Raw genomic sequence first — 57,671 nt, 5'->3', positions numbered from 1 at the left:
TACTTCAGGGTCGCGGATGAGAGCGTTCCAATCTTTCGGATCTACGTAGGTGCCCACCACATTCTTCGGATCCACCCAGTCGATGCCCATGGTGACTATCTCTTTTTTAAGCTTCACTTTGGTACGGTAGAAAGCTTGGGTATCGCTGGGCGATTCTTTGTGTTCAAGATCGGCAAATACAGCTTGCTGGCGTAAAAAATCGAGGACCTTATCGATACCTGTGCGGGTACCGCAAATAGTACCGTTAATACCTTCGCGGGCTAACAGCAAAGTACCTTTAACGTCGTTGCTGATCATGGCTTGATAGAGGGGCTCGCGAAATTCAGCAAAATCGTTAAATTCCACAAACTTATAAAGTGCGGCGCAAATATACATAAGATTTCCTTTTATTGGCGATTCGGAACGTAAATCCGAGGTCAAAAAATGCGCGCATAGTCTAGCATAAAGTTAATCTTGAAGCAGCTGTTTCACACTATCCTCTAAATCACCCAAACCATGCTCATAGCCAATGCGTAAAGCCTGCTCAGCGCTAGCTTGTTGCAGCCAATAAGCGCGTAATGCCATCATTGCGCCAACCCGATTGCCACTGGAACAATGCAGTAGGGTGGGTTGTGGCGTAGCTAAAAGCTGATCAAAGGCTTGTATATTGGCTAGGGTTAAATCAGCAGCACCACGAATGGGTAAATGCTGATAATTTAATTGCAGTGCGGCGGCCCATTCGGGTTCAGGGTGATCAGCAACTTCGGCATCAGAGCGTAAATTAATGACTTGGCGCACACCTAGCTGCTGTAATGCAGCCAACTGTTGTTTGGTCGGCTGGCCACTGACATAGCGATCGGGGCTTGGTTGCAACACATCAGCTAGCGGAGTTGGCGCTGGCGTCGCTGGCGTTGGTGCGCATGCACTGAGGACACTGGTGAAGATGACTGCTGCGGCAAGTAGGGTGATGATTTTCATGTTAGCTCCAAGTCACTACGATTCAAGATCACTTTAAACCAGGCTCTGTTAACTTACTATCGCTACCTTATTTGGGGTGATACTAAGTAGGCGACGCATAATGTCGTTTAATCATGCTAGTTTACAGTAGTGGGTTTAGGTACGATGACGGTTAGAATAATTTGAGGATATCAAATGAGTGAAATAACGCCAGGTATGATTGTTGTACACAGCCATAGGTTAGAGGAACTAACCGATCTAGTGGTTGGTGTGACTCAGCGCTATCCTTTGCAGCCCCTAGAAACCGAGACTGTTTTAGTGCAATCGAATGGTATTGCACAATGGTTGAAGTTGCATGTAGCACAGACCACGGGCATCGCTAGTATGTTAGAGGTGACGTTACCCGCGCGGTTTCAGTGGCGAGCTTATCGGGCCGTGCTTGGCGATCAACTACCCACCTCGTCCCCTTTTGATAAAAACCGTTTAACCTGGCGGATATTTCGGATCTTGCCACAGCATTTGGCCGAGCCTGAATTTGCGGTGCTGCAACGCTATATGCAAGATGATAGTGACCAACGTAAGTTGTTACAGCTAAGCCAGCGCTTGGCGGATTTGTATGATCAATATCAAATGTATCGGGCTGACTGGTTAGATAATTGGGCCGATGCTAGCAGTACCGATGTAAAAGTGGGTGACGATGACCTATGGCAACCGCTGTTATGGCGTTATTTGCTGGCCGATGTTGGAGACCAGCGCTGGAATAACCGCGCCACTTTGCATCGCGAATTCATCCAAGCGACACAACAGCTCACTGCCGCCAGTAGGCCCAAGAACTTACCGCGGCGAGTGATTATTTTTGGTATCTCAAGTTTGCCCGAGCAACTACTCGAATTATTTAATGCGCTGAGCTCGTGCGTGCAGGTGATTTTGTGCGTGCACAACCCTTGTGCTGAGCATTGGAGTCATATTGTTGATAATAAGAGGATGTTGGAGCAAGAGGGGTTGCATGCCGAGGCCAATCCACTGCTAGCGGCATGGGGCAAGCAAGGCCGCGATTACATTCGCTTGTTAGAGCTTGCCGATGAGTCTGCAGCAGTACGCGAACAGCTTAATTATCTAAAATCTGACATTTTTCCGCACAGCTTACCGCCACAACCTAGTGTTTTAAACATGCTGCAAGACGATATTCTGCACTTGCGCAGCGTGGCTGAGTCACAGCAGCAGTGGCCGCAATTACAACAGCCGCAGGCCATGCAGTTTCATTGTGCGCACAGCCCACAACGTGAAGTAGAAGTGCTTCATGATCAGTTGTTAGCTTGGTTTGCCGAAGACGAAACCTTGCAGCCGCGCGATGTGATGGTGATGGTGCCAGATATTAACTTGTATGCACCGCATATCGATGCGGTATTTGGGCGTATCGAGCGCAGCGATCCTCGTTTCTTACCTTACACTATTGCCGACCAAGGGCAGCGTCATCGGCATCCGATCCTGATTGCGCTAGATTATGTGTTGGCGATTCGGCAACAACGAGCCACCGCAAGTGACATCATTGACTTACTGCAAGTACCAGCGGTTGCCGCCAAACTGGGCTTGGCTGAGCAACACTTACCCTTGTTGCAGCGCTGGATAGAGCAAGCAGGTATCCGGTGGGGGTTGGCGGCTGAGCATCGGACTGCGCTAGGATTGCCCAGTAGCGATAGTAACAGTTGGATGTTTGGCTTGCGGCGGATGCTGCTGGGTTACGCAACCGGAGCGATCCCACTGCTAAATAGTGAGTGGCAGGAGACTGAACCCTATGCCGATGTGGCTGGTCTTGAAGCCGAAGCGGCTGGCGCTTTATTACTGTTTATTGATCGCCTCTTGGCGCATTTTAATGCCGCTGAACAGCCGCGTACCCCACTGGATTGGACCGAGTATTTAGCTGGGCTGCTTACCAGCTTATTTGTAGCTAGCAGTGATGCCGATGAGATTCTCTTGCAGCGGTTACGGCAGCAATTAGAGCAATGGCTGCAAGCTTGCGACGAAGCCGGTTTTACGCAAAGCATACCGCTTACAGTGGTTACTGAAAGTTGGTTGAGTGAGGTCGACCAGCCACAGTTAAATCAACGCTTTTTAGCCGGTAGTGTGAATGTGGCAACACTGATGCCGATGCGTGCCATCCCGTTTAAAGTCGTTTGTTTGTTGGGGATGAATGATGGTGATTATCCGCGTTCGCAAAAGCCCGTTGATTTTGATCTGATGGCGAGAGATTTTCGTCCAGGTGATCGCTCCCGTCGAGAGGATGATCGCTACCTATTTTTAGAAGCTCTGCTATCTGCACGTGAGCGTTTTTATGTCAGCTGGCATGGGCGTAGTATTCGCGATAACTCTGAAAAGCCACCCTCGGTGTTAGTGAGCCAGCTATTAGAACACTTGCAGCGTCTATGGGGGCCCTATGCGTGGGTACAAGAACATAAACTGCAGCCGTTTAGTCGCGCTTATTTTAAGACCAGCCAACCGCAATACCAACAATGGTTTACCTTTGCTGAAGAATGGCAGGTCGTTCATAGCGAGCCAACCGATACGCTCAATCAACCGTTAGTGACCTTGCCGCCTTTTGTCCAAGAGGGTGAGCTTACCGTAAGCCAATTGACGGACTTTTTTAAAGAGCCGGCTAAGTTATTGATGAACTTGCGCTTTGGGGTGTATCTACGTGAACAACAGCTAACGGCAAAGGATGACGAATGTTTTGTGCTGGATGGCTTAAGCCGCTGGCAATTAACGCAAGAGGCGCTGACAGCGGTGCACGAACCGCTGTTGCAGTCAGCTGATGCAGGGCATTGTCACATGTACTTGCAACTAGCACTGGCACGTTTACAGCGCCAAGGTAACTTGCCGCAAGGGGCTGCTGGTGAGCTCATGAAGCAGGATATCGCGGCCCAAGTACAAGCCATCATCGCCCAAGCGCAGCCACTGTTAACCGAGTATAAGCAGCCGGTGCCGGTGCAAACAATCCGGGTACAGAGTACCGAATTAACGCCACCGTTGACGGTTAGCGAAACCTTTCAGGGACTGCGGCAAAATCATGTGGGTGAGCGCTTACATTTAATCTTGAGCCCATCAAAACTGGTGCACTCAATCGGTAAAGAGTTACAGCCACGCTTAAAGCATGCCGTGCGTTGTTACCTTGAGCATCTCTTGCTGAATACTGTTGCGCCCACACAAACCTTCATGTTAGGGCCGATTGGTGGTTTAAGTTTAGCGCCGCTACCTACAGCTAATGCGCAGGCACAACTGCAGAATATTTTGGCGGCGGTGGCAGAGGGGTTAACCTGGCCATTGCCGCTGGAGCTTGAAACTGCTGCTGCCGGGTTAGTTGCGCACCATAAGACCTTAGCTAATATGCTCAACGCAGAACAACTCGAGCTGGAGCATGATGATGCAGAGCAGGCTTACGAAGATGGCAATAGATCAGTGGCGGCGTTGGTCACCAGTAAAAGGTACGTGGCACGGTTTTATCCAACTTATGCTGAGTTAGTGGCAAATCAACAGATGCTGGCTTGGGTCAAGCGTTTGTATTTACCTTGGTTTGCCACGTTAACCGCAATTGGCCATGGTAGTGAAGGTGACACAGGAGACAGTGAATGAGCATGGAACAAGCTACCGCATCGCCCGCAATTATTAGTTTAGATCCTGTGACTATGCCACTGGTGGGCAGTCGTCTGATTGAGGCCAGTGCCGGTACCGGTAAAACTTACACAATTGCAGCCCTTTATGTGCGTCTCGTGCTCGAGCGTCGGTTGCTACCCGAGCAGATTCTCGTTGTGACCTTTACCGAAGCGGCCACCGAAGAATTACGTGATCGTATTCGTGCCACCTTAAGTGAAGCGGCCGAATATTTTCGCGATAGTCAGGTCGGTACCGACAAAGACTATTTAGTGACCTTACGTGAGCAGCAAACGGATTTGCCAGCGGCTGCACAATTGTTAGCGCAGGCGGCTCTAAATATGGACGAAGCCGCAGTACATACGATTCATGGCTGGTGTAATCGGATGTTGCGAGAGCATGCATTCGCTAGTGGCAGTTTATTCACTCAGCAGCTGAATACCGACAATCAGGAGCTTTGGCTACAAACAGCGCAGGACTATTGGCGCAGTTTTATTGCTCCATTAGCGGCCAACGAAGTGGCGCTTTATCAAGCTTTTATTGAAGCTTTTGCGACCCCCGCAGAGCTTTTAAAACGTGCGTTAAAGTTAGTGGCTCATACGGAGCGGTTACCTCAGGTTGTACCGCATCAATTATTGCAGCAACAAGCCGAGCAAATTGAGCAACTAAAACACACTTTTTTAGAGCTGCCTTGGGCTAAATGGAGTGATGACATTGTCGCAATCATTGGGCAATTGCGCACTGAGGGTAAACTCAAGAATGCGAACAAAATTCAAGCCGCGTCGGTAGCTAAATGGCATCAACAGTTATTAGCTTGGGCGCAGCAACTGGCGGCTGGGCAATTGGTGTTGCAACCTAGCCTAAAGCCAGAGTCCGGATTTGTGCGGTTAACACCCGATGGCATGGACGAGGTGGTTCCTAGTGGCGTTCCAGAACATCCATTCTGGCAGAAGTTTGCTGATTTGCAGCAAGCGGTAGCCAAATTGCCCGAACTCAAGACCCCCTTGCTACAACATGCGGCTCATTGGTTGCAACAACGTTTTGCCGAACTGCAGCGGCAGCGTGCGGAAATGGGCTTTGATGATATGCTCACGCGGCTGCGTCGAGCTCTACATAGCGAGCAGGGGCCGCTACTTGCGAGTACCATCAAGCAGCAGTTTCCTGTTGCGATGATTGATGAGTTTCAAGATACCGACCCGGTACAGTACGATATTTTTGATCGGGTTTACGATATTGCTCACACGGCCGATCCGTGCGGGGTGTTTTTGATAGGAGACCCTAAACAGGCGATTTATTCGTTTCGTAATGCTGATATTTATACGTATTTAAAAGCGCGGCGGGCTACCACTGGACGTCATTACACCCTAGCTAAGAACTTTCGTTCTACCGATGCGATGGTTGCCGCCACCAATGCGTTATTTAAGCAGGCGGAGTCCTCGCCGCTGGGGGCGTTCATGTTTGCCGACCCTAGCAGTGCCGATAACCCCGTACCTTTTATCGAAGTGGCAGCAAATGGTCTATCGCGCACTTTTGTGGCAGCACAACAGCCACTGGCAGCGTTACAGATTGCCATGTATGACCCAGCTGACAAGACCTCGGATGGCGAATGTAAAACAGCCTTGGCGCAACACTTTGCGGCTACTATTGTGCAGTTATTGAATGACCCTGATAGCGGTTTTAAGACTGCGGATGGTGCAATGCAGCGAGTGCAGCCTAGTGATATAGCAGTACTTGTTAATAGCGCCAATGAAGCTCGGCTCATGCGTGATGCTTTGCGCCAGCGCCAAGTGCAAAGTGTCTATCTGTCGGATCGCGACTCTGTGTTTGCCGGCGTGGTGGCTACTGATTTACTCACGTTGCTCCAAGGCTGTGCGCAACCTCGCGATCCTAGCCTAGTGCGAGCAGCATTAAGCACCCAATTATTGGGTTTAAGTTTAGCTGAGCTAGATGATTATTTTAGTGATGAATTGCGCTGGGACCAATTAGCTGATCAGATGATCGAATATCATCACCGTTGGCAACGACAAGGGGTGTTGCCGATGCTGCAGCGGTTGCTGCATGATTTTAAAGTGCCGGCTAGGCTGCTGCAGCAGGTACAGGGTGAGCGTCAGTTAACCGATGTACTACATTTAGCCGAATTGCTGCAGCAGCATGCTGCGGTGACTGAAGGCATGACCGGAGTGCTACGCTATTTAGCCGAACATATTCAATTGGCGCAACAAAGTGACAGCCGCACCGATAGCTCAGAACAACAAGTACGACTTGAAAGTGACAGCCAACTGGTGCAGGTGATCACTATCCATAAATCTAAGGGATTACAGTATCCGTTAGTCTTCTTGCCCTTTATCAGCAACGTCTGGCCGAAGCAGTTTCGGGTGCAGTATCCGGCTAGTTATCACGACGCTAATGGTGAGTTATGTTTTGCTTACGATAAGCAGGATGAAAAGGGAATTGAAGCAGCCGAGCGAGAGCGTTTAGCCGAGGATATTCGCAAACTTTATGTGGCAGCCACGCGGGCGCAATACGCCACATTTGTCGGGATTGCACCCTTTAAAGAATTTAAGAATAGTGCCCTACATTATATTCTGGGTGGTTTTAACGGCCCCATTAAAAAACTGAGTGGGCTGCTGTTGCCCGGCACTGCTGCGGTACAACAAATTACCGCTAGCAGCTCCCTTGAGACTTATCAGCCGCCATTGCAACAACTACCGCAGCTAGCGCATTGTCGGATGCCAGCTGGATATCAACTGCAAAGTTGGTGGGTGGCCAGTTACAGTGCCTTGAAATATGGCGAAATGAGTTTGGTTGAAGATGATGCCGATGGTTTGAATGTGCTCGAGGGCCGATACGACGATGCCCCTGAAACTAGCCCAGTGGGGCTCACCAGCGAGTTATTCGAGCAAGCGCCAGTGCTAGGAACCATTCATGGTTTTCCGAAAGGCGCTGGCCCGGGTACCTTTTTACACCATTTACTAGAAACAGCTGCCGATGAGGGTTTTGCCACGGTAGCGGCATCGACTGAGTTAGGTGAACAGCTGGCAGAACAAGCGAGTTTAGTTGAAACTTGGGCAGAAGAAGCCGACATGCTGGCCCATTGGTTGGTAAACTATCTGAAGACGCCGTTTAAGGTAGGCGAGCATCAGCTTCGCTTAGCTGATTTAACAAACTATCAGGCTGAGCCTGAGTTTTGGTTTGAGGCTCGCAGTGTGTCGGCACAGAGTATTGACCATTTGGTGCGTAAGTACGTGCTAGTAGGGCATCAACGTCCGCTGTTATTACCGGCAAAATTGAATGGCATGCTAAAAGGCTTTATTGACTTAGTATTTGAATTTGATGGTAAATATTATGTCGCTGATTATAAGTCAAATTACCTTGGGGCGAATGCGGAAGCTTATACTCAAACGGCTATGCGGGATAAAATTTTAGCCAGCAGATACGATTTGCAGTACGTTATTTATACCTTGGCCCTGCATAAACTGTTACAAGCACGATTAGGTGATGCCTATGACTACGATACTCATGTGGGTGGCGCTGTTTATCTGTTTATGCGGGGGTATGAAACCGACCATGGTGGGGCGTTTTACGACCGTCCACCGCGCGCCTTAATTCTTGAGTTAGAAGCCTTATTTATGGGCACCACAATGAGCACAGCGGAGGTGACTCATGGCAAATAGCCCGATGAAATTATCTGTCGTTGAGATTCTTGAGCCAATGCATGAACAGGGTTGGATTCGTTCAATCGACTTAGCGCTGGCCAAGTATTTAGATCAGCTAGCCGGCCCTGATGAAGAAATTTTGGTGTTATTCGGCGCATTAGTAAGTCATCAACTGGGGCGAGGCCATCCTTGTTTAGATTTGCATGGCTTACTCTATGACCCTGAAACTACCTTAGCGTTGCCACCTGAACACGCCAGTGCGCTGGCTAGAGAGGACTGCATGCGGCCAGCAATGCTGGTGTGTTTGTACTTTCGAGATTACGGCAGCATTCCGATGCGTAGTAAATTGCTGCAGGTGTTACCAGAAGACCCCGCCGCACCGATCGGGAGTTCGAATAGCCCGTTAGTGTTAGCGCCGAACGGAAGGCTCTATTTACGTCGCTATTGGAACTATGAGCTAAGCATCAAAAATGATTTGCGACAACGTATGCGGCAGCAGCCGTCGGTGGATAGCGCTGCCCTCAAGCAGGTGCTGGATGAGTTATTTGGGCCGTTCACTGCAGCGGACGAGTATAGTTGGCAGCGTTTGGCTTGTGCGTTAGCCATGCGTAGCTGTTTTACGATTGTTACCGGCGGGCCCGGTACCGGTAAAACCTATACGGTAGTACGTCTACTTGCTACCTTACAACGTTTGCGGGAGCAGCAACAACCGCTGCGCGTGCGTCTCGCAGCGCCCACGGGGAAAGCGGCCGCACGAATGAGCGAAGCTATTAGCACCGAGCTAAACAATCTTAATTGCAGTGATGGCTTGAAGGCAGAGATCACTACCGAGGCCGTTACTTTGCATCGTTTGTTAGGCTCGCTCCCGCAGCAGCGTGGCTTCAAACATAATCACAGCCACCCGTTAGCTGCTGATGTGTTGATCATTGATGAAGCCTCAATGGTTGATATTGAAATGATGGCTGCGGTGGTTGATGCCTTACCCGCCCATGCCAGGTTGATTTTGCTCGGCGATAAAGACCAGCTGGCTAGTGTTGAAGCTGGCGCTGTGCTGGGACAGCTGTGTTGCGAGGCTGAGCATGGACACTATAGTGAAGCTACCGCCAATTGGCTGAATGAGACCTCAGAGCAACCGTTGCCGGCGGATAAATTGGATCCGCAAGGAGAACAATGGCCTTACTTACAACATACGGCAATGTTTCATGTGAGCCGTCGTTTTGACCCCAACAAAGGCATTGGCAAATTAGCCAACGAGGTTAATCAGCAACAGGTGGGGTGGTTAAATGATTGGATGCACGGCCAAGAGCAAGCAGCTGCGCAACAGCAGCAGTTAGATAATATTGAGCTGTTGGTGGTTGAGACCGTTCGCGACACTGCGTTTAAAGAGCTGGTACTAGAAGGCCTGAGCGGTTTATCAGAGCTGTTGCAACAGCGCCCCGCACCTAGTGCCACCGATGTCGAATTTGATGACTGGGCGCGAACCGTTCTAACCCAGTTAGGGCAATTTCAATTGTTAGCAGCTACGCGGGTTGGCGAGTGGGGCCTGCAGGGCTTGAACGAGCAAGTGATTCGCTGGTTGCACGGTGATTTAGAGCATGTGGATGGCTGGTTTTACGGCCGCCCAGTGATGATAACGCAAAACGATTACAGCATGAATCTGCGTAACGGTGATATGGGTATCGTGCTGCAGCGGCGACCCGATGAGCCGCTGCGAGTGGTATTTTGGGGCGCCGACCAGGGAATACGTTGGATTGTGCCTAGTCGTTTGAGTTTTGTTGAAACCGCATACGCCATGACGATCCATAAGTCGCAAGGCTCGGAGTTTGCGCATACCGTGGTGGTGCTGCCAGACCGTGATATGCCGGTGTTAAGCAAAGAACTCCTTTATACTGGAATCACGCGGGGTAAAACTCGAGTGAGTTTGGTTTGCGCTAATCCTAGGGTCATTATACAAGCGGTAAAACGTAAAATTTCCCGCATTGGAGGGCTATAGCTATGGCCGCGATTATGATTTCTCAACGCGTATCGATCCCGGAACAAGAGCTTGAATGGCAGTTTGTACGCTCGAGTGGAGCCGGTGGGCAGCATGTCAATAAAGTCTCCACGGCAGCCCAACTGATTTTTGATATTCAGGCCTCGTCGTTACCTGATTTTTATAAACAGCGGCTATTGGCGAAAAGCGACCACCGTATTACTCAAAGTGGCAAAATCATCATCAAGTGCCAAGCGTCACGCAGTCAGCAAGCGAATCGTGAAGAGGCCTTGCAGCAATTTATTGACTTGGTTGCGAGCGTCAATGTGATCCGCAAAAAGCGGATTGCCACTAAGCCAACCAAGGCCAGTCAACAGCGCCGTGTAGCCAAAAAGAAACAGCGCGGTGACATTAAAAGTTTACGCAGAAAGCCGGCGGACTAAATACTTTGTGACTTTTTTGTGATTGCGTGGTGGTTGCTTTCGGGTAATACTGAAGCACAATAATTAAACAAGCGTTTGATTAATAATCAACGCGCCATAACAACCACAGAACAAAAGGTACACCTATGTACACACCTAAATTCAAACGGTCGCTGCTGGCGACTTTAGTGCTTAGTAGCTCGTTAGCTCTTGCGGCATGTGGTGATAGCGAACCGGATACGCCGCCTGAACCAGAAACGCCACCCCCAGCACCCAGCGGGTTAGTGGCATTTGCGCCGAATGGCCAGCTCGATGCTAAAATTCAATGGACTGATTACGGCGTACCTTATGTAAGCGCTGACAATATGGAAAGCTTAGGCTATGGCGTAGGTTATGCTTTCGCTCAAGATAATATCTGTATTTTAGCCGACCAAGTGGTGAAATTTAATTCTCAACGTGGCTATTACCACGGCCCTGATGCGGTGCCAGGCTCAGGCGATTCAGAAAACATTTTGACAGATTTTGGCTTTTTAACGTTGGGTATTCGCGAAAATGCAGAAGTTGGCTTTGAGCAAATTAGCGAAGAAACCCAAGCACTGATCACCGGTTATGCCGCCGGCTACAACCGCTATTTGGCTGATACAGGGGTAGCTAATATCGACCCCGCGTGCGCAAATGCGCCATGGGTGCAGCCGATCACGCCGATTGATTTAATGACTTATGCGCAGGGTGTGGCCTTGTTACCGGGCGCCGCTAATTTCACCGGGCCGTTATTTTTAGCCGTACCTAGTAATCAAAGTATTGTCACTGATGCTGCCACAGGCGAGCCGGTGCCATTGAATTTTGATCCGCAGTCGGTAGGTATTCCAGATACTAACCCAACTGAAGCAGGTTCCAACGGCTGGGCCATCGGCAAAGATCTCAGTGCCTCGGGGCAAGGGATGCTGATTGCTAATCCTCATTTTCCTCACTCGGGGAACCAACGTTTTTGGCAGTTTGGTATTGAAGTTCCGGGCCACTTAAAAGTGGTTGGTGGTTCGCTCTCGGGGATGCCAGGTATTATCAACATCGGCTTTAACGAGGATGTAGCTTGGACCCATACGTTTTCTACAGCATCACGCTTTACCATCCATCGCTTAACCCTGGATACCAATGACAGCACAGGTACGACTTATCTGTTAGACGGTGAACCGGTGAAAATGACCACCAAAACTCACCAAATTCGCGTTGCTAATGGCCCTGATAGCTACATGACGCTTAGAAAAACCAGTTATTACAGCGAATTTGGCCCACTAATTATTGTTCCTAATGCCTTGCCATGGGGGAATGATGCGACCGGTCAAGTAGCAGCCTATGCCTTGCATGATGCAAACCTTCCTAACTATGAACTGTTTGACCATTGGTTTGGGATGAACCGAGCTAGCAGTATTGCTGAATATAAACAAACCTTTGCTGACTTTACCGGAACGGTATTTAACAATGCGATGGCGACGGATAAAGACGGTAATGTGTTTTTCAGCGACGGCTCTTCGGTACCTAATATTGCACCAGAAGCTCTAGCTGTTTGGTCACAGCATCCGTTGTATCAGGCTTTAACCCAGCAATCGGGCTTATTTATCTTCCCCGGTGATGATAGTGCCTTTATGCCACAGGGTACCGTGCCTTTTGCGCAAGCACCGCAATTGGAGCGTACCGATTTTGTCCAAAACTCAAACGATAGTTTTTGGTTAACCAATCCAGAGGCACCGATTTCTGGGGTATCGCCATTGTGGGGTCCGGTCGGTAATCAGCAGTCGTTACGCTCGCGCTTAGGGCAAAAAATGCTAGCTGAGGGTGGTTCGGCAAATGGATTGTTTACCCGTGCGGACCTAGTGGATCGCTTGATTGGTAACCGCAACTATTTAGGTGAAGCCATTTTGACCGATCTACTGGCTTTATGTGACGCACAAACAACGGATGTGATAGCTCCGGCTTGTGGTGCTTTAGCGCAGTGGGACGGCTTAATGAATGTGGACAGCGTGGGTGCCATGGTGTTCCGTGAATTTGCTTTTGAGTTTAATCGTAACCCGCAATGGCAGGTTCCTTATAACCCAGAGCTACCGCTTACGACGCCTCATACCTTAGCTGCTAACGAGGTTGTGGTGCAGCAATTAGCCGCTGCGCAGCAACGTATTATTGGCGCTGGATTAGACATTAATGCGCCCTTGGGCAGTGTGCAGTTTGTTGAGAAAAGTCTAGCTGATGGCAGCGCTTCTGGCCTGAAGCTGCCATGGGGCGGAGCTCACAATATTGAAGGTGGCTTTAACGTATTCCGCAGCAATATGGGTAACGATGGTACGGTATTGCCGCGTCATCGCTATCCGTTATTGCCAGGATCTGACTTGAGTGCTGCCGCTGGCGGTTACCATATTACTTATGGTTCAAGCTGGATGTTCGCTTTAGAGTTTACTGATGATGGCCCGGTTGCAGAGGGTTTGTTATCTTACTCGCAAAGTTCAAACAGTGAATCAGACCACTTTATTGATCAGACCTTGCTTTACTCGAGCGAGCCACAACTTCGTCCGCTGTATTTCCATCAAGCGGATATCGACGCCCATACTGAGGTTGAATTACAGCTTACTGGCAGCAGCCAGTAAGCCGTTAGCCAGGGTTAGTCGGCAAGAAACTGAAAGCCACCTTCAAGTCGTTGAAGGTGGTCTTCAGCTCCACAAATCTGATAACGACCACTCTGCTGTTGCTCATCTAACTGTTGCCACAAACGAATACGAGCTGGCAGGGGGACCGGACGCTTGAACGACACATCAATGGCACGCACGGCTTTACCAGCGGCACGTTCAATTTCTGCTTGAGCTCGAGCTGCCATATACATCCCATGAATAATAGGTTGTTCAAAGCCAAACCAGCGCGAGACTAACGGATGTAGATGAATCGGGTTAAAGTCACCTGATAAGCGCGCGTATTGGCGCCCACTCGCTTCATTTAATTGCCATTCCGACAAAGCTTGCCAGGGTTCACTGGGCGCTTCGGCAACTTTCTTGTCGCGAGACGGAGCTTTTGCTGATGATTTCGGCATCACTTGATATTCGCTGGTACAGGTGACGACCAATTGTTCGTCTTGCCAGAACTCAACGGTAAATAACGGGCGCAAACGGCGCGGCGACACTTTGGGTCCACGCGCAGGAATAGCAATGCTTGCTTTGATAATAAAGTCGGTATTTATTGCCACCGCTTGATGTTGTTCTAGAGAGTTACTCACGTGCACTAGCCCAGGTGCTGGCCAAGGGAACTGTTCACCAAGCATTTGCGCTAAGTGTACGCGCTGTGCCAAACAGTACATTAAGGTTAACGGCACCTCATTACTGAATCCGGCAAAGGCTTCGTGATAGCGCTGTAAGCGCTCATTAGTAAAACCTGGAGCTTGAAACACATCACTTATTTGAAAAGCATCTGCGGCTACATCGTCTTTTCGCGCCACGGTAAATAGTGAACGAAAAAACATGCCTGGCAAATTTGGCAGTGTGGTTGGGTGTTCCATATGCATAACGCCAAGTCCTTAAAGAAAGTCAGGGTGTATTTATACCATAAATTTGCTGGAATCAGGTTATACCTCTAGTAAATTCAAGCCGAGATCTAAAAATACTTATCAGAATGGAGCGTAAAAGTTTGACTAAGGACCTATCTTGAATCATATTTTAGTTAATTGCGAAATATAAAAGCAAGAAAGCAGCAGGAGATTCGAGATGGCTAATGTAATCGTGATAGGTGCTGGTTTAGGTGGGGTGTCCGTTGCTTTTGAGTTACGCGAAAAGCTCCCCGAGGCGACCACTATTGAGGTGATTGGTGAAGGCGCAGAGTTTAATTTTGTGCCGTCGAACCCTTGGGTAGCGCTGGGTACGCGAACGCGCGATGACGTGGTGATGCCGATTGCTAAGTACCTGACCAAGCGGGGGGTGGCCTTTTCTCCTGCTGGCGTAGCTGCTATCGATGCTGCGAATAATCAGTTAACTTTGGGTGATGGTAGCCATCGTGCTTATGATTATTTAGTGATTTGTAGTGGTCCGCGGCTGGCATTTGAAGCTGTGGAAGGTAGTGGTCCAGAGGGCTTTCCTTTAGAGGTTCGGAGGCCATTGCTGCAGTACCTGACCTTTGCAACCCGAAAGGCTTTGTGATCACTGACAAATATCAACGTTCTCCTACGTATAACAATATTTTTGCAGCCGGTGTCTGTGTTGCCTTGGCCCCTATTGAAACCACACCAGTGCCGGTTGGGGCGCCCAAAACTGGCCTCATGATTGAATCAATGACGACCGCTATTGTGCATAATATTTGTGCGCTAGTAGAGGGTAAACAGGTGGACTCAATTCCTACGCTGAGTGCTTTGTGCTTGGCAGATATGGGGAATACCGGTGCGGCATTTTTGGCAGTACCGCAAAATCCACCACGTAATCGTAATTGGACGGGCTCAGGTAAATGGGTTCATTTAGCCAAAATAGCCTTTGAAAAATACTTTATGTTTAAAGTTAAACGAGGTACTAGTGAGCCGGTATATGAGCGAATTGCACTTAAGTTTATGGGTGTAGAGCGGTTAAAAGATAAATAAACAATGGCCGCTTAATAGCGGCCATTGTCGTCTTTTTTCTTACCGTTATCGTCTTTCTTTTTCTCTTTATCTTTGAGCAGCGCTTCACGCTCGGTGGTGCGTTGCTCTTTTAGAGCTTCTTTTTCTGCTTTCATTTTTTCACGTAGGGCTTCGCGTTTGGCTTTAAGTTCTTCGCGTGCCTGTTCTGCCGTTTGTTTGCTTTGTTCTTTGGCTTGTTCGCTACTTTGTCCATGAGCTGGTTGAGCCAACAGAACTAAGCTAGCCGCAGCTAAGATCATCATCAGAATATGTCGCATAAGTATTCTCCGCTAAGTTGAGGTCAATGCCATAACAACCAGAAAAGCATTCTAGCATATAAGTTAAGCGGATTAAGCTTGACTATACAATGTAGCATAGTAACTTTTTGCTTTATCTTTACAGGGTGGATTGCATGCGTCATGGTATGACGCATATTGGCGGTAAGCTACAAAAGTAAAAAAACAATAAGTAGTTGAGACAAGGAGTATGTCTGTGCAGAGAGTGATGCGATATTTGATGTTGTTGCGGCATATTCCGCGGCAGCCTCAAAAGATAGATGTGAGTTCGCTATGTGATAAGCTCGTCACGCATGGGATTGATGTCAGCGTTCGCACCGTGCAACGCAATTTAGTTGAGTTGTCAGAAGTTTTCCCGCTAGTTGCAGATGAACGTTCACGACCGTATGGATGGAGTATTGTGCAAGATGCGCCTTTATTGCCGCTGTTGTCTATTCCGTCTGATGGTAAAAGCAATTTTGCGGTGCAGACCGTCAAACTAAAATGTCAGCCATGTTTACGACATTTTCTGAAATCGCAGCCGTTGTTGCCGAATCAGAAAATCGAAGAAAATGGTGAGTCAATTTTGTTAACGGCGCAGTTGCCTCTTTCAAAAGAGTTAATCAGTTGGGTCTTAAGTTGTGGTCCCTATGCAGAGGTACTGGAGCCTAGACAACTGCGTGTTGAGATAGCCAAGCAGCTGCGAAAAATGGTTGAGATCTATCCGCACTCCTAGCGCGCATTACCAACTTCCTTCCAAACGTAATAAAGCTTCTTTTTTATCTAGGCCGCCAGCGTAACCCGTAAGGGTTCCGTTGGCACCGATCACCCGATGACATGGAATTACTATCGCAATGGGGTTACGGCTATTCGCCATGCCGACAGCTCGTACCGCTTTGGGCTTGGCGATACTGTTGGCGATGGTTTGATAGCTGACGGTAGTGCCATAGGGAATGGTACACAGAGCTTGCCACACTTGTTGCTGAAACTCAGTGCCAGCCGCAGCTAACGGTAGGTCAAACTGGGTTAATTGTCCGGCAAAATAGGCCTCTAGTTGCTTTGCCGCTTGTTCGGTGAGGGCACTGGGTGCGGCTAAAGCATCGGGTTCAGCAACAAAATCAATAGCGGTTATGGCTTCTCTAACACCCTTGATGTTGCGCTCATTCAAGTCTCTACGGCTGGTAATGATAAGCGGCCCCAGTGGACTCACGATGGCTTGCTGAAAAATCATTAAAAACCTCGTCGTGTTTTAGTTACCAAATAGCATCTCGATTTCAAAGCCAACTAGCCAGCGTGGTTGTCGTGTTTCGGTAACAACTTCGCGCGGCCAATGGACACCTACCCAAGTTTGAAAATACAGCCAATCGCGTGAGTAGCGACTACGATGGATGGCGCGTAGCCCGACATCTTGCAGTGGAACTTGATGTCCGGTTTCGCCATACCACCAAATTTCAGCACCGATGGCGCGCTCGTGATGGTACATGTAATAGATTTTTTCTGACGCATGCCAACGTACGCCTTCAGTGCGTTCGGCAAAGGTGCCGCGTACCCACGCCTTGTTGAACCATGGGTCTGTGAGCGCGGTATCAACAGTGACGGTTTGTGCTACGCCAAAACCATCACTATCGCGCCAAAAAGCAACGGATTGCAGTCGGTATTCGGTATTTTCATCGGCAATGGTTTCGTAACGATAGCGAGCTCTTACGTAAGGATCTAGATTAATTCCGCCGCGGATACCAGCGCCAAAAGATAAGCTGTGATGGTCTTCAATATAGGGATCAAAGCCAAGCCCAAGCATCCATTCTTCGTCGGCTTGGTCACGCCGAATCACCGAGGGGCGTGTTTGTTGGGTATCGTTAATAAAATCATCGAAGTCACCACGTCCGATAATGGCAGAAAAACGACGTTTGGCATGAGGGAAAACCACTTTAGCGCGAAAACTAGAATCAATCGAAAAGCCATCGTATTCATCCCACTCTGGGGTTAGCGTCAGGCTACCACTGGCGGTGTTGTAATCTGCTGGGTTGATTTCATCGGTAAAAAACGAGTCTAGCCAACGCGCGGAAGCGTTGACTGAGTAGGTTAAACCTTCGCGAAATTTATCAACCAAGGCTGGGTCGTCGGCTTGCTCGGTCTGCTCGGCTTGTTCTGTTTGCTCCACCTGTTTGGCTTGCTCTGCTGGTTGCGCAGCTGTGCTTGAGCACCCCAGCCCAACACTGCACAGCAAACTAAAAAAAAGGCATCGCCCCAGCCGTCGCATGTATCTTCTCCAGCTAATAGATGCCTTTGAAGATACAAGGATTATGGTAACGATGCCAGCGTCTTCATTAAATACTTACACGTTTATATTGACGGTATTGCGGGGTCCAGAAATTGGCATCAATTTTCTGCTGCAGTTGCTCGTCGCTGATCTCTAAGGCTAAGCCTTGCGCTTGGGCCACTTTAGCAACCGCAAAAGCTATTGCCTTGCTTAACTCGGCAATGGCAGTTAAGCCAGGTAATAGGCAATCACCCTCGCCGGTAACCCTTGGTGAATGAGCTGCCAGCGTATTACTGGCGGCCATTAACATCTCATCACTGATGATGCGAGCTTTCACCGCCAACACACCGAGACCAATCCCCGGGAAAATATAGCTGTTGTTACACTGCGCAATAGGATATTGCTTACCTTTGTAAGTAACGGGCTCAAACGGGCTACCGGTGGCAATAATAGCTTGTCCGTCAGTCCATTCAATGACATGGGCTGGATGTGCCTCGATCTGCCGGGATGGATTAGACAGCGGAAAAATAATTGGCTGCTCAGTGTATTGCTGCATGGCACGAATCACCTGCTCAGTAAACAGCCCCGGTTGACCCGATACGCCAATCAAAATGCCAGGTTGGGCACAATGCATCACATCCAACAAGGAGGCGTAATCACCGCTATGTTGCCAGTCTTGTAATTGGTTAAGCGGCTGCGCTAGGGCCTGCTGAAAGTCGCGTAAATCGGCCATACCTTCGGTTAATAGACCAAACCGGTCGACCATAAAGATTTGCTGGCGCGCTTGGGCATCAGTGAGGCCTTCGGCAACCATTTGCTGAATGATTTGCTCAGCGATACCACACCCGGCAGAACCCGCACCCACAAAGGCCACTTTTTGATCACGTAGGCGCACGTTTTTAGCTTTACAGGCCGCCAACAAAGTACCAACAGTGACCGCCGCCGTACCCTGAATATCGTCGTTAAAGCAGCAGACTTCGTTGCGGTACTTACGCAAAATAGGCATAGCATTGGGCTGGGCAAAATCTTCAAACTGGATCATGGCTTCAGGCCAACGTCGTTTCACGGCATGCATGAAGCGCTCTATAAAAGCGTCGTAGTCAGCTTGGTCAATACGCTTATGCCGAGCGCCCATGTACATAGGATCGTTTAGGAGCTTTTCGTTGTTGGTACCCACATCTAAACAAACTGGCAAGGTATAGGCCGGGCTGATACCACCACAGGCGGTGTACAAACTTAATTTACCAATGGGAATACCCATGCCGCCAATGCCTTGGTCACCTAAGCCGAGAATCCGCTCGCCATCGGTAACGACAATCACCTTAACTTTACGTTTGGTGGCATTGCGTAAAATGTCGTCCATTTGATCTTGTTCTTCGTAAGAGATAAATAATCCGCGCGAAGAACGATAAATATCAGAGAATTGTTCACACGCATCACCTACAGTAGGGGTGTAGATAATCGGCATCATCTCTTCGAGATTATCGGTGAGCAAGCGGTAGAAAAGAGTTTCGTTGTTATCTTGAATGGCCCGCAAATAAATATGTTTGTTGATGGCAGTATCAAAACTTGAATACTGCAGGTAACAACGCTTTACTTGTTCTTCAATCGTTTCGTATCGTGGCGGCAGTAGCCCGGTTAGATTAAAGGCGGCACGCTCGTCGCGTGTAAAAGCACTCCCCTTGTTGAGCAATGGGGTTTCTAACAGGTTGGGGCCTGCATAGGGAATATACAACGGATTCTTCATGAATCATTCTCCTTGCACGAAGGGGTATTAGTTACGACGCACTATTATTGCAGAAAAATAGGAGTACGGCATGGCAAATCCAGCAATTGATATAAAACTTCAGTTAATCGAGAACTACAAGTTTGAAATTGACTTCGGTGAGTTTGGGCAGATGGTAACGGATGAGCATGAGCCCGTTGGGCATGGTGAGGGCCCAGGTCCAAGTCAGTTGTTAGCCACTGCTGTGGCGAACTGTCTAGCGGCGAGTTTAATGTTTGCTATTCGCAAGTTTAAAGGTGACCCAGGCCAAGTTTGGGCGCGTGTAAGTGGCGATCCAGAACGAGTTGATGGTCGTTGGCGCATCACTAACTTAGCGGTAGAGCTACATTTGGGGCAACCAGCTGCCAGTATCGACAAACTGGAGCGGGTGCTGGAACAGTTTGAAGATTTCTGTGTGGTTACTCAAAGCGTACGCAGTGGTATTGATGTTGCAGTCACTGTGTTAGACAGCGATGGTCAAGTTCTTAACACTTAATCACGCCTGTGGGCAACCGTTAAGGAAAAATACGGTTGCCCTGATTCAATAAAATCCAACTGGTGAGAATGTATTTATCATTAGAAACAGGCACAGTGCCGCGGTGGGTATGTGTAAAGTATCCGGGGGCTATCACCATCCGTCCCTGTTTGGGTTGGATAGAGCGTTGCTGGTAATAAAAATCGGTGCTTCCGCCTTGTTCTACATCATTCAAATAAAACATGAATAACAAGGTGCGATGCAGCGCTTCGGTACTGTTCTTTTCTGGAAAAACCTCACAATGCCAGTAATTATAATTGCCGCGCCCTTGCGCGTACTTTTGCGCTTGAATTGGGCCTAGTCGATACAGCAACTGCATAAAGGCCAACTCTTGTCCGGCCGCAACTTCATTAAAATTTTCGTGGGTTAGATGAACCGGTTCACCGGTGTTAGGGTGGCGAACTTGGAGACCTACCGGCGCAATCAACGCAAAGTGATATTTTTTGAAATACTCAAGCGCATAACGAGTCGTGACATCACAGATGGTGGCCAGTGGTGCGGCGTACTCTTGATGTTGGTTAAGATAGAGGTCTTCACTGATTTTCTTGTTGGTATCCACCCCACCGCCAGTGCGACCGGTCGTGAGGTGCGGGCTCTGCTCAAAAGTGTCAATAAAGTTTTGGCAAAACTCAGCAGATAGCGCGTTATCATACACTTCAATAAAATCAGTCGTCACAGCATGCTCCAGCAGTAATAGTGTGGATGCCTACCTATGTGGGTAGTCCATAAATGGCTCATAGCCAGCTTTTTGAATGGCTTGAGCTTAGCAGGATGCGCTGCGGCTGTTAATCCCAATGATTAAATTGCTTACCGTAGCAAACGGGGGAGCTTGGTTCATCGCTAGCTGCTGCATCTTCGGCATGTAAACGCTGAATTAGCTCATGTTGCAACACCGGCAGGTGGGATTGCTGCAGGTCTTTAACAGCACTGAGCAAAGTAATAGGCCCTTGCCGAATCATGCGCATGAGTTCCAATAAGGGTTGATCTAACTCTGCTAACTCGGCTTGATAAGCGGGTACGAATTCAGCATAACTCAATTCACCGCGATGATATTGCTGTCGTAGCTTGGTTGAGGGGCAAACTGCCTGACACCAAAGATCAATCTGAGCTTTAGTTTTGCTAAGGCCCCGTGGCCAAAGTCGATCAGCTAACACTCGTTTACCATCGTCGCTCTGAGCCGCGTCATACACTCTTTTTAACTTTATAGCGTCATTAATCTGCAATCTTGTCACCCGTTTGTCACAAAAAGTCATTAAAATGTTAATCGTTCTGGGTTATAGTACAAGACCCTACACTCTAGGCTTACACAACAACAAGAGATTAGACTATGAAACGTCACAATATTGCTCTTGCACTTACGGCGCTTTTGGCCAGTAGCGCAGCTAGTGCAGACATTATCATTTCTGAATATATCGAAGGTTCTTCGAACAATAAAGCGATTGAACTCTTTAATACCACCGATGCCGCAGTTGACTTAAGTCAGTACACTTTGCAACGTTTTTCTAATGGCGGCCTCGAACCGGCAAACATTGCGTTAAGCGGTAGCCTTGCAGCTAAATCAACTTATGTACTAGTGCATTCATCAGCCAACGCTACGTTGAAAGGTTATGCTGATATTGAAACTTCAGCCATTAGCCACAACGGTGATGACGGTTGGGCGTTGGTTAAAGGCGACGTGATTGTTGATAGCTTCGGCAAATTAGGTGAAGACCCAGGCACAGCGTGGGAAAGCGGTGACGTTAGTACAGTAAATATGACCTTGCGCCGTAAAGATGCGGTGATGACTGGTGATAGCAACTTTGAAGATGCCTTTGACCCAGCGGTCGAATGGGATGCCTTTGCTCAGGATACTTTTGACGGTTTAGGTTCGCACGCTGGTTATGCTGGTAGCGATCCAGAGCCAGAGCCGGAGCCAGAACCAGAACCAACTGAGTTTGGTGTGTGTGGCGACAGCGCCCACCGTATTTCAGCTATTCAAGGCAACGCTTTATCTGAAGCTACTGGTGCCTCACCTTTAGTGGGCCAAATTGTTATCGTAGAAGCGGTTGTGACTGGTGTGTATAAGTCAGGCGAGCGTCCGTTAAACGGTTTCTTCTTGCAAGAAGAAGATGCTCATCAAGACGATGATCCAAACAGCTCAGAAGGTATTTTCGTTTATTCACCAACCGATACTTATGCTCCAGTTGCGGGTCAATTAGTACGGATACAAGGTGAAGTAGCTGAATACTTTAATGGCACTCAATTATCAAACATCAGCAACATGGTTGTTTGTGCTGAAGGCCAAAATGTGACTCCAGCTGCATTAGAACTGCCACTTACTTCACGCGACGAATTTGAGCGTTTTGAAGGTATGTTGGTACAAGTGCAACACCCAGTAGTAGTGACTGGTACCGACCAATTAGGCCAGTACGGTGAATTTAAAGTGGCCGATGAGCGCCTTATGACACCTACTGAAATTGCCGCACCTGGTGAACCAGCTAAAGCGGTCGCTGCTGCCAAAGCTGCGCGTGTGTTCCGCATTGATGACGCTCGCAGCGTAACTAATGCTACCGACGTGCCTTTCCCTCCAGGCGGTTTAAGTGCCGATAACACCTTGCGTTTAGGTACAGAAATCACCAATCCACAAGGTATCATGCACTACTCGTTTGACGAGTATCGTTTGTTACCAACTCAAGATTTACAATTTGTTGATGTCAACCCACGTACTACTGCTCCGGCAGCAGCAGAAATGGGTGACGTGCGCGTGGCTGTCTTCAACCTGTTGAACTTGTTTAACGGTGACGGCCAAGGCGGTGGCTTCCCGACCGAGCGTGGCGCGAACAATATTCTTGAATACGATCGTCAATTACCTAAAGCAGTTGCTGCCATCCTGGGCTTACAAGCCGATGTGGTTGGTTTAATTGAGTTAGAAAATGACGGTAATGGTGAAAACAGCATGTTGGTGCAGTTAGTTGCAGCACTTAACGACGCTGGTGACTCTGAGTGGGCCTTCGTTAACGTTGGCGGCTCAGGTATTATCGGTGGCGATGCTATTACTAACGCTATTATTTACCGTACAGACCGTGTTGCTGAAACCGGTACTGGCGTATTCACCACCCAGGTACCGTTTGATTACGGTAGCCGTCCTCCAGTAGCACAAACCTTTAAAGACTTAGTGAACGAAGATGAATTTACTTTCGTAGTAGCGCACTTACGCTCTAAAGGAAGCTGTAGCAGCAGCGCTGCTGATGGTGACAAAGACACTGGCGATGGCCAAGGTTGCTGGAATGCGACTCGCGTAGCGGCAGTAGAGAAGTTACAAGAGTGGTTAGCAGGTCACCCAACTGGACGTACTGACGAAGACGTTATCGTGATGGGCGACATGAATGCTTACACCATGGAAGACCCAATCACTGCAATGGTTGAAGGTGGCTTTACTAACCTGAAGGCAGCCTTTGCAGAAGAAGGTCAAGCTACTCATACTTACTGGTATCGTGATGAGTCAGGTAGTCTAGACCACGCGTTCGGTTCAGAAGCTATGACTGCGAAAGTTGTTGCAGCTCAAGCTTGGCACATCAATGCTGACGAACCTAAGGTATTCGACTACAACCTTGAGTACAAAGATATCCCATTAGATACTCAATACTATAACGAAGACCCGTATCGTAGCTCTGACCACGATCCAGTTATCGTTGCCTTTACCACGGTTGAGTCTAACCCAGATGACGATGGCGGTACTGACCCAGACATAGAAGATCCAGGTGCGGAAACGCCAGAAGAAGAGCATGTGAACATCGATCATGCTACTACTAGCAGCTCGTTCCCACTGTGGTTTGGTTTAGTTGCCCTGTTAATGGCAGGTTTCCGTCGCCGCGCCTAAGCGCTCCCACGGATTCAGTTAACGACAACTTAAAAAGGCGCCTGAGGATAACTCAGGCGCCTTTTATATTTGGGTTTACAGTAGCTTGTTAAGCAGCAACAGGGGCAGGGCTGACCGCAATGATCTCCACATGACGTACGCTCCCATTGAGCGGCCAATCAATACTTTGGCCCACGCGCAAACCTATCAGTGCACTGCCAACGGGTGCGAAAATCGAAATTCCATCCTCATGATTGGCTAGCTGCTCTGGATAACACAGCGTTTTGGAAAACTCTTTGTTCAACTCTGCAATTCTAAAAGTAACGCGCGAACCCATGGCGATGACATCGCTAGGCAAATCTTGATGCTTCACCACTTTAGCGCGAGCTAATTCGTCTTCTAGCGCTAACACTTGCTCGTTGGCGTGTGGCATTTTTTCAATATACCGTTCAATGGTGGCGACATCGGCCGCACTTAAAATAATGTCTGGTTTGTTTTGCATGATCTACTCCAACTGACAGCTTAAAAAATCTTGTTAGAAGCTAACAAGTTAAGATGTAACAGTGTCTATGTTTGTATTAATCAACTACGAAAGGGTTAAATAACTAAGCTATGAAACTATCTTGCGAATATATTACGAAAAGGACAATCGAGTTCGTGCCGGGCGCTGCTTGCGTCCGGCCAACTTAGGAAAGGTGAGCGTGGTGCTCATTATGCGAAAGTTTGATTTGAACATGTCCTAAGTATTGATTAAATACAGGCAATCGTCAATCACCTTGAGATAAACCTGTGACTGAGTCGATATTAAGGCTGCTGCGACAATCTTGGTTACATTTCATAATTGACTTTAACGCGCTAGCAGCGAATGATTGGGAAACCTATAGCTGATAATTTAGCTTTATTTAAGAAGACTTAACTAACTACATATTTAATTGATAGGCCAAGCTGGCTTATTTATTAAATATCAACTTCAACAGACCAAGAGACATGGCAGCAATATCATGAAAAAAACACTTATTGCGTTAGCATTGTTAAGTGCTCCGGCGCTAGCTGACGAAGGCATGTGGATGCCGCAACAACTACCTGACATCGCTAAGCAGTTAAAAGCAGCTGGCTTAAAACTAGATCCTAAAGAGTTGACGCAGCTGACTGAGTTCCCGATGGGAGCTATCGTAAGTTTGGGGGGATGTTCAGCATCTTTTGTAAGCCCGCAGGGATTAGTGGCGACTAACCATCACTGTGTTTATAACAGCATTGCTTACAACTCAACTCCAGAAAACGATCTTCTTGCCAATGGTTTCTTAGCTAAAACTCTTAGTGACGAAGTAGCGGCAGCTCCTGGTAGCCGTATTTATGTGACCAAAGCTGTTGATAATGTTACTGATAAGATCATTGATAAAGCTACGGCTAAGCTTACTGGTCAAGCTCGTATTAATGCCATTGAGGCCAACCAAAAAGCTTTAGTAGCAGCCTGTGAAGCTGACGAAGGACACCGCTGTACGGTCGCTTCTTACTACGGTGGTTTAGAGTTTTATCTCATTAAGCAATTAGAAATTAAAGATGTACGCTTAGTTCATGCTCCAGCCGAAGGGGTGGGCAAATTTGGTGGCGATACTGACAACTGGATGTGGCCGCGCCACACTGGTGATTACAGCTTCTATCGTGCTTATGTTAGCCCTGAAGGTAAATCAGCTGAATATTCAGAAGATAACGTGCCTTATCAGCCAGAATTTCATATCAAGTTAGCTAAAAAGCCACTGCAAGAAGGTGACTTCGTGATGGCATTGGGCTATCCAGGCCGCACTAACCGTCATCGTCTGCCATCTGAAGTGCTAGATACCTTTGAATGGAGCTACCCGAATACGGTTAGTCGCTTTAAAGAAACGTTAGACATCATTGCTGAGCAAACTGCGGACAACAAAGACGCTGAACTGAAATACGCAAGCCGTGTGGCGGGTTTGAATAACTACATGAAGAACCGTCAAGGCATGCTCGATAGCTATGCAGAAAGCGATTTATTAGAGCGCAAGCAAGCTGAGCATACAGCGTTAAAAGAGTGGGTTAATAGCAATAAGAAGAATCGTGCTGCTTATGCCGCTGATTTAGAGGCCATTGAAGCTCTTTTGAAAAAGGCCCAGGACGAAGGTCGCAAGAGTTATACGTTAGATGTGGCTACACCACGTTTATTGGGTATGGCCAAAGCTCTGTATCGTTTGAGTAACGAGCAAACCAAGCCTAATGCGGAACGTAAAGCCGGATTCCAAGAGCGTGATTTACCACGCTACCGTGCCTTCGTTGCAGGCTTAGATCGTAGTTTTGATGTGAGCGTTGAAAAAGCCTTAGATAAGCACTTTTTAGCACGTTACGTTGCGCTACCTAAGACCGAGCGCGATGCTCAGTTTGATGCCGCTATGGGCATTACTGATAATATGAGCACCAACGATTTACATGCCTTAATCGACAGCTGGTATGCCAGTACCTTGTTTACTGATGGTAAGGCTCGGGCTGCCTTGTTAGAGCAAAGTCCTGAGCAGTTTGCGCAGAGCTCTGATCCTTTCATTAAAGCGGCTGTAGCTATGTGGGATTACGACCGTGAGCAAGAAGCAGAAGCCGAAGAGCACGCAGGTAAGGTTCAGCAAGCTTACGCAAACTACATGAAAGCAAAAATCGCCTTTATGAAGGCGCAAGGTAAAGCTGTTTATCCAGATGCGAACAGCACCTTGCGGGTCACCTACGGTAATGTGACAGGACGTGACCATGGAACTCATGATGGTACTGCGTGGACTGCCTTCACTACCTTACGTGGGATTGCCGATAAAGCTACTGGTGAGGGCGAGTTTAATGCGCCACAAGCGCAATTAGACAAGATCAAGGCAAAAGACTACGGTGATTACTATGTTAAGAGCTTAGACTCGGTACCGGTGAATTACCTAGCAACCCTTGATATTACTGGCGGTAACTCAGGCTCTGCGGTATTAAACGATAAAGCAGAATTAGTTGGTCTCGCCTTTGATGGAACGCTTGATTCGATTATTTCTGATTGGGATTTCAATCTAGACAATACTCGCTCTATTCAAGTGGATTCTCGCTTCATGCTTTGGCAAATGGAAAAAGTAGACGGCGCAGATGAACTATTGCGTGAGCTTGGGGTGAAATAATCACCTTGTTATAGCTAATAAAAACGGGCCTTTCTGGCCCGTTTTTTTATCCCCCATAAGGGTTTAATGAGTTAACAGTTGTAGTGCTTGTTCATTCACTGAGGTGGCTTGGTTATTCAGTACTACCACGCCTTTAGAACCATCTAGATAAAAGCCCACAAAACTACTAAAGCCACCAGTTTGGCCATTGTGCCAAGCATAAGGGCGCTGTTCGTCGTCGTAACTTATCATCCACCCTAGTGCTTGCGCACAACAGCTACTTTGCTGCAGGCGTGGTTGTAGTAAGTTCATTACGATAGGGTCTTGGTTGGCAGATTTAGCCATTAAAAATTGCACATAGCGGCTCATGTCTTCGACCGTTGCCAGTACTGCTCCGGCCCCAGCTAAGCTCTGGAAAGTCCAGTGCGGTACTACCTGGCCCAAGCTATTATGGCCCTGCGCTAGGTTTAACGCGGGTGGGCTATCGGCTAAGGCTAATTGAGCGTGAGTCATGCCAGCTGGGGTAAATAAGACTTGCTTAAGCAAGACAGCTAAGCTGGTTTGTTGCCGCTTCGCAATAGCTTCGGCCAGCACACCATAAGCAAAGTTCGAATAGAGATGGCTGCCATCCGTGAGTTCTACCTCAGCTAAAGCTTCGGTTAATTCAGTCAGACCGTAGTGGGCATATGGATTGGTTGCCGCAGCACCATCAAAAAGATTCGCTGGCAGCCTTGGCAAGCCGCTGGTGTGGGTTGCCAGTTGTTCTAGCGTGATAGTACTGGGTGCTTGGCTAAAAATACTCTGTAATTTGGTCTTAGCTTGTACGCTATCGCTAGCAATGGCATCTGCCAATAAGTAGCTCACCATGGTTTTGCTCACCGAGCCTATTTCGTACAAGGTGGTCGCGTTGTGATTGCCGTAGAAAGTAGGTTTGAAGCCACTAGCGGTGACGATAGCAGCAGCTCCGCCTTGCTCTCCAAAACTTGGTTGCTGATAATCTTGATTGTTGGCAGCCACATTTTTTAGGAGGGTAAGCGGTAAGGTCGCACCCTGTTTAAATTCGCCTTGGTAACCACCACGAATGGCGCTACCGCGATAACTAGCTTGCAGCATTGGCGAGTTGAATTGTAGGGCCTCATCACTGATCTGTAAATTGCTGACGGGGATACCATAACTTTGCTGGCGCGGACTATCTAAGGTAGCGAGATAACCTTCAGCGAGCACTGCAACATGAAGCACCAACGGCAGTTGCGTCTCCTCATCAATCGCGAGATTGCCCCGATAGGCACCTTCAAAGTTCAAGCGATTGATAGCATCACCGGTTAGCTTATAAAAGGTGATGTCGTAATTTCGGCCTTGTTTAAATTGCCCGCTAAGGTTGCCATTCACAAGGTTGCCGGTAAAACTCAGGCTGGCACGGTCATCAGCAAAACTGACACTGGTAGCGGATAGGTTGGTGCGAGTAGGCTTAATATCAAACGCACCTTGGTTAGGACTATCGTAATATAACTGATTATCTCGTATGGTTAAGCCGAGGGTGATAGCAACTCCTGGTTGCACTTCTAATTTGGCGCGCCAGATACCATCAAGGTTGTTTGCTTGGGCGGGAGTACTCGCAGCAACCAACAGCGCCACAGCAATGAAAACTTGCAGCAGTTTACGCATAACACAGACTCTTTAGTTATTGTTAGAAAGTGAGTGTGATAGTTTATCCTAATGCTGATAGCAAAAGAGTCAACTTAACAGCTAGATTAGCTAACTTTGCAGAAAAACCAATGAACTTTACTTACTTTTACGAACAGGCCGTAAAGCGGCACGGTAAACCACTAGTGCAGCAGCGATTGCCAAAGGTAGCAACTGCTGAGCAATTAGTTGCTAGGTCTGATAATGATTATCTTGCAGAAATCACGCGTTGTGTGTTTCGAGCGGGCTTTGCATGGCAAGTTATTGAGCGAAAATGGGCGGGCTTCGAGGAGGCTTTTGCCGGCTTTTTGCCGCTTTATTGGCAGCAGGTGCCGCCAGAGCGCCTCGATGCACTTGCACAAGATGAGCGTATCGTGCGCAATCCACAGAAAATCGCCACGGTACCGGTAAATGCGCGGATGTTAGTCGACATAGCGGAGCAGCATGGCAGCTTTGGTCAGTTTCTAGCAAACTGGCCGAGCGCCGAACAGCATCTGTTACTTGCATATTTGAAGCAACATGGTGCCCGTTTAGGTGGCACTGCGGCCCAGCATGTGCTCAGACGAGTGGGGTGGGATGGGTATATTCTTACTCCCGATAACCTGACCGCGTTGAAAAATCATCGGTTACTGGATGCATCGCCTTACAGTAAACGTGGCGCGGCCCAAATACAGCATTGGTTTAATCAATGGCATGAGGCTACTGGATTACCTTATAGTCATCTATCGCGAATTCTGTCGATGAGTATTGATGTGCGGGGCTAATCGTTGAAGTGAGGCCAGGGGAGTATCCACTGGCCTCGCGGTTGTTCTGCATTAACCCCTCATAGTAACAAACTCTTCAGCACTGGTTGGGTGCAGAGCGACAGTAGCATCAAAATCAGCTTTGGTTGCGCCCATTTTCATCGCCACGGCAAAGCCCTGTAAGATCTCGTCCATGCCTTCGCCAATACCATGAATACCGATGACGCGCTGCTCTTTACCTACACAGATAAGCTTAAAAGTACTGAGTGCCCGATGTGGGGTAATGGCGTTATACATAGCGGCAAATTGTGAACGATAGACAGTAATATCATCACCATGTACTTCACGCGCTTCGGCTTCAGTAAGCCCAACCGTACCAATTGGAGGGTGACTAAAGACGATGGTTGGTATTTGGCTGTAATCCATGTGGGCATCAGATAAATCAGGATTAAACAGCCGCTCCGCTAGCAGCCGCCCGGCTTTAATGGCGACAGGCGTGAGTTGGGCTTCGCCAGTAATATCACCAACGGCGTAGATACCAGGAACATTGGTATTTTGATATTTATCGGTACGAATAAAACCCTGCTCATCGGCGTTAACTCCAGCGGCAGCTAAGTTAATCTTATCGGTTGCCGGAACACGTCCGATGGCCCAAATTAAACAATCGACATCAGCTAACTGACGGCCGTCTTCGCAATGCACCGTGAGCAAACCATCGGCTTGCTTTTCAACTTTAGCGACAATACAACCCGTGTGTAATTGCAGTTGATCTTGTTGCATGCGCTCTAACAAGGCATCGGTAATATCTTTATCAAAGTAGCGCAAAGGACGATCGCCACGCACTAACAAATGAGCGTCACTTCCAAGGGCGTGTAAGACTCCGGCAATTTCAACGGCAATATAGCCAGCACCAACGACCACGGCTTTTTTAGGGCGTTCTGTTAAGGCAAAAAAGCCGTCTGAATCTATCCCATGTTCAGCGCCTTCAATGGCTGGAATAAGCGGTCTTCCGCCAACGGCGATGGTGATATGGTCTGCAGTAATACGCTCACCATTTACCTCAACGGTGTTGGCATCGACAAAGGTAGCAAAGCCTTCAATGAAGTCGACCCCATTGCTCGCAAAACCACGTTGGTAGCCGCCATGAATACGCTCGATGTAGGCTTCGCGATTAGTCACTAGGGTTTGCCAGTCAAAACCTTGCTGCTTCACATCAAAGCCATAGGCTGAGCTATATTTGAGGGCTTCGGCGATATGGGCGCCATACCACATGACTTTTTTCGGTACACAGCCTACGTTAACACAAGTGCCACCTACGGCTTTCGCTTCGATAACAGCGGCTTTAGCACCGCGAATAGCGGCACGGTTGGCTGAAGCTATGCCGCCACTGCCGGCGCCGATGGCAAGGTAATCGTAATGTCGAGTCATGCGGGTACTCCTAATTCATGCAAGATTGCTGCTTTAATGATACAAATGAATGCTATGATCGCTGAAATTGTGGCAAGGTGCAATGCAAGGCGTACAGCAATTCACTCCTTAACAAGGAATTACGTAATCTCGTGTCAGTTCAGTCGTTACCAGCAACACAAAAACTGCCCAGCTACCAATTAGTGCGTAGCAAAAAACGCCGTTCTATCGCAATCAAAGTGGTACATGGGCAGGTACAGGTGCGGGCGCCGCAGCGGGTCAGCGACGCTGAAATAAACCGCTTGGTGCAGGCGAAAGCAACCTGGATTGCTGAGCACGTTGAGCGCCAGCAACAGCAACTGCAAGGGCTAGCGCCACGCCTGTGGCAGTCGGGTGAGCGCCTGCGCTGGTTGGGGCAACCGCTGCAGCTCAAAGTAAGCCAAGCTGGGCGTAAAACCTGTGAGCGCTATGGGCGCGAATTATTTGTGACGGTAACTGCGCGCAGTAATTCGCAGCAGGAGCCCCGACGTACTGTTATCGCATGGTATCAACGACAGGCACTGCAATGGTTAGACGATTTTTTTGCACACTGGCCGGCTGAGCATGGCCTGCAGCCAAAAGGTTGGTCGGTTGGTGATTTTACCAGTAAATGGGGGCATTGTACGCGGCAGCATCAGCTACGCTTTAGTTGGCGGTTGTGGATGGCACCAGCATGGGTCGTGACCAATGTCGTGATTCATGAACTGTGCCATCTGCAAGAATTTAATCACAGCAAGGCATTCTGGCAGTTGGTGGCAAAACATTCAGCAAGCTACCAAGAAGCCGAACAATGGTTGCGCACTTACGGTAGTACGCTTATGCACAACCACTATTTAGACTACAGCGATGCTGAGTAGCACCAAGCTAGCGAGCTCCAGCGGGCAGGTGCTCTTGTAAAAACTCAGCCATCATGGTGCGTAAATGTAAGGTGGTACCAGCACCTTCGTAGATACCATGCGAGCGATTTGGATAAGCAAAATAGTCAAATTGTTTACCATGCTTAATCAGTTCATTAACGAGGCGTTCGCTGCCTTGAAAATGCACGTTGTCATCGCCGGTACCATGCACTAATAAGAGTTTTCCTTGTAAATTAGCTGCATGAGTGAGGGCGGATGTTTCACGATAGCTTGCCGCTGCCTCGGGTAGGAGACCAGAGTAACGTTCCTGATAAATAGTGTCATACAAAGTTAAATCAGGGACTGGCGCTAACGCCATCCCCAGGTGGTAGGATTCTGGGTAGCGGAATAACGCATTCAAGGTTTGCGACCCACCACCACTGTGACCCCAGATACCAACGCGGTCAGCATCAATAAAAGACCAACGTTCGAGCATCGCTTGTAAGGCATCGTGCTGATCGCGTACAGTGACTACTCCTAGTTGTTGATAAATCGAACGCCGCCACTCGTAGCCTCGCGGTGAGCGGGTTCCGCGGTTATCAATAGAAGCAACTAAGTAACCTTGTTGAGCTAAATAGTTGTGGAATAAAAAGCGTTCGCCACCCCAACTATTGCTTACGGTTTGGCCCCACGGCTCACCATAGACATAGAACAAAATTGGATATTTTTTGCTTGGATCAAAATCTGCCGGCTTGATTAAGAAGCCATCGAGCAGCAAGCCATCTTGGGCGGCAACTTGAAAGAACTCAAAGTCACCGCGCTGCAGTTGGTCGAAGTTTTGCTGAGCGCTCTGATTGTCTTTGATAATACGCAGCGATTGGTGTTCAGGCAGCTTGATCATATCCACGACCGGCATGGTGTCGATATCTGAAAAAGTGTGCACCGCGTAGTTCGCATCCGCTGAAAGTTGATAGCTGTGGGTGCCAGGCTGAGCAGGTGTAAGGCGCTCAAGTTTACCACTGCCGTCTAAGCTGGCGCGGAATAAATAGCGCTCTAATGGGGTGTCAGGAGACGCAATAAAGTAGACCCAGCCACTAGCTGGATTAATTTGCAGCACTTCAATAACATCCCACTGACCGCGAGTGATGGTACGAAGTCTACCCGTGTCACGTTGTACGACATAAAGATGACGGAAACCACTACGCTCACTTAGCCACGTAAATGCAGAGCCTTCATCAATAAATTGCACATCGTCTACATATTCAGCCCAGCTTTCTGTGGTTTCATCCAGCAGCTTCTGGACGGCACCGCTGTTAGCATTGGCGAGAAAAACAGTATTAACTGCTTGTGACCGAGTTAATTGTTGAATTAATAGTGAATCACTATTACCAGCCCACTGCATGCGGACTAAATAATGTTGGCGTGGATCACCTGGTACATTCATCCAAGTGGTGTTACCGCCGCTAGCAGGCATCACCCCTATACGCATGGCGGCATTGGTTTCACCCACCTTGGGGTAGGGAAATTGCTTCAGTGTGGGATACAAGCTATCAGTATTGTTGATCATGGTAAATAAGGGAGTACCGGCGGTATCTAACTGCCAGTAGGCGATGGATTGACCATCCGGGCTCCAACGAAAACCATCACGTAAAAAGAATTCTTCTTCATTGACCCAATCAAAGGTGCCGTTAACGATAGTATCATTGCCGTCTTTGGTTAAAGCCGTAATCCGTTTGCTAGCAAGTTCTTCAACGTAAATATTATTCTTCATCACGTAGGCCACCCGCTTAGCTTGTGGGTCAAACTTAGCGAATTGCAGTGTTGATGGCTCAGCGTTACCTCCAAGCTGCTGTAACTGCTTGGTCTTTAAATCAAACACCCAATAATCGCCCAACGTATGAGTGCGCCATGAGCGTTTGGTGTTGGTGAAGATGAGCAGCTTTTGGCCATCTTCAGACCAGCTGTAATCAGCAATGCTAAGAGGTTCTGCGTCGGTACTAGGGCGCAAATCTGCAGCTGCAACAAGCAGGGTGCGTTGTTGGGTTTCAGGATGGTATCGAACTAAATCTTGACCCCCATCGGTGGCATTTTCAAGCACCGTGTAACCACTGCCGTCGGCTAACCAACGAGTAGGGCCGACGCCACGAGCTGCATAGTCAGAACTGTTATATAGCCGCTCAAACTGAATTTGCGCGCCAGATTGGGTAGCAACAACCGGGGCTGGTTGAGTGCTATCGCTTGGTAAGGAGCTACAGCCGGCAGCAATAAATATACTGGTTAATGCGATGACGCCGTGGCGTATCCAAGCACGAGAACTGCTATGTGTCATACGGACTTCCTGTTATTGTTAGGCCTTGTTAAATGCGCCAATCATCCCTACATAAGGATGATGAAACATCAACGACGCGAATTATTTATACAGCATTATTCAAGAGGATGCGCTATGAGTCAAAACCCTTTGCTCAGTGATTACCATTTACCGCCTTTTAGCAGCATTAAAGCGGAGCACATTGTACCGGCTATCACTCAGCGTATTGCAGACTGCAAGGCAACTATTGAGGCTGTATTAGGGCAACCTGAACGCACTTGGGAGGCTTTAGTAGCGCCACTCGAAGAGGTGGATGACAAGCTTGAGCGTAGTTGGGCACCGGTTTCTCATTTGAATGCCGTGGTAAGCTCAGCCGAGTTGCGCAGTGCCCACGATCAATGTTTACCGCTACTATCTGAATATGGCACCTATGTCGGCCAACACGAAGGCCTGTATCAAGCCTTTAAAACCCTAGCAGATAGCGCTAGTTTTACTGAGCTTAGCCAAGCCCAACGTAAGGTTATTACCGATACCTTACGTGATTTTGAGTTGTCGGGGGTGGCGTTAACAGGAGCAGCGAAACAACGCTATGCTGACATTCAATCAAGGCTTTCCGAATTATCCTCACAGTTTAGCAATAACTTACTAGATGCGACTGATAATTGGCATTTTTTAGTGACGCCAGAACTGCAACAGCAAGCCGACTGGTTAGCTGGGCTACCTGAAAGTGCGGTCGCTGCTGCGGCGGCAGCTACGGCCGAGCACAATCAACAAGGCTGGCGCTTTGGTCTCGATATCCCAAGCTACCTGCCAGTAATGACGTATGCCGATTATGAACCGCTTCGACAAACCATGTATGAAGCCTTCACTACGCGGGCGTCGGATCAAGGGCCACAAGCTGGTCAGTATGATAACTCCGAACTGATGGATGAAATTTTGGCATTGCGGCATGAGTTGGCACAATTGCTTGGTTTTTCGAATTATGCCGAATTATCCCTTGCCACCAAAATGGCGGATAGCCCGGCTCAAGTTGAAGGCTTTTTGCAAGACCTAGCAGAGAAATCGTTACCTCAAGCGAAACAAGAGTATCAGCAGGTAGTTGAGTTTGCTGCGCAGCAAGGTAAAACTGACCTTGCTGCTTGGGATGTTCCTTATTACAGCGAGAAGCTGAAACAGCAAGAATATGCTATCTCGGACGAAGAGCTACGGCCTTACTTTCCTGAGCAACAGGTTATCAATGGCTTATTCCGCGTGGTTGAAACTCTGTTTGGGTTAAAGATAGAGGCCAGCCAAGCCTTCGAAGGTTGGCATGAGCATGTACGCTATTACCAAATCAGTGACAATAATGGCGATCTGCGTGGTAGTTTCTTCCTTGATCTTTATGCGCGAAGCGGCAAACGCGGTGGCGCTTGGATGGCTGACTGTGCGGTACGCAGGATAACCACCCAGCAATCATTGCAACTACCGGTAGCCTTTTTAACCTGTAATTTTAATAAGCCCGTAGGTGACAAACCGGCTCTGTTTACCCATGACGAAGTGCTCACTCTGTTTCATGAATTCGGCCATGGTTTACACCATATGCTGACCAAAATAGATGTTGCTGGGGTATCAGGAATCAATGGTGTCGCTTGGGATGCGGTGGAGTTACCGTCGCAATTTTTAGAAAATTGGTGTTGGGAGCCGGATGCTTTAGCGATGATCTCTGGTCACTACGAAACCGGTGAACCGCTGCCAACTCAGTTACTTGACAACATGCTAGCTGCACGGAACTTTCAATCGGCCATGCAAATGGTACGACAACTTGAGTTTAGTCTGTTTGATTTGCGTATTCATCGTGATTTCGATCCGCAACAAGAACAGCAAATTCAAACCATTTTAGATCAAGTGCGCGAACAAGTGGCAGTGCGAAAGCCGCCGGCAAGTAATCGTTTTCAGCATAGCTTTGGACATATTTTTGCTGGCGGTTATGCAGCTGGTTATTACAGCTACAAATGGGCCGAGGTCCTTTCGGCGGATGCTTTTGCGCGTTTTGAAGAAGAAGGCATCTTTAATCGGCGCACGGGGCAAGACTTTTTGCGCAGCATCCTAGAACGGGGTGGCTCGCAGGATGCTATGGAGCTGTTCAAAGCATTTCGTGGGCGAGAACCACAAGTGGATGCATTATTGCGTCACAGCGGCATTACCTCGTTTGAGCAGTTGGTGGCTGCTGAGTAAGAGTAAAGTACAAAAAAGCCAGCTAAAAAGCTGGCTTTTTTTGCTGACAGCAGTTGCTATCAACTCGCTAGAATCGTGTTAACAAGCAGCACTAAACCTAATACGAACAACACCGCAAAGACCACGCCAATGCCAATAAACAACAAGGGGTTGCCCTTGTTGAAATCGCGCTTGCGATTGGCTTCGGTTTGCACCCCAAACATGGCTGCTAGGACACTGACAATGACGGCCAATAAACCAGGTTTTTCAACATGAGTATTATCGACGCTAGGCAGCATAAGCAGGTCTACTTTTAGGCTATTGAAGTGGATTTTCGTAGTGGCGCTTAGACTTGTCTTTACTATTGAAAAGTAGCTCGAACAAATCTAAAAAGTGAAACTGCGTCGAGCGGCTTTGCCCAGTAAACCACGCATGCCAAGAAACTTGCTTGGCTGGCGCAACACAAGCTTCTAGTGAACTGTGCTGTTCACTGACATCTAATAACTGCTCGCACTGTTGGGTGTAATTGCTAGCTGTCGTTTGCCATGCTGGTGCTAGAAAAGCGCCAGACAAAATCGTGCCAGTAATAACTGCAATTATCATTAATCGCAACTTCATAACTGACCTCCATTTAAATAAGGGTTGATTCGGCTTTAGCTAAATTTATCGATGAGGTGAATCACGTAAATTTGGTTAACAATTAGACTACTAAAATAGCAGGAATAAGGTTCATTCGCCACTCTTAAAAACGCATTTTTTTGACTGCTAAGCGCACTTAGCTCTGTTACACTTAGTGGATATTTCGCTAGCAGAGGTTTTTATGGCTGACTATCTTATTGCTCCGTCTATTCTCTCAGCTGATTTTGCGCGGCTGGGCGAAGAGGTTGACGCAGTGTTGCAGGCGGGCGCTGATGTCGTTCATTTTGATGTGATGGACAACCATTTTGTGCCGAACTTAACCATCGGCCCAATGGTATGTAAAGCGCTACGAGACTACGGTATTAAAGCTCCTATTGATGTCCATTTAATGGTACAACCGGTAGACCGAATGATCGATGATTTTGCGGCTGCTGGCGCTTCCATCATTACCTTTCATCCTGAAGCCTCAACCCATATCGATCGTTCTTTGCAGCAGATAAAAGCAGCCGGCTGCCAGGCCGGCTTGGTATTTAATCCGGCCACGCCCCTGCACTATCTAGATTATGTGATGGATAAACTCGACGTTATTTTGTTAATGTCGGTGAACCCAGGATTTGGTGGGCAGTCGTTTATTCCGTCGACGCTAGCGAAACTAAAACAAGTGAGGCAGCGTATTGATGCCAGTGGACGCGATATTCGGCTAGAAATTGATGGCGGTGTCAAAGTCGATAATATTGCCGAAATTGCGGCGGCAGGCGCTGATATGTTTGTGGCGGGTTCGGCGATTTTCAATCAGCCTGACTATGCAGCTGTGATAGCAGCGATGCGCAATGAGTTAGCTAAAGTTTAATGAATTATTTAATGGAATCTTTTCAGCATGAGTAAACCTATCGTATTAAGTGGCTGTCAGCCGTCAGGACAATTATCTATTGGTAACTACATTGGTGCGTTACGCCAATGGGTAAAAATGCAGGATACTCATGATTGTCGGTTTATGTTGGTGGATTTACATGCCATCACGGTACGCCAAGACCCAGCTCAGCTACGTTCAGCCACACTGGATGGGCTAGCACTTTATATGGCGTGTGGGTTAGATCCTCAAAAAAGTGTGATTTTTGTCCAGTCCCATGTACCAGAGCATGCGCAGCTAGCTTGGGTGCTCAATTGTTACACCCAAATGGGTGAATTGAATCGGATGACCCAGTTTAAAGATAAATCAGATCGTCACGCCAATAATATCAATGCAGGTCTGTACACCTACCCAGCATTGATGGCAGCAGATATTTTGTTATATCAAGCGAACGAAGTGCCGGTGGGTAATGATCAGAAGCAGCATTTAGAGCTGGCGCGCGATGTGGCTACCCGATTTAATAATCTGTATGGCGATGTTTTTACCATTCCTGATCCTTTCATTCCAGAAGTGGGTGCAAGGGTTATGAGCTTGCAAGATCCGAATAAAAAGATGTCAAAGTCAGACGACAACGAGAATAATTTTATTGGCTTGTTAGAAGACCCGAAAAAAATCGAGAAGAAATTAAAACGAGCTGTAACTGATTCAGATGAGCAGGCACGGATTTATTTTAATCCAGAAGAGAAGCCGGGCGTTTCAAATTTACTGTCAATTATGTCGGCTGCTACGGGACAACCTATCGCTGAGTTAGTCCCTAGTTTTGAAGGCAAAATGTACGGACATCTGAAAAAAGAAACCGCAGAAGCTGTGGTTGCCATGTTGGAGCCTATTCAGCAGCGTTATCATGAGTACCGTAATAACCTTGATTATTTGAATCAGGTGATGGCAGCGGGAGCTACTGCCGCGAGTGAACATGCGGCAGCAACTCTGCGTAAAGTCTATGATGTGATTGGTTTTGTGCCACGCCCTTAAGTTCTAGACAAAAGTAGTGAGACGCGCTGGTGTTATTACTGATTGATAACTATGACTCATTTACTCACAATGTCGCGCGCTACTTTTGGGAGCTAGGTGCGAACCTAAAAGTAGTGCGTAACGATCAGATAACCCTTGCTGAAATCGCTGCGCTACCACTGACTGGTTTGGTGATTTCTCCAGGCCCTTGCACGCCAGATGATGCTGGGATTAGTCTTGCCGCTATTAGAGAATTTGCAGGACATGTTCCGATTCTAGGCGTGTGTTTAGGGCATCAAGCCATCGCGCAGGTGTTTGGCGGGAAAGTCGTGCGTGCCGGCACCGTCATGCACGGTAAAACTTCGTTGTTGCAACATCAACAGCAAGGGCTGTTTGCCGGTTTGCCTACTCCATTCAAGGTGGCTCGTTATCATTCCTTGCTGGTGCAGCCAGACAGCGTGCCGCCAGAATTAGTGGTTGATGCTTGGGTTGAGACTGCTGCTGGCGAGAGCGAAATCATGGCACTGCGACATCAGCAGCTTCCGGTCTGGGGCGTGCAATATCATCCTGAGGCGATAGAAACTGAATTCGGGCATGAGCTATTTGCCGCCTTTTTACGCCATTGTCAGGCTCCCGATGAAACCCAGTTAGCAACGCCTTAAGAACAACTTAATATGCAGCAAAAGGGCTAGCTGATGCATAATTATGCAGCGGCTCTGCAAGCTTAGCTAACCACCTCTCTAGCCCGCATTTTTTCTACGCTGTAAGCACGACAACGGTGCTTTTTTCTGCGATAATAGCTGCACTTAAAAGTGCTTTAATCGATAACAAAACGAGGCAGCTATGACTAATAAATTATCCGTAACTCGCGCCACCTTTGATGACGTGATGGTACCCAACTACAACCCAGCGCAGATGATTCCAGTGAAAGGCGAAGGGTCACGCGTGTGGGACCAAGCCGGTACTGAATATGTCGATTTTGCCGGTGGTATTGCGGTGAATTGTTTAGGCCATTGCCACCCAGCGATGGTGCAAGCGCTAACTGAGCAGGGCAACAAACTGTGGCATTTAAGTAACGTTTTCACTAACGAGCCAGCGCTGCGCTTAGCGCAAAAGTTAACTGACGCTACCTTTGCCGACCGGGTTTATTTCGCAAACTCAGGCGCAGAAGCGAACGAAGCCGCATTAAAATTGGCGCGACGTTGGGCGTTAGATAAATTCGGACCAGAAAAAGACCAAATTATCGCTTTCAATAAAGGTTTTCACGGCCGTACGTTCTTTACTGTAACAGTAGGTGGTCAAGCTGCTTATTCGGACGGTTTTGGGCCAAAACCTGGTGCCATTGAGCACGTTGATTACAACAACTTGGCTGCACTAGAAGCGTTAATGTCTGATAAGACTTGTGCGATCATGATGGAACCTTTGCAGGGTGAAGGTGGTGTTATTAGCCCTGATGCAGAGTTTGTCAAAGGCGTGCGTGAGTTGTGTGATAAATACAATGCGTTGTTGATTTTTGATGAAGTGCAAACAGGTTTTGGGCGTACCGGTAGTTTGTATGCTTATCAACAGTTGGGTGTAACCCCAGATATTTTAGCCTCGGCTAAGTCGCTAGGTGGAGGCTTCCCGATCGGTGCCATGTTGACCACAGCAGAGATTGCTGCTCACTTAAAACCTGGTACTCACGGCAGTACTTACGGTGGTAACCCGTTGGCTTGTGCTGTTGCTGAAGCGGTATTCGATGTAGTGAACACCGATGATGTGTTAGCCGGCGTGAAACAACGCGAACAGTTGTTCAAAACCACCCTGCAGCAAATCAACGAAAAATATGGCGTGTTCCAAGATATCCGTGGCCAAGGTTTGTTGCTAGGTGCGGAGCTAACTGAAAAATTCGATGGTAAAGCTCGCGACTTTTTAAATGCAGCAGCCGCTGAAGGTGTGATGGTACTAGTGGCCGGGCCAAGTGTGATTCGTTTTACGCCGTCGTTGATTATTCCAGAGCAAGATATTCTGGAAGGGTTAGCGCGCTTTGAACGAGCTGTTGCCAAGCTAGCTGGCTAATCCTCACGGAGACACTTTATGTTAGTGGTTCGTCCGATAGCGCCGCAGGATTATGCGGCGCTTTATACCTGTGCAGTTGAGTCTGGACATGGTTTTACCTCGTTGCCAGTTGATGAAACCTTACTCCAACGTCGTATTGCCAGAGCTCAAGAAGCCTTTGCCCGTGCTCATGTGAGTGAGCCTGGTGAAGAAGGCTACTTGTTTGTTATGGAAGATACCAAGTCAGGAGAGATTGTTGGCGTCAGTGGTATTGAAGCCGCAGTTGGCTTAACCGATTCTTTCTATCATTATCGGCTAGGTAAAGTCGTTCACCACAGTAAAGAGCTCGATATTTATAACGCGCAAGAAACCTTAACCTTGTGTAATGACTACACAGGTGTGAGCGAGCTATGTACTCTCTTTTTGCGCGAGCCGTTTCGCAAGAATATGAACGGTCGGGTGCTATCGCGCTTTCGGATGCTGTTTATGGCTGAATTTAGACAGCGCTTTAGTCCATTGGCTATTGCTGAGATGCGTGGTGTATCAGATGAAAATGGCGAATCGCCTTTTTGGGGATGGTTGCAGCAGCATTTCTTTCGGATGGATTTTACCCAAGCTGACTACCTTACCGGAATTGGCGAGAAAGCCTTTGTGGCACAATTGATGCCGCAGCATCCTGTGTATGTAAGTTTGCTACCACCGGAAGCCCAGGCCGTTATTGGTCAGGTGCATGAGAATACGCGGCCAGCCTTAAAAATGTTACAAGCCGAAGGCTTTCGTTGTCGTGGTTATGTCGATATTTTTGATGCCGGACCTACCGTAGAAGCTGAAGTAGCAAATATTAAGAGTGTACGTGAGAGTAAGCGCTTACCAGTTAAAATCGGGCCGGTAACAGAATCAGCCCGTTACATTGTATGTAATACCCGCGTTGCGGATTTCCGCGCGATTCAAGCTCGCATTCAAGTACATGATGATCATGTGGTGATGGAAGCACGCCATAGCGCCGCGTTGCGCGTTGAAGATGGTGACCAGGTGCGGATTGTCAGTCTGACAGGAGAACAGTAATGACCGATAAGAACTTATTTATTAATGGCGAATGGGTGAGTGGCGAAGGCGATTTATTTAAATCAATCAACCCAGCGCGTGATGAGATTATTTGGGAAGGCAAGGCCGCCTCAGCCGAACAGGTTGATACAGCAGTGCTGGCCGCTCGCACTGCTTTTGTGGCTTGGGCTGATCGTAGCTTTGAAGAGCGCCTAGCTATTTGTAAGCGTTTTGCTGAATTACTCGAAGAAAACAAACAAAAATTTGCCCATATTATTGCTGAAGAAACAGGTAAGCCGGTATGGGAAACCTTAACCGAAGTCGCTGCTATGATTGGTAAAGTTGCGATTTCTGAGCGAGCTTATCAAGAGCGTACTGGTACCGTTGAAAACCCCATGGCAGGTGGTAAGGCTTTTGTGCGTCATAAGCCTCACGGGGTGGTTGCAGTTTATGGTCCGTATAACTTTCCTGGGCATTTGCCTAATGGCCACATTGTACCCTCGTTACTAGCCGGTAACACGGTAGTCTTTAAGCCCAGTGAAATGACCCCCAAAGTGGCCGAGTTTACGGTGAAACTGTGGCAGGAAGCGGGCATTCCTAAAGGTGTGATCAACTTAGTGCAGGGTTTGGTTGAAACGGGTAAATCATTGTCTGCACACATGCAGATTGATGGCCTATTCTTTACCGGGTCTTCAGGCACTGGTCATGTATTACACAAGCAATTTGCAGGACGTCCGGATAAGATTTTAGCGCTAGAAATGGGCGGTAATAACCCACTGTTAGTGAAAGACGTCGCTGATATTGATGCTGCCGTACACGATATTGTGCAATCAGCTTTCGTTACCTCTGGCCAACGTTGTACTTGTGCCCGTCGCTTGTTTATCGAAAAAAGCGCTAATGGCGACGCCATTTTGAAACGTCTGATTGAAGTTGCCGAACAGATTGAAGTAGGCGACTACGAAGCCGACCCACAACCTTTTATGGGTGCGATGATTTCTGCTAAAGCCGCCAGCGATATGGTGAAAGCGCAAAATGATTTGATTGATGCGGGTGCTAAAGTATTGTTGAAAATGCTCCAGAAAGATCATCACTTGGGCTTTGTTACGCCAGGCATTTTGGATGTCACTCAGGTGAAAGAAATGCCTGACATCGAGCATTTTGGGCCGTTACTCAAAGTGTATCGCTATACCGACCTTGATGCTGCCATTGCTGAAGCGAACAACACTCGCTATGGTTTGTCGGCTGGTATTTTGTGTGATAGCGAAGAAACCTATCGTTACTTCTTCAGACGCATTCGCGCCGGTATTGTGAATTGGAACAAGCCTATCACCGGAGCCAGTAGTGCAGCGCCGTTTGGTGGTATTGGTGCAAGTGGTAACCATCGTGCCAGCGCTTATTATGCAGCTGATTACTGTGCTTATCCCGTGGCGTCAGTGGAAGCCGAGCAGGTGGTAATGCCGGAGAAATTAGCGCCGGGTTTAAATTTTTAATTGCGATAAATGATCTCTCACAAGTAGGAGCAACCTATGGCAGCAGCAATGCAAGCAGTAGTTAACTGGCGTGACGGTTTAGTGTTTGAGGCTAAATCAGGATCAGGCCACAGCCTGTTAATGGATGGCAATAAAGCTGAAGCTGCCAGCCCCATGGAATTAGTGTTAATGGCTGCTGGAGGTTGCTCTTCGGTTGATGTGGTATCGATTCTTGAAAAGGCTCGTCAGCAAGTCTCAGCAGTACGCTGCGAAGTGCAAGGCGAGCGAGCCGATGCAACGCCAGCCGTGTTTACTAAAGTGCATTTGCACTTTGTGGTAACTGGCACGGATGTTGCTGATAAACATGTTGAGCGTGCGGTTGCTTTGTCGGCAGACAAGTACTGCTCGGTAGCGAAAATGCTAGAGGCCTCAGTAACCATTACCCACAGTTTTGCAATTGAGAATTCATAACTGATGAACTACCGTCATAGCTATCATGCTGGAAATTTTGCCGATGTAGTTAAGCACAGCCTACAATGGTTAGTATTAGACTACTTAGGTCAAAAAGATAAGCCGTACTGGGTGTTGGATACTCACGCTGGTATTGGTATGTATGACTTACAGGGCGAGCAAGCACAGAAAACTGGCGAAGCCACCGACGGCATAGCGCGGTTACTAGGCCGTGATGATATCCCTGCGGTATTACAATCCTATGTTGCTCAGGTGCAGCAACTTAACCCTACCGGTGAGTTGCGTTGGTATCCTGGTTCGCCATGGTTTTCAGCAGAGCAATTGCGCGCGCAAGACCAACTGGTACTGTGTGAGTTGCATCCTCAAGATAGCTTGGCATTAGCTGCTAACGTTAAACAGGAGTTTGCTAGTGCCGGTAGTATCAAAGTCTTAACTGAAACCAACGGTTATGCCGCGTTGAAAGGATTGCTACCGCCACCCATTAAGCGCGGGTTAGTGTTGATCGACCCACCGTTTGAGCAGCGCGATGAATTACAAACCTTAGTTGCCGCTTTAGACGCCGCCACCAAGCGTTGGGCTATTGGTGTTTACGCCGTGTGGTACCCGATCAAAGACCCGCTTAGTATTGGCGACTTTCATCAACAGGTAGCGCAACTCAAGCATGTACAAAAGGCTTATGCAGTTGATATCTTAATTCGGGATGCGCAAGACCCGCAGACTTTAAATGGTTGCGGCATGCTATTTATTAATCCACCGTTTGGGCTGCTACAACAGGTGGATGAGGTGATGAACTACTTAACCCCGTTACTTGCTCAGGGGCGAGGCGCACAGTGGCAGGGGGTATGGCTTACTTAAGCCAATCCACGGTGCCGCCGTTGGCTTTTTTCTCAAGAATTTCTTCAATCAATGGAGTTAGAATTAACTCCATTGCAAACACCATTTTGCCACCAGGTACCACCAAGGTATTCACCCGCGACATAAAGGCGCCATCGATCATCTGTAAGTAATAAGGGAAATCGACGTGCTTCATCCCGCGAAAACGAATAACCACAAAACTCTCGTCTAAACTCGGAATATCTTTAGCGCTAAAGGGGTTGGAGGTATCTACCGTTGGTACCCGCTGAAAGTTGATATGTGTACGCGAAAATTGCGGCACTATGTGGTGAATGTAATCATCCATACTGCGAATAATGCTTTGCGTGACAACTTCTCTGGAATGGCCACGCTCGGAGGTATCGCGAAGCAGCTTTTGAATCCATTCCAAGTTGACGATAGGAACCATGCCAATTAGCAAGTCTACATGTTGTGCAACATCATAATCTTCACCTGCAACACCACCATGCAAGCCTTCGTAGAATAATAAATCGGTGTGCTGGGGCAAGGGCTCCCAAGGGGTGAAGGTACCAGGTGTTTGGTTATAAGGCACAGCATCATCGAAACTATGCAAATAGCGTCTTACTTCGCCATTTCCGGTTTGGCCATACTCTCTAAAGAGCGCCTCTAACCTGGCAAAATCATTGGCTTCTGGGCCAAAATAGCTGATATGACGGCCTTGTTCTTGGGCTTTGCGTATGGCTAATTCCATTTCTGGACGTGAATACCGATGAAAGCTATCACCTTCCACGCACGCCGCATGAATGCGTAAGTTACGAAAAATATGTCGTAACGCTTGGCTGGTGGTGGTGGTGCCGGCGCCTGATGAACCGGTGACGGCAATGATAGGATGCTTGACCGACATGAGTCCTCCGCAAAGTTGAATGATTGTTATACGGACTCATTGCCGCGGGGTCAAGTTTTGTGCTGTACCTTCAAAAAATGTAGCAATTAGTAGTGTGGGGGGATTTCATCCTCGGGTTTTAAGCCATCGCTATCGCCGCGCTCTTGCAGTTGTTGGAACTTTTCCGACATTAATTGCATCTTACGCTGCAAGTTATGTAGCTGTTCGGCTTGTTGTGTTACGAGTTGGTTTAATGTTTCAATAGTGTCGTCTTGAAACGCTAATTGACTCTCTAAGTTCGCAATTCGATTAATCACATCATGATCGTGTTGAGCTGCCATAGGCAAACGCCCCTATTTATGTGTAGTATAGTTAGCGCGACGAATTACAACGTACTCTGACAGAGAATTCAATCCTGGAGAATAGAATGAAGCAATTTAAAAAGCCTTTAGCGCTGGCCTTGGTAGCGCTTGCTGTATCTGGCTGTATGCAACAACAAGAAGAAGCGAAACCAACGGGCCCAGTGAGTTACCAAGTAAGCGAAACTGCCCCGGTAGATGAGCGCGAGAAAATGGCTTATGCCTTAGGTTCTTCGGTAGGTACTTTTGTTGGCAAAACATTAGACCGTCAAGAAGAGGCAGACTTTTTACTCGACCGAGATCTGGTTATCACTGGTTTTGTTGATGCAGTAAAAGCTGAGGCTAAACTTAGCCAAGCAGAAGCTGAAGAATTATTGATGACCATGCAAGAAGTTGTGACTGAGCAGCGTCAGCAAGTTCTAGGTGGTAAGGCCCAAGCTGAAGGCGAAGCCTATCTAGCTGAAAATGCGCAACGCGAAGGCGTAACTGTCACTGAATCAGGCCTGCAATACGAAGTGATTAGCGAAGGTGCTGAAGGTGGCGCGCAGCCAACTGAAACCGATATCGTAGAAGTGCATTACGAAGGAACTTTAATCAACGGCGAAGTGTTTGACAGCTCAGTTGAGCGTGGTGAACCAGCTGTATTCCCACTTAACCGTGTTATCGCAGGCTGGACTGAAGGAGTGCAGTTGATGAGCGTGGGTGATAAGTTCCGCTTTGTGATTCCAGCGGCGCTAGCTTATGGTGAGCGTGAAGTGGGTAATGGTTTGATTCCGGCTAACTCAACCTTGATTTTTGAAGTTGAGTTGCTAGACGTGAAACAAGCTCAAACTGCAGAAGACAACGCAGTAGACGCTGGTTAAGCCCAAGCGCCTACAGCAAGGAGCCATTAGAGCAGTTGATGCTGCTCTAATGTGCTCAGTAATCTATCTTCAAATTCCATCCGTAGTTCTAAGGCTTCGCCTAAGTGCGATAGATGCTGGTCGAACTGTTGTAACCCATTGTCTTCATTGATTTCGCCGTAGGCGTCATTGAAGTCCAGCGCGATTTCGGTGGTGTCACTAATTAACGGAAAAACTTCGTTAGCTAATTCACGGGTGCTTTGTGGTGCTTGTTGACTGTTGCGGATGATCTGGTCATACACTTCAAAGTGACCGGCAGATACGTAATCCATCAATAGCTCGCAAAAATGACGGATATCCTGAGCTGCCGGGAGTGCTTGTGAATCTCGTTCATAGGGCGCTAGGCCAGCTAATTTAAAATAATCCACTAATACTGCCTGTCGTTCTTGTAGCCAGGTATCTATAGCCTGATGAGCGCCACTCCAGCGTTGTTTGGCGTGTTCGTTGCGTTTTAACATGCAGTTCTCCGTTTGAATCATAGTCATCAATCTACTGATGATGCTAAGCTATCGTCAACTATTTTTGTTTGAACAGGATAACATAAGCATGTCAAAGCCGTACCAAAAGCCTGCTGCTGACGAGCCAGCTTGGTGGTTTATTGTATCCGCGGGCGAACTACTGCTCAGCCCTAGCGATAATCGACCTCCCCATGGGCAGTTAGATCAGTTGCCTTTGCCAGACTTGAATGACTATAAAGTGGTGTTCATTGGCGAGTTGCGTGAGCGCAATTGCTATTTAGTGATGGCTGATTTTGGCGATGCAGAATTTGCTGCTTTGGGCGATTTTCATAGCCTGCGTGAGGTGTTGGTGCAGCAAGATGATGACATGTTTGCCATGGCCGCACGGGCTAAGCAAATAGCAGATTATCTGCAAACCCACCGTTTTTGTGGTCGCTGTGGAGCACGGATGCAAGCAGTTGACTGGGAATTAGCCATGCATTGCCATAGCTGCCAGCATCGTTGTTACCCGCGTATTTCACCTTGCATTATTGTGGCTATTAGAAAAGGCCGTAAGGTGCTGTTAGCGCGCGGTAAACGCCATCCCGAAGGACTGTTTTCAGTCTTGGCTGGGTTTGTTGAGGCGGGCGAAACCTTAGAACAAACGCTAGCCCGAGAAGTTATGGAAGAAGCCGGTATTGAAATCAAAAATCCTCGCTACGTGGCGAGCCAGTCCTGGCCTTTCCCGCATTCGTTGATGATAGGCTACACCGCCGAGTGGCGTAGTGGTGAACTCAGGCTTGATCCGTTTGAACTCGAGCAAGGCGATTGGTTTGATATCGACCAGCTGCCGCGAATCCCGTTACCGGGTACCATCGCCTATAAGCTAATAATGCAATTAAAAGCTGAAATTGATCAGGAAAAATAAGCCATTCGCTGGTAAAATAGCCGGCTAATATCAAGCCGGTTTAATTGGAATAGAGATTCTCATGACTGAATTAAAAAATGACTTGTACTTACGTGCTTTGTTGCGTCAACCCACCGAGCGCACGCCGATCTGGATGATGCGTCAAGCTGGTCGCTATTTACCAGAATACCGCGAGGTACGTAAGCAAGCCGGTGATTTTATGGCTTTGTGTAAAAACCCAGAGCTAGCTTGTGAGGTGACTCTGCAACCATTACGTCGGTTTGGTCTTGATGCTGCGATCTTGTTCTCAGATATTCTTACTATCCCAGATGCGATGGGCTTAGGTTTGTATTTTGAAACCGGTGAAGGTCCTAAATTTGAGCGGCCATTACGTGATTTAGCGGCTATCGAAAAACTAGCGGTGCCAGATCCTGAGTTAGAGTTAGGCTATGTGATGGATGCAGTGCGTACCATTCGCCGTGAGCTAAAAGGTCAGGTGCCATTGATTGGTTTTTCGGGCAGTCCATGGACCTTAGCGACCTACATGGTTGAGGGTGGCAGCACCAAAAACTTCAGTGTCGTGAAAAAAATGATGTTCGCTGAACCTCAAGCGATGCACTTGTTGTTAGATAAGCTGGCGCAGTCAGTGACTAGCTATTTGAATGCGCAAATCGCAGCCGGTGCGCAAGCGGTAATGATCTTTGATACTTGGGGTGGCGTACTAAGCCCACGTGACTACCGTGAGTTTTCGTTGCGCTACATGCAGCAAATCGTCAGTGGATTAACGCGCCACGCCGACGGTCGCCAAGTGCCAGTAACCTTGTTTACCAAAAATGGCGGGGCCTGGTTGGCCGATATGGCAGCAACGGGGTGTGATGCTTTAGGGGTGGATTGGACCACTGATTTAGCTACTGCACGTAGTTTAGTTGGCGACAAAGTTGCACTACAAGGCAACATGGACCCAAGTATTTTGTACGCCTCGCCAGAGCGAATTCGCACAGAAGTTGCAACCATTCTGGCAAGTTATGGTCAAGGTACAGGGCATGTGTTTAACCTCGGTCATGGAATTCACCCTGAAGTGAATCCAGAACATGCTGGCGCCTTTATTGATGCCGTACATGAGCTGAGCCCGGCTTACCATCGTTAAGAGTTTGCGGTAAAGCCCGCTTATTCGGCGGTAAGCGGGCGCTCCTTGCCACAGTACTGCGTTACAATAAGGGTATCTTATTTTTGTAAACGTAGTACTAGAGGGGTTTATGGCCGCACGGAACGTCTTTAATCCAGTCAGCATTGTTGTCCTTATTCTGGCTGCAGCAGTAGCATACTTTTATTGGTTTGCTGAAGTTGCGCCCAAAGAAGAACGTCCACAAAACCCCGTCCCGGTTGAAGTGCAATCTGCGCAAATCAGCGAATTCAGAGATGTGATTGAAGCGCTCGGTACGGCGCAAGCAAATGAATCCATCGTGGTGACTGCCCAAGCCCAAGAAATAGTGATGGCAGTGCACTTTGATGATGGGGATTTTGTTGAGGCCGGGCAGTTGCTCGTGGAGCTAGATTCACGTGAAGAAACCGCACGGGTGCAAGAGCTTAAATTCCGTTTAGCCGAGGCCAACCGTCAGTATCAACGTTTAGTAGACTTACGTCGGCAAAATGCGGCATCGCAGCAACAAGTAGAAACTCAAGATGTGTTAGTGAAAGAGATCATCGCTTCGTTAGAAGTGGCGGAAACGCAACTCGCACAAAAACGCATTGTTGCTCCTTTCAGCGGCCAACTAGGTATTCGCTATGTAAGTGTCGGCTCGTTAGTCGCGCCTGGCGACCAAATTACGACACTTGATGACACGTCACCGATTAAATTAGATTTTAATGTTCCGGAACTTTATTTTGCTAGCTTGAAAGTTGGCCAAGAAGTTGCGGCTCGCAGTGGTGCCTACCCCGGCGAAGAGTTTCGTGGCGTGATCCGCAGTATCGACTCGCGCGTTGACCCATTAACTCGTTCCATTTTAGTTCGAGCTAACATTCCCAACGAAGACAATAAATTACGTCCCGGCATGTTATTGCGGGTGAACCTATTGCGTAGTGTGGACGAAACCATGATCTTGCCAGAAAAGGCGATTGTTCCAGTTCAAGATCAAACCTACGTGTATGTGGTCACCAGCGACAATATGGCCAAGCAAGTGCCAGTTACCGTTGGCCGTCGTAAACCCGGTATTGTTGAAATATTGGATGGGATTAAACCTGGTGACAAGGTGGTTACTGAAGGCATGGTGCGTTTGCGCGACGGTGTTGCAGTCAAGATTCGGGAGGACTAAGCCATGATTTTGTCAGACCTCTCGGTTAAACGACCGGTTTTTGCAGCGGTAGTTAATATTCTGCTGATCGTGTTTGGTATTGTCGCTTTTACCATGCTGCCATTGCGTGAGTACCCAGATATTGACCCGCCGGTAGTATCGATAGACACCAATTACACTGGGGCCTCTGCTGATATCGTAGAAACTCAAATCACTCAGGTCATTGAAGACCGGATTAGCGGTATCGAAGGGATCAAAAGCATCAACTCTAGCAGCCGAAATGGCCGCTCGCGGATCAGCATCGAGTTTGAATTAACTCGTGATATTGATGCCGCCGCAAATGATGTGCGAGACCGTGTATCGCGCGTATTAGATAACTTGCCAGAGCAAGTTGACCCGCCTGAAGTTTCCAAAGCTAACTCAGATGAAAGTACCATCGTTTGGTACAACCTGCGTAGTGAGAGCATGTCGGTACTAGAGCTTACTGACTATGCCGATCGCTACATCGCCGATCGTCTCTCCGTTGTAGACGGCGTAGCGCGGGTGCAACTTGGTGGTGAACGGCGTTACGCCATGCGCATCTGGCTAGACCGCGACGCCATGGCGGCACGTAACATCACTGTCACCGATATAGAAAGCCGCTTACGGTCTGAAAACGTGGAATTGCCAGCTGGTGAAGTGGAGTCGATTGACCGCGAGTTCACGGTGCGGGTGGCTCGAACTTACCTTACCCCAGAGCATTTTGAACGGCTCACCATCAAGCGTGGCGACAATGGGCAATTGGTTCGTTTAGCTGAAGTTGCGCGGATCGAAATGGGGGCCGAGAACGATAAAACTGACTTCCGCGGTAACGGCATCAACATGGTGGGTATCGGGATTGTGAAACAGTCCAAAGCCAACACCTTAGATGTGGTTGAAAATGTGAAGCGGGAGATTGCTATTATTGAGCAAACCCTGCCAGAAACTATGTTTATCGTACCTAGCTACGACTCATCTATCTTCATCAAAGGCTCGATCGACGAGGTTTATAATACCTTGGGTATTGCGATGGCGTTGGTCGTGGTAGTGATTTACTTGTTCTTGGGTAATATCCGCGCCACCTTAATTCCGGCCTTAACCGTTCCGGTAGCTATTATTGCCTCTTATATTGCGCTCTTTGCGATGGGCTTTTCGATCAACTTACTGACGTTGCTAGCATTGGTACTGGCTATCGGTTTAGTCGTCGATGACTCAATTGTGGTATTAGAAAATATTTATCGTCGGATTGAATCTGGCGAGCCACCTTTATTAGCGGCCTATCGCGGTGCTCGTGAAGTGGGTTTCGCAGTTATTGCAACCACCTTAGTGCTGATCTCAGTGTTTGTTCCATTAGCCTTTTTAGATGGCAACATAGGGCAACTGTTTACTGAGTTTGCCTTGGCTATTGCTGCGGCTGTGGCATTCTCAAGTATTGCGGCATTAACCTTGTCGCCCATGCTCAGCTCTAAAATTCTGCGCAAAAAAGAGCGCTCGAGTAAGTTCGGGCAGCTCATGGACCGCGGTTTTGAGAAGCTAGAAAACGGGTATGTCAAACTACTTAAGCGAGTGTTGGCTTATCCGTGGATGTCTGCAGCGTTAGTGGTACTGTCCGGTGTGCTAGCCTTTGGCATGATGAAGTTCATCGAGCAAGAATTTGTACCACCAGAAGACCGAGGCACTTTCTACGTGATGGTGCGCAGTGCCGAAGGTGCTTCATTTGAGTCAAACTCCGCCCATATGCGTGAAATTGAAAGTATTTTATTACCTTATTTAGACCAAGGCAAAATTGATCGGTTAATTATTCGGTCACCGGGTTGGGGCGATTCAGCAGGTATTGCGATTGTTGGTGCGGTACCTTTTGAAGAGCGCGAATGGTCAAGCTTTGAGTTGATGGATGAAGTATCTAAACAGCTTAATGACGTGACTGGGGTGCGAGCCTTTGCCTTCATGCGCAGCGGTATTAGTGGGGGTAACGGGCGTCCGGTGCAGTTTGTCTTGCAAGGTAATACTTACGAGCAATTGGCTGCTTATGCCCAGGTGGTGATAGAAAAAGCTAGCCAGAATCCTAACTTGCTAGATTTAGATACCGATTACAAAGCGACCTTGCCGCAATTACTGATTCGGATTGACCAAGAGCGGGCTTCCGACCTTGGTGTATCGGTGGGAGATATCGGTCGTACCTTAGAAACCATGCTGGGGCAACGGCGTGCAACCACTTATTTGGATCGTGGTGAAGAATACGATGTGATTTTAGAAGGTGAGCGGTCTGACTATCGTAGCCCTACGGCCATCGATAATATCTACGTGCGTTCAACTTCTACTAATCAGCTGATCCCGTTATCGAACTTGGTGACGGTAGATGAACAGGCTACGTCTGGCTCGCTCAATCGTTATAACCGGATGCGTAGTATTACCATTGAAGCCAACTTGGCCGAAGGTTACTCGCTGGGTGAAGCCCTAGGCTATCTAGAAAACATCGTAAAAGCTGAACTGCCTGATGATGTCTCGATTGACTATAAAGGCGAGTCACTGTTGTACAAAGAAAGCGGTAGCTCGGTTATTTTCGTGTTTGTACTAGCCTTGCTGATTGCGTACTTGGTGTTAGCAGCACAATTTGAAAGCTTTGTGCATCCGTTGGTGATCATGTTGATGGTGCCAGTGGCAGTGTTAGGTGCCGTTATCGGCATGTACGCAGCAGATATGACCATCAATATTTACAGCCAAATCGGCATTGTCATGCTGATTGGTTTAGCGGCTAAGAACGGCATCTTGATTGTGGAGTTCGCCAACCAGTTGCGAGATGCCGGTATGCGTTTTGATGATGCGTTAATTCGCGCCTCACAGCAGCGCTTACGACCAATCGTGATGACGGCCTTCACCACCTTGATGAGTTCGGTTCCATTGATACTGGGATCGGGCCCTGGCGCTGAAAGTCGGATGGTGATCGGGGGCGTTATTTTTAGTGGGGTAGCCTTATCAGCCTTCTTAACTATCTTTGTTATTCCTGGGCTGTACTCATTGCTTGCTCGTAACACGACCTCGCCAGAGCAGCTTGCGAATGAGTTAGCTGAGCTAGAGCAACAACATCCGGATACCCGAGCCCACTAATGCTATTGATGACGCAACTGGATGCCCATTAATCCAGTTGCGTCGCTTCTCTTGCGGTTACCGGTAAGCCGCGCAATACATTAGCCGCCAATTGCGGGTTGTTCGTGAAAATCCCATCCACTCCCATCGCTTGTAGTTCCCGCATGTCCTCTGGCTCGTCTACCGTATAGACCAAGACTTTGAGTTGCCGCCGATGGGCGTCAGCAATAAAGGCAGGGGTAACAAAATCGACATCAATATGCACTGACCAAGCATTGAGTTCACTCGCAAAAGCTGCGTAATGAAGCCCACATGAGGACGTGAGTGCACCAATTCTGAATTGCGGGTGGTCGCGTTTAAACTGCTGCAACCAATGGTGATTAAAGCTTGAAATAATGAGTTGTGAGAACTTGAAGTGATGTTGCTTGATGGCATGCAATAAATGCTTGCTCAAGCCACGCTGGATATCCGCGCCTTTGAGCTCAATATTGACGGCACAACGACCATTAATGAAGGCTAGTGCTTCAGCCAGGGTGGGCACCGGTTGTTGCCCAAATACTTGCAGTTGGCGTACCTGGGCTAGGCTTAGATCACTTAAGCGCCCCGGCTGGGCTGCTAAGCGTGCTAAGTAACGGTCATGGAACACAATCCATTCATCAGCCAAGGGATAGACATCTAGCTCAATGCCATCAGCCTGCGCATCGATGGCTGCCGCAAAAGCGGCCAGGGTGTTTTCTGGGGCCGCAAAGCTGGCTCCTCGATGCGCAAAAATAAGCATGCTAACTCATCCTTACTTGGCGATAGGTTATGGGTAAATGGCTAGTCGTCCAAGGTGCCTAAGAGCTCACCCATGCGGGTGACAGAACCAGGCTCTAGCTCATCAGCAAAATCAATCATGTCGTCTGGAAAGGTCAGGATAACCGTAGAGCCAAGTTTGAAGTGACCCATCTCTTCACCTTTTTTCAGCACGATGGCTTGCTCACCTGAGCTCGGATAGTTCCAGCTGTGGACGCTCGGTCCTCGTGGAGGGGTTACGGTACCTGACCATACGGTGCCAATGCTGGCGACAATGGTGGCGCCAACCAAGACCATCGCAAAGGGGCCATGTTCGCTATCAAAAATACAAACCACGCGTTCGTTGCGTGCAAAAAGATTGGGTACATTGGCTGCGGTGAAAGGATTTACTGAGTACAAATCACCCGGCACATAAATCATTTTACGCAACACGCCATCACAAGGCATGTGAATACGGTGATAATCTTTCGGCGCTAAATAAATGGTCGCAAAATCACCACTTTTAAATGGATGGGAGTCTCGTGGGTCACCACCAAGCAGTTCAGTTAAGCTGTAATCGTGCCCTTTAGCTTGAAAAATCCGGCCATCTTCGATGTCGCCTAACTGGCTAATAGCACCGTCAACTGGATGAGCAAACTCATGTTTGGCAGCTGCTTTTAAGGGGCGCAATTCAGGTTTGAGCTGGCGCGTGAAAAACTCATTAAAGGTTTTGTAGGCGCGCGGGTCTTCGTGCAGCGCCTCGCTCATATTGATCTTGTATTGGCGGATAAACCAACGAATAAACAGCTGGGTAAACCAACCGGCTTTGGCTGCCGCAAAACGACCCACTAAGCGAGATAACGCATGCTTGGGGGTCCAATGTTGAGCTTGAATTTTTACCGAATCCCAGTTCACGATTTTTTTCCTCGAGGTGTTACGCGCGATGGCTTTTTCAGCGTCATCGACTCAATGATACGGTGAAAATTGTACATGCGCAGCGCATATAAATCACCTGTTTCTACGGCCTGTTGTAACGCACACTCAGGATCATCTAAGTGTTTGCAGTCACGAAATTTACAACGCCCTAAATAGGGTCGAAAATCTTTAAAGCACCAAGCCACGCGTTCGGGCTCTAAGTGCCAAAGGGCAAACTCCCGAATACCAGGCGAATCGATTAACACACCGCCATTGGGCAGCGGGTAACGCGTAGCAACGGTTGTGGTATGTTGACCTAAGCCAGAGTTATCTGAAACGGCGCCTACTTCTGCGTCTATTTCGGGCAGTAACGCGTTAACAAGTGAGGACTTACCAACCCCAGACTGACCGACCACAATAGATACATGGTCATCTAACACCTGTTGCAAACTTATCAGGCTAGCGGCTTGTTTGGCGCTCACTTGTAGTACTTGATAGCCAATCGCCTGATACATGGCCAGTGCAGATTGAATCTCAGCAGCTGCATCGGCTTCAATGTCAGTTAATAAGTCAGCTTTATTGAGAATGATCACTGGGGTGACTTCAATGTCCTCGCAAGCGACTAAGTAGCGATCAATGATTTGCGTTGAAAAAGCCGGCAATACGCTAGACACAATCAAAATCTGATCGACATTTGCGGCTACAGGCTTCAAGCCATCATAGTAATCAGGGCGGCTTAGTAATGAGCTGCGTGGCTGTACCGCCTCGATCACACCGACTACATCGTTGGTGCTCTGTTGCAAACGCCGCCATACCACCACATCACCACACACTAAGGAGTCTACCGAGCGGCGAATATGGCAACGTAGATCGGGCTCGGTGGGGGTGCAGATAATGGCCTGCTGGCCAAAGCGGCTAACCACAGTTCCTGCTTCAGGAGCTCCTAAACTAGAGGCATCTGTCTCTAATTCAGGCGTGGCTGGGGCTTCAGCTTGTTGCAGACGCTTTTGTTGATTGGCCTGCATCCGTCGTAGTTGACCTTTATTGAGCTTGCGTTGTTTCGCCATGTAAAATTAATTCCGCTAAACACTAGCCATAATCATACATTATTACGCACAATAGTGCTTTAAACTTCATCAGCATAGCCGTTAAGGAACTACTATGAGCGCAGCCGCACGGTTGATTTGGATTGACCTCGAGATGACAGGGCTTGAGCCTGACCATGACCATATCATTGAAATCGCCACCATCATCACCGATTACCAGTTGAACGTACTGGCTGAAGGGCCCGTCTTAGCGGTGTATCAACCGCCAGCTCATTTGGCCAAGATGGATGATTGGAATGTGCGCACGCACACGGGTTCTGGTTTAGTGCAGCGAGTGCAAGAAAGCACCTTAGATGATGCTGCTGCCGAGCAGGCGACCATTGAGTTTCTACAACAGTGGGTTACCCCTGGAACATCGCCCATGTGTGGTAATAGTATCGGTCAAGATCGCCGTTTTTTAGCGCGTCATATGCCTAAACTTGAGCAGTTTTTTCATTATCGCAATTTAGATGTTAGTACGGTAAAGCAACTGGCGAAATACTGGGCGCCAGACGTGGCGGCGGGCTTAACGAAACAGGGCGCCCATACCGCTCTAGCAGATATTCGTGAATCGATAGAAGAGCTCAAATATTATCGTGAGCATTTTTTCAAATTACCTGAATAGCTCTGAATTGCGACTGGGTTGTTGGTAATTAGTACAACAATCGACGGAAATCCGCACAAAGCGTCATAAACATGCAAAAAAGGGGTTGACGAAAAAAGGCGAATCCGTAGAATACGCCCTCGTTGACGATTGCGAGAATAGCTCAGCTGGTAGAGCACAACCTTGCCAAGGTTGGGGTCGCGAGTTCGAATCTCGTTTCTCGCTCCAACGTCGACATCTGCGAGAATAGCTCAGCTGGTAGAGCACAACCTTGCCAAGGTTGGGGTCGCGAGTTCGAATCTCGTTTCTCGCTCCAAATTCCGAAAACCCGAAAGCCCCAGGCTTTCGGGTTTTTTTGTGCCTGTTATTTAGCCTTTTTAATTTATAAACGCATATATATGGCAATCCATATATGTCTTGCATTACATATGGATTGCCATATATGATGAGCCTCATGAAGTTATATATGAGGTAGCAATGAAGGTCTTATTCCTATGTACCGCCAATTCTGCGCGGTCACTGCTCGCGGAAGCCATTATGCGGCAATTTGCTGATCCTGAAGATGTGATTGCCAGCGCTGGCACGGCGCCTGCTCAGATCAATCCAGCCGTGATCTCAACCCTGTCCGCCATGAATATCGATACCAGCGGTTTACGTGCAAAACATTTGGATGAATTTGCAGATAGCCGTTTTGATTATGTGATTAGTTTATGTGATAGGGCACGACATGAGTGTCAAAGCGACTATTCAGGTAGTCAGTTCATTGCTTGGGATTTTCCTGATCCT

The 57,671-nt window shown here is 48.2% G+C and carries 50 protein-coding genes and 2 tRNA genes (2 of these 52 running past the window's edge); 31 read left to right on the top strand and 21 right to left on the bottom strand.

Annotation, left to right across the window (positions count from 1 at the left end):
• Both AB8S08_RS10865 and AB8S08_RS10860 read right to left on the bottom strand, forming a co-directional pair.
• Positions 1-375: the 5' portion of a rhodanese-related sulfurtransferase gene (locus tag AB8S08_RS10865; RefSeq protein ID WP_153826890.1), read on the bottom strand. The gene continues 555 nt to the left of window position 1, outside the view; only the first 375 of its 930 coding nucleotides appear in the window; it begins with the start codon at positions 373-375; its stop codon lies off the left edge, out of view.
• Positions 376-447: 72 nt separating this feature from the next.
• The gene (locus AB8S08_RS10860) at positions 448-957 is read right to left on the bottom strand and encodes a beta-lactamase hydrolase domain-containing protein (protein ID WP_313933245.1); all 510 of its coding nucleotides are present in this window, start codon (positions 955-957) and stop codon (positions 448-450) included.
• A gap of 174 nt (positions 958-1,131) precedes the next feature.
• On the opposite strand from AB8S08_RS10860, the gene recC reads away from it, so the two are divergent.
• The 5 genes from recC to AB8S08_RS10835 all read left to right on the top strand — a co-directional run bounded on the left by recC (position 1,132) and on the right by AB8S08_RS10835 (position 13,267).
• The gene (gene recC / locus AB8S08_RS10855) at positions 1,132-4,563 is read left to right on the top strand and encodes an exodeoxyribonuclease V subunit gamma (RefSeq protein WP_369742742.1); all 3,432 of its coding nucleotides are present in this window, start codon (positions 1,132-1,134) and stop codon (positions 4,561-4,563) included.
• Positions 4,560-8,255, top strand: coding sequence for an exodeoxyribonuclease V subunit beta (gene recB / locus AB8S08_RS10850; protein WP_369742741.1), 3,696 nt, complete (start codon positions 4,560-4,562; stop codon positions 8,253-8,255). Before recC ends, recB begins: the two co-directional genes overlap by 4 nt.
• Complete coding sequence (gene recD, locus AB8S08_RS10845; protein ID WP_369742740.1) at positions 8,245-10,230, top strand: exodeoxyribonuclease V subunit alpha; 1,986 nt, start codon at positions 8,245-8,247, stop codon at positions 10,228-10,230. The genes recB and recD overlap by 11 nt, the downstream gene beginning before the upstream one ends.
• Before the next feature lie 2 nt (positions 10,231-10,232).
• Positions 10,233-10,652, top strand: a complete 420-nt coding sequence (arfB, locus tag AB8S08_RS10840) for an alternative ribosome rescue aminoacyl-tRNA hydrolase ArfB (RefSeq protein WP_110075498.1) — start codon at positions 10,233-10,235, stop codon at positions 10,650-10,652.
• A gap of 125 nt (positions 10,653-10,777) precedes the next feature.
• On the top strand, positions 10,778-13,267 hold the full coding sequence (locus AB8S08_RS10835) for a penicillin acylase family protein (protein ID WP_369742739.1): 2,490 nt from the start codon (positions 10,778-10,780) through the stop codon (positions 13,265-13,267).
• Positions 13,268-13,281: 14 nt separating this feature from the next.
• Here the strand turns inward: AB8S08_RS10835 and AB8S08_RS10830 are convergent, their stop codons facing one another.
• On the bottom strand, positions 13,282-14,172 hold the full coding sequence (locus AB8S08_RS10830) for a MaoC family dehydratase (protein ID WP_369742738.1): 891 nt from the start codon (positions 14,170-14,172) through the stop codon (positions 13,282-13,284).
• A 199-nt stretch (positions 14,173-14,371) separates the two neighbouring features.
• Here AB8S08_RS10830 and AB8S08_RS10825 point away from each other — a divergent pair, with 199 nt between their 5' ends.
• On the top strand, positions 14,372-14,800 hold the full coding sequence (locus AB8S08_RS10825) for an FAD-dependent oxidoreductase (RefSeq protein ID WP_369742737.1): 429 nt from the start codon (positions 14,372-14,374) through the stop codon (positions 14,798-14,800).
• The gene (locus tag AB8S08_RS10820) at positions 14,797-15,231 is read left to right on the top strand and encodes a hypothetical protein (RefSeq protein ID WP_369742736.1); all 435 of its coding nucleotides are present in this window, start codon (positions 14,797-14,799) and stop codon (positions 15,229-15,231) included. Before AB8S08_RS10825 ends, AB8S08_RS10820 begins: the two co-directional genes overlap by 4 nt.
• A gap of 11 nt (positions 15,232-15,242) precedes the next feature.
• Here the strand turns inward: AB8S08_RS10820 and AB8S08_RS10815 are convergent, their stop codons facing one another.
• Positions 15,243-15,527: a hypothetical protein gene (locus AB8S08_RS10815; protein WP_369742735.1), complete on the bottom strand. Its 285-nt coding sequence runs from the start codon at positions 15,525-15,527 to the stop codon at positions 15,243-15,245.
• 214 nt (positions 15,528-15,741) lie between these two features.
• Between AB8S08_RS10815 and AB8S08_RS10810 the strand changes: the two genes are divergently transcribed.
• Positions 15,742-16,260, top strand: coding sequence for a WYL domain-containing protein (locus AB8S08_RS10810; RefSeq protein ID WP_369742734.1), 519 nt, complete (start codon positions 15,742-15,744; stop codon positions 16,258-16,260).
• Between the two features lie 6 nt (positions 16,261-16,266).
• Here AB8S08_RS10810 and AB8S08_RS10805 read toward each other — a convergent pair whose 3' ends face one another.
• From AB8S08_RS10805 to AB8S08_RS10795, 3 genes are all read right to left on the bottom strand, one after another.
• Positions 16,267-16,755 carry a methylated-DNA--[protein]-cysteine S-methyltransferase gene (locus AB8S08_RS10805; protein ID WP_110075493.1) on the bottom strand — a complete coding sequence of 163 codons (489 nt, stop codon included), beginning with the start codon at positions 16,753-16,755 and terminating at the stop codon, positions 16,267-16,269.
• A gap of 18 nt (positions 16,756-16,773) precedes the next feature.
• Positions 16,774-17,685: a hypothetical protein gene (locus AB8S08_RS10800; protein ID WP_369742733.1), complete on the bottom strand. Its 912-nt coding sequence runs from the start codon at positions 17,683-17,685 to the stop codon at positions 16,774-16,776.
• A gap of 166 nt (positions 17,686-17,851) precedes the next feature.
• Positions 17,852-19,531: an NAD-dependent malic enzyme gene (locus AB8S08_RS10795; RefSeq protein WP_369742732.1), complete on the bottom strand. Its 1,680-nt coding sequence runs from the start codon at positions 19,529-19,531 to the stop codon at positions 17,852-17,854.
• A 70-nt stretch (positions 19,532-19,601) separates the two neighbouring features.
• On the opposite strand from AB8S08_RS10795, the gene AB8S08_RS10790 reads away from it, so the two are divergent.
• Positions 19,602-20,045 carry an OsmC family protein gene (locus AB8S08_RS10790; RefSeq protein WP_153826879.1) on the top strand — a complete coding sequence of 148 codons (444 nt, stop codon included), beginning with the start codon at positions 19,602-19,604 and terminating at the stop codon, positions 20,043-20,045.
• A gap of 19 nt (positions 20,046-20,064) precedes the next feature.
• Here the strand turns inward: AB8S08_RS10790 and AB8S08_RS10785 are convergent, their stop codons facing one another.
• Both AB8S08_RS10785 and AB8S08_RS10780 read right to left on the bottom strand, forming a co-directional pair.
• Positions 20,065-20,760: a 2OG-Fe(II) oxygenase gene (locus tag AB8S08_RS10785; protein WP_369742731.1), complete on the bottom strand. Its 696-nt coding sequence runs from the start codon at positions 20,758-20,760 to the stop codon at positions 20,065-20,067.
• A 109-nt stretch (positions 20,761-20,869) separates the two neighbouring features.
• Positions 20,870-21,274 carry a DUF488 domain-containing protein gene (locus AB8S08_RS10780; protein WP_219968233.1) on the bottom strand — a complete coding sequence of 135 codons (405 nt, stop codon included), beginning with the start codon at positions 21,272-21,274 and terminating at the stop codon, positions 20,870-20,872.
• Positions 21,275-21,411: 137 nt separating this feature from the next.
• On the opposite strand from AB8S08_RS10780, the gene AB8S08_RS10775 reads away from it, so the two are divergent.
• A complete protein-coding gene (locus AB8S08_RS10775) occupies positions 21,412-23,943 on the top strand; it encodes an ExeM/NucH family extracellular endonuclease (RefSeq protein WP_369742730.1) in 2,532 nt (843 codons plus the stop codon).
• An 88-nt stretch (positions 23,944-24,031) separates the two neighbouring features.
• Here AB8S08_RS10775 and rnk read toward each other — a convergent pair whose 3' ends face one another.
• Positions 24,032-24,424: a nucleoside diphosphate kinase regulator gene (gene rnk / locus AB8S08_RS10770; RefSeq protein ID WP_110075486.1), complete on the bottom strand. Its 393-nt coding sequence runs from the start codon at positions 24,422-24,424 to the stop codon at positions 24,032-24,034.
• A gap of 499 nt (positions 24,425-24,923) precedes the next feature.
• On the opposite strand from rnk, the gene AB8S08_RS10765 reads away from it, so the two are divergent.
• Positions 24,924-27,080 (top strand): S46 family peptidase, encoded by a 2,157-nt coding sequence (locus AB8S08_RS10765; RefSeq protein ID WP_369742729.1) that lies wholly within the window; start codon positions 24,924-24,926, stop codon positions 27,078-27,080.
• Positions 27,081-27,143: 63 nt separating this feature from the next.
• On the opposite strand, the gene AB8S08_RS10760 is transcribed toward AB8S08_RS10765, so the two are convergent.
• Positions 27,144-28,724, bottom strand: coding sequence for a serine hydrolase domain-containing protein (locus AB8S08_RS10760; RefSeq protein WP_369742728.1), 1,581 nt, complete (start codon positions 28,722-28,724; stop codon positions 27,144-27,146).
• Between the two features lie 110 nt (positions 28,725-28,834).
• On the opposite strand from AB8S08_RS10760, the gene AB8S08_RS10755 reads away from it, so the two are divergent.
• On the top strand, positions 28,835-29,506 hold the full coding sequence (locus tag AB8S08_RS10755) for a DNA-3-methyladenine glycosylase I (RefSeq protein ID WP_153827077.1): 672 nt from the start codon (positions 28,835-28,837) through the stop codon (positions 29,504-29,506).
• Between the two features lie 51 nt (positions 29,507-29,557).
• Here the strand turns inward: AB8S08_RS10755 and gorA are convergent, their stop codons facing one another.
• The gene (gene gorA / locus AB8S08_RS10750; RefSeq protein WP_369742727.1) at positions 29,558-30,913 is read right to left on the bottom strand and encodes a glutathione-disulfide reductase; all 1,356 of its coding nucleotides are present in this window, start codon (positions 30,911-30,913) and stop codon (positions 29,558-29,560) included.
• Positions 30,914-31,044: 131 nt separating this feature from the next.
• On the opposite strand from gorA, the gene AB8S08_RS10745 reads away from it, so the two are divergent.
• Positions 31,045-31,788, top strand: a complete 744-nt coding sequence (locus AB8S08_RS10745; protein ID WP_313933372.1) for a SprT family zinc-dependent metalloprotease — start codon at positions 31,045-31,047, stop codon at positions 31,786-31,788.
• A gap of 7 nt (positions 31,789-31,795) precedes the next feature.
• Here the strand turns inward: AB8S08_RS10745 and AB8S08_RS10740 are convergent, their stop codons facing one another.
• The gene (locus tag AB8S08_RS10740) at positions 31,796-34,096 is read right to left on the bottom strand and encodes a S9 family peptidase (protein WP_369742726.1); all 2,301 of its coding nucleotides are present in this window, start codon (positions 34,094-34,096) and stop codon (positions 31,796-31,798) included.
• Positions 34,097-34,210: 114 nt separating this feature from the next.
• On the opposite strand from AB8S08_RS10740, the gene prlC reads away from it, so the two are divergent.
• Positions 34,211-36,289, top strand: coding sequence for an oligopeptidase A (gene prlC / locus AB8S08_RS10735; protein ID WP_369742725.1), 2,079 nt, complete (start codon positions 34,211-34,213; stop codon positions 36,287-36,289).
• Positions 36,290-36,348: 59 nt separating this feature from the next.
• Here prlC and AB8S08_RS10730 read toward each other — a convergent pair whose 3' ends face one another.
• Together AB8S08_RS10730 and AB8S08_RS10725 are read right to left on the bottom strand one after the other, a co-directional pair.
• Positions 36,349-36,567 carry a DUF2970 domain-containing protein gene (locus tag AB8S08_RS10730; protein WP_153827081.1) on the bottom strand — a complete coding sequence of 73 codons (219 nt, stop codon included), beginning with the start codon at positions 36,565-36,567 and terminating at the stop codon, positions 36,349-36,351.
• A gap of 19 nt (positions 36,568-36,586) precedes the next feature.
• Positions 36,587-36,886, bottom strand: coding sequence for a hypothetical protein (locus AB8S08_RS10725; protein ID WP_110075477.1), 300 nt, complete (start codon positions 36,884-36,886; stop codon positions 36,587-36,589).
• A 202-nt stretch (positions 36,887-37,088) separates the two neighbouring features.
• Here AB8S08_RS10725 and rpe point away from each other — a divergent pair, with 202 nt between their 5' ends.
• The 8 genes from rpe to AB8S08_RS10685 all read left to right on the top strand — a co-directional run bounded on the left by rpe (position 37,089) and on the right by AB8S08_RS10685 (position 44,644).
• Positions 37,089-37,757 (top strand): ribulose-phosphate 3-epimerase, encoded by a 669-nt coding sequence (gene rpe / locus AB8S08_RS10720; protein WP_153827083.1) that lies wholly within the window; start codon positions 37,089-37,091, stop codon positions 37,755-37,757.
• A gap of 27 nt (positions 37,758-37,784) precedes the next feature.
• Positions 37,785-38,789 carry a tryptophan--tRNA ligase gene (gene trpS / locus AB8S08_RS10715; RefSeq protein ID WP_110075475.1) on the top strand — a complete coding sequence of 335 codons (1,005 nt, stop codon included), beginning with the start codon at positions 37,785-37,787 and terminating at the stop codon, positions 38,787-38,789.
• Between the two features lie 29 nt (positions 38,790-38,818).
• A complete protein-coding gene (locus AB8S08_RS10710; RefSeq protein WP_369742724.1) occupies positions 38,819-39,430 on the top strand; it encodes an aminodeoxychorismate/anthranilate synthase component II in 612 nt (203 codons plus the stop codon).
• A gap of 181 nt (positions 39,431-39,611) precedes the next feature.
• Complete coding sequence (locus tag AB8S08_RS10705; RefSeq protein WP_110075473.1) at positions 39,612-40,826, top strand: aspartate aminotransferase family protein; 1,215 nt, start codon at positions 39,612-39,614, stop codon at positions 40,824-40,826.
• Positions 40,827-40,844: 18 nt separating this feature from the next.
• Complete coding sequence (astA, locus tag AB8S08_RS10700) at positions 40,845-41,870, top strand: arginine N-succinyltransferase (RefSeq protein WP_110075472.1); 1,026 nt, start codon at positions 40,845-40,847, stop codon at positions 41,868-41,870.
• Positions 41,870-43,339, top strand: a complete 1,470-nt coding sequence (gene astD, locus AB8S08_RS10695; RefSeq protein WP_369742723.1) for a succinylglutamate-semialdehyde dehydrogenase — start codon at positions 41,870-41,872, stop codon at positions 43,337-43,339. The genes astA and astD overlap by 1 nt, the downstream gene beginning before the upstream one ends.
• A 48-nt stretch (positions 43,340-43,387) precedes the next feature.
• Positions 43,388-43,789, top strand: a complete 402-nt coding sequence (locus AB8S08_RS10690; RefSeq protein WP_110075630.1) for an OsmC family protein — start codon at positions 43,388-43,390, stop codon at positions 43,787-43,789.
• Between the two features lie 3 nt (positions 43,790-43,792).
• Positions 43,793-44,644: a 23S rRNA (adenine(2030)-N(6))-methyltransferase RlmJ gene (locus tag AB8S08_RS10685; RefSeq protein ID WP_369742722.1), complete on the top strand. Its 852-nt coding sequence runs from the start codon at positions 43,793-43,795 to the stop codon at positions 44,642-44,644.
• Here the strand turns inward: AB8S08_RS10685 and AB8S08_RS10680 are convergent.
• Positions 44,637-45,527 carry a phosphoribulokinase gene (locus AB8S08_RS10680; protein WP_369742721.1) on the bottom strand — a complete coding sequence of 297 codons (891 nt, stop codon included), beginning with the start codon at positions 45,525-45,527 and terminating at the stop codon, positions 44,637-44,639. The two genes, AB8S08_RS10685 and AB8S08_RS10680, sit on opposite strands and share 8 nt — an antisense overlap.
• Positions 45,528-45,613: 86 nt before the next feature.
• Positions 45,614-45,847, bottom strand: coding sequence for a SlyX family protein (locus AB8S08_RS10675; protein ID WP_110075468.1), 234 nt, complete (start codon positions 45,845-45,847; stop codon positions 45,614-45,616).
• Between the two features lie 86 nt (positions 45,848-45,933).
• Between AB8S08_RS10675 and AB8S08_RS10670 the strand changes: the two genes are divergently transcribed.
• Entirely contained in the window at positions 45,934-46,728 is a 795-nt protein-coding gene (locus tag AB8S08_RS10670; RefSeq protein ID WP_110075467.1) for an FKBP-type peptidyl-prolyl cis-trans isomerase, read from the top strand.
• 26 nt (positions 46,729-46,754) lie between these two features.
• Here AB8S08_RS10670 and rsd read toward each other — a convergent pair whose 3' ends face one another.
• Positions 46,755-47,225 carry a sigma D regulator gene (rsd, locus tag AB8S08_RS10665; RefSeq protein ID WP_110075466.1) on the bottom strand — a complete coding sequence of 157 codons (471 nt, stop codon included), beginning with the start codon at positions 47,223-47,225 and terminating at the stop codon, positions 46,755-46,757.
• Between the two features lie 88 nt (positions 47,226-47,313).
• On the opposite strand from rsd, the gene nudC reads away from it, so the two are divergent.
• The 4 genes from nudC to AB8S08_RS10645 all read left to right on the top strand — a co-directional run bounded on the left by nudC (position 47,314) and on the right by AB8S08_RS10645 (position 53,528).
• Positions 47,314-48,132 carry an NAD(+) diphosphatase gene (gene nudC / locus AB8S08_RS10660; protein ID WP_110075629.1) on the top strand — a complete coding sequence of 273 codons (819 nt, stop codon included), beginning with the start codon at positions 47,314-47,316 and terminating at the stop codon, positions 48,130-48,132.
• Between the two features lie 61 nt (positions 48,133-48,193).
• Entirely contained in the window at positions 48,194-49,258 is a 1,065-nt protein-coding gene (hemE, locus tag AB8S08_RS10655) for a uroporphyrinogen decarboxylase (RefSeq protein WP_369742720.1), read from the top strand.
• A 109-nt stretch (positions 49,259-49,367) separates the two neighbouring features.
• Positions 49,368-50,423, top strand: coding sequence for an efflux RND transporter periplasmic adaptor subunit (locus tag AB8S08_RS10650; protein ID WP_110075464.1), 1,056 nt, complete (start codon positions 49,368-49,370; stop codon positions 50,421-50,423).
• Between the two features lie 3 nt (positions 50,424-50,426).
• Positions 50,427-53,528, top strand: a complete 3,102-nt coding sequence (locus tag AB8S08_RS10645) for an efflux RND transporter permease subunit (protein WP_369742719.1) — start codon at positions 50,427-50,429, stop codon at positions 53,526-53,528.
• 28 nt (positions 53,529-53,556) lie between these two features.
• Here the strand turns inward: AB8S08_RS10645 and AB8S08_RS10640 are convergent, their stop codons facing one another.
• The 3 genes from AB8S08_RS10640 to rsgA are packed head-to-tail and all read right to left on the bottom strand — an operon-like array spanning position 53,557 to position 56,263.
• Positions 53,557-54,285, bottom strand: a complete 729-nt coding sequence (locus AB8S08_RS10640; protein ID WP_153827096.1) for a glycerophosphodiester phosphodiesterase — start codon at positions 54,283-54,285, stop codon at positions 53,557-53,559.
• 41 nt (positions 54,286-54,326) lie between these two features.
• Entirely contained in the window at positions 54,327-55,196 is an 870-nt protein-coding gene (gene asd / locus AB8S08_RS10635) for an archaetidylserine decarboxylase (RefSeq protein ID WP_369742718.1), read from the bottom strand.
• A complete protein-coding gene (gene rsgA, locus AB8S08_RS10630; RefSeq protein WP_369742717.1) occupies positions 55,193-56,263 on the bottom strand; it encodes a small ribosomal subunit biogenesis GTPase RsgA in 1,071 nt (356 codons plus the stop codon). Before rsgA ends, asd begins: the two co-directional genes overlap by 4 nt.
• Before the next feature lie 94 nt (positions 56,264-56,357).
• Between rsgA and orn the strand changes: the two genes are divergently transcribed.
• From orn to AB8S08_RS10610, 4 genes are all read left to right on the top strand, one after another.
• Positions 56,358-56,906 carry an oligoribonuclease gene (gene orn, locus AB8S08_RS10625; RefSeq protein ID WP_110075459.1) on the top strand — a complete coding sequence of 183 codons (549 nt, stop codon included), beginning with the start codon at positions 56,358-56,360 and terminating at the stop codon, positions 56,904-56,906.
• Between the two features lie 131 nt (positions 56,907-57,037).
• A tRNA-Gly gene (locus tag AB8S08_RS10620) sits at positions 57,038-57,113 on the top strand.
• A gap of 12 nt (positions 57,114-57,125) precedes the next feature.
• Positions 57,126-57,201, top strand: a tRNA-Gly gene (locus AB8S08_RS10615).
• 161 nt (positions 57,202-57,362) lie between these two features.
• Positions 57,363-57,671, top strand: the beginning of a protein-coding gene (locus tag AB8S08_RS10610) for a metalloregulator ArsR/SmtB family transcription factor (RefSeq protein ID WP_369742716.1). Its footprint extends 444 nt past the window's final position; the window shows 309 of its 753 coding nt (coding positions 1-309); it begins with the start codon at positions 57,363-57,365; its stop codon lies beyond the right edge, outside the window.

The sequence above is a fragment of the Pseudidiomarina sp. PP-1MA genome, assembly GCF_041200125.1.
In the GTDB taxonomy this organism is placed as follows: domain Bacteria; phylum Pseudomonadota; class Gammaproteobacteria; order Enterobacterales; family Alteromonadaceae; genus Pseudidiomarina; species Pseudidiomarina fusca.
This window is presented reverse-complemented; position numbering and strand designations above follow the sequence as displayed.

What these genes read in the sequence shown, in the direction of transcription:
- AB8S08_RS10860 (WP_313933245.1), bottom strand. Translation starts at nt 957, where the DNA reads ATGAAAATCATCACCCTACTTGCCGCAGCAGTCATCTTCACCAGTGTC.
- recC (WP_369742742.1), top strand. Translation starts at nt 1,132, where the DNA reads ATGAGTGAAATAACGCCAGGTATGATTGTTGTACACAGCCATAGGTTA.
- recB (WP_369742741.1), top strand. Translation starts at nt 4,560, where the DNA reads ATGAGCATGGAACAAGCTACCGCATCGCCCGCAATTATTAGTTTAGAT.
- recD (WP_369742740.1), top strand. Translation starts at nt 8,245, where the DNA reads ATGGCAAATAGCCCGATGAAATTATCTGTCGTTGAGATTCTTGAGCCA.
- arfB (WP_110075498.1), top strand. Translation starts at nt 10,233, where the DNA reads ATGGCCGCGATTATGATTTCTCAACGCGTATCGATCCCGGAACAAGAG.
- AB8S08_RS10835 (WP_369742739.1), top strand. Translation starts at nt 10,778, where the DNA reads ATGTACACACCTAAATTCAAACGGTCGCTGCTGGCGACTTTAGTGCTT.
- AB8S08_RS10830 (WP_369742738.1), bottom strand. Translation starts at nt 14,172, where the DNA reads ATGCATATGGAACACCCAACCACACTGCCAAATTTGCCAGGCATGTTT.
- AB8S08_RS10825 (WP_369742737.1), top strand. Translation starts at nt 14,372, where the DNA reads ATGGCTAATGTAATCGTGATAGGTGCTGGTTTAGGTGGGGTGTCCGTT.
- AB8S08_RS10815 (WP_369742735.1), bottom strand. Translation starts at nt 15,527, where the DNA reads ATGCGACATATTCTGATGATGATCTTAGCTGCGGCTAGCTTAGTTCTG.
- AB8S08_RS10805 (WP_110075493.1), bottom strand. Translation starts at nt 16,755, where the DNA reads ATGATTTTTCAGCAAGCCATCGTGAGTCCACTGGGGCCGCTTATCATT.
- AB8S08_RS10795 (WP_369742732.1), bottom strand. Translation starts at nt 19,531, where the DNA reads ATGAAGAATCCGTTGTATATTCCCTATGCAGGCCCCAACCTGTTAGAA.
- AB8S08_RS10790 (WP_153826879.1), top strand. Translation starts at nt 19,602, where the DNA reads ATGGCAAATCCAGCAATTGATATAAAACTTCAGTTAATCGAGAACTAC.
- AB8S08_RS10775 (WP_369742730.1), top strand. Translation starts at nt 21,412, where the DNA reads ATGAAACGTCACAATATTGCTCTTGCACTTACGGCGCTTTTGGCCAGT.
- rnk (WP_110075486.1), bottom strand. Translation starts at nt 24,424, where the DNA reads ATGCAAAACAAACCAGACATTATTTTAAGTGCGGCCGATGTCGCCACC.
- AB8S08_RS10765 (WP_369742729.1), top strand. Translation starts at nt 24,924, where the DNA reads ATGAAAAAAACACTTATTGCGTTAGCATTGTTAAGTGCTCCGGCGCTA.
- AB8S08_RS10760 (WP_369742728.1), bottom strand. Translation starts at nt 28,724, where the DNA reads ATGCGTAAACTGCTGCAAGTTTTCATTGCTGTGGCGCTGTTGGTTGCT.
- AB8S08_RS10755 (WP_153827077.1), top strand. Translation starts at nt 28,835, where the DNA reads ATGAACTTTACTTACTTTTACGAACAGGCCGTAAAGCGGCACGGTAAA.
- gorA (WP_369742727.1), bottom strand. Translation starts at nt 30,913, where the DNA reads ATGACTCGACATTACGATTACCTTGCCATCGGCGCCGGCAGTGGCGGC.
- AB8S08_RS10740 (WP_369742726.1), bottom strand. Translation starts at nt 34,096, where the DNA reads ATGACACATAGCAGTTCTCGTGCTTGGATACGCCACGGCGTCATCGCA.
- prlC (WP_369742725.1), top strand. Translation starts at nt 34,211, where the DNA reads ATGAGTCAAAACCCTTTGCTCAGTGATTACCATTTACCGCCTTTTAGC.
- AB8S08_RS10730 (WP_153827081.1), bottom strand. Translation starts at nt 36,567, where the DNA reads ATGCTGCCTAGCGTCGATAATACTCATGTTGAAAAACCTGGTTTATTG.
- AB8S08_RS10725 (WP_110075477.1), bottom strand. Translation starts at nt 36,886, where the DNA reads ATGAAGTTGCGATTAATGATAATTGCAGTTATTACTGGCACGATTTTG.
- rpe (WP_153827083.1), top strand. Translation starts at nt 37,089, where the DNA reads ATGGCTGACTATCTTATTGCTCCGTCTATTCTCTCAGCTGATTTTGCG.
- trpS (WP_110075475.1), top strand. Translation starts at nt 37,785, where the DNA reads ATGAGTAAACCTATCGTATTAAGTGGCTGTCAGCCGTCAGGACAATTA.
- AB8S08_RS10705 (WP_110075473.1), top strand. Translation starts at nt 39,612, where the DNA reads ATGACTAATAAATTATCCGTAACTCGCGCCACCTTTGATGACGTGATG.
- astA (WP_110075472.1), top strand. Translation starts at nt 40,845, where the DNA reads ATGTTAGTGGTTCGTCCGATAGCGCCGCAGGATTATGCGGCGCTTTAT.
- astD (WP_369742723.1), top strand. Translation starts at nt 41,870, where the DNA reads ATGACCGATAAGAACTTATTTATTAATGGCGAATGGGTGAGTGGCGAA.
- AB8S08_RS10690 (WP_110075630.1), top strand. Translation starts at nt 43,388, where the DNA reads ATGCAAGCAGTAGTTAACTGGCGTGACGGTTTAGTGTTTGAGGCTAAA.
- AB8S08_RS10685 (WP_369742722.1), top strand. Translation starts at nt 43,793, where the DNA reads ATGAACTACCGTCATAGCTATCATGCTGGAAATTTTGCCGATGTAGTT.
- AB8S08_RS10680 (WP_369742721.1), bottom strand. Translation starts at nt 45,527, where the DNA reads ATGTCGGTCAAGCATCCTATCATTGCCGTCACCGGTTCATCAGGCGCC.
- AB8S08_RS10675 (WP_110075468.1), bottom strand. Translation starts at nt 45,847, where the DNA reads ATGGCAGCTCAACACGATCATGATGTGATTAATCGAATTGCGAACTTA.
- AB8S08_RS10670 (WP_110075467.1), top strand. Translation starts at nt 45,934, where the DNA reads ATGAAGCAATTTAAAAAGCCTTTAGCGCTGGCCTTGGTAGCGCTTGCT.
- rsd (WP_110075466.1), bottom strand. Translation starts at nt 47,225, where the DNA reads ATGTTAAAACGCAACGAACACGCCAAACAACGCTGGAGTGGCGCTCAT.
- nudC (WP_110075629.1), top strand. Translation starts at nt 47,314, where the DNA reads ATGTCAAAGCCGTACCAAAAGCCTGCTGCTGACGAGCCAGCTTGGTGG.
- hemE (WP_369742720.1), top strand. Translation starts at nt 48,194, where the DNA reads ATGACTGAATTAAAAAATGACTTGTACTTACGTGCTTTGTTGCGTCAA.
- AB8S08_RS10650 (WP_110075464.1), top strand. Translation starts at nt 49,368, where the DNA reads ATGGCCGCACGGAACGTCTTTAATCCAGTCAGCATTGTTGTCCTTATT.
- AB8S08_RS10645 (WP_369742719.1), top strand. Translation starts at nt 50,427, where the DNA reads ATGATTTTGTCAGACCTCTCGGTTAAACGACCGGTTTTTGCAGCGGTA.
- AB8S08_RS10640 (WP_153827096.1), bottom strand. Translation starts at nt 54,285, where the DNA reads ATGCTTATTTTTGCGCATCGAGGAGCCAGCTTTGCGGCCCCAGAAAAC.
- rsgA (WP_369742717.1), bottom strand. Translation starts at nt 56,263, where the DNA reads ATGGCGAAACAACGCAAGCTCAATAAAGGTCAACTACGACGGATGCAG.
- orn (WP_110075459.1), top strand. Translation starts at nt 56,358, where the DNA reads ATGAGCGCAGCCGCACGGTTGATTTGGATTGACCTCGAGATGACAGGG.